General features: G+C 67.0%; 59 protein-coding genes and 3 tRNA genes (2 of these 62 only partly in view). 21 read left to right on the forward strand and 41 right to left on the reverse strand.

What is annotated here, in order from left to right:
- On the forward strand, nt 1-15 hold the end of the coding sequence (locus tag ABFX56_RS06950; RefSeq protein WP_346232527.1) for a PspC domain-containing protein. Its footprint begins 1,464 nt before the window's first position; the window shows 15 of its 1,479 coding nt (coding positions 1,465-1,479); its start codon lies beyond the left edge, outside the window; it ends in the stop codon at nt 13-15.
- Between the two features lie 10 nt (nt 16-25).
- A complete protein-coding gene (locus tag ABFX56_RS06955; protein WP_346232528.1) occupies nt 26-241 on the forward strand; it encodes a hypothetical protein in 216 nt (71 codons plus the stop codon).
- A gap of 23 nt (nt 242-264) precedes the next feature.
- On the opposite strand, the gene ABFX56_RS06960 is transcribed toward ABFX56_RS06955, so the two are convergent.
- The 3 genes from ABFX56_RS06960 to ABFX56_RS06970 are packed head-to-tail and all read right to left on the reverse strand — an operon-like array spanning nt 265 to nt 2,249.
- Nucleotides 265-1,398 carry a UDP-N-acetylmuramate dehydrogenase gene (locus ABFX56_RS06960; protein ID WP_346232529.1) on the reverse strand — a complete coding sequence of 378 codons (1,134 nt, stop codon included), beginning with the start codon at nt 1,396-1,398 and terminating at the stop codon, nt 265-267.
- Complete coding sequence (locus tag ABFX56_RS06965; protein WP_346232530.1) at nt 1,399-1,806, reverse strand: MaoC family dehydratase; 408 nt, start codon at nt 1,804-1,806, stop codon at nt 1,399-1,401. It lies immediately after the preceding gene.
- Nucleotides 1,803-2,249 (reverse strand): FAS1-like dehydratase domain-containing protein, encoded by a 447-nt coding sequence (locus ABFX56_RS06970; protein ID WP_346232531.1) that lies wholly within the window; start codon nt 2,247-2,249, stop codon nt 1,803-1,805. The genes ABFX56_RS06965 and ABFX56_RS06970 overlap by 4 nt, the downstream gene beginning before the upstream one ends.
- 573 nt (nt 2,250-2,822) lie before the next feature.
- On the opposite strand from ABFX56_RS06970, the gene ABFX56_RS06975 reads away from it, so the two are divergent.
- Nucleotides 2,823-3,452: a C40 family peptidase gene (locus tag ABFX56_RS06975; RefSeq protein WP_346232532.1), complete on the forward strand. Its 630-nt coding sequence runs from the start codon at nt 2,823-2,825 to the stop codon at nt 3,450-3,452.
- Nucleotides 3,453-3,494: 42 nt separating this feature from the next.
- On the opposite strand, the gene ABFX56_RS06980 is transcribed toward ABFX56_RS06975, so the two are convergent.
- The 5 genes from ABFX56_RS06980 to ABFX56_RS07000 all read right to left on the reverse strand — a co-directional run bounded on the left by ABFX56_RS06980 (nt 3,495) and on the right by ABFX56_RS07000 (nt 5,809).
- Nucleotides 3,495-3,689 (reverse strand): hypothetical protein, encoded by a 195-nt coding sequence (locus tag ABFX56_RS06980; RefSeq protein WP_346232533.1) that lies wholly within the window; start codon nt 3,687-3,689, stop codon nt 3,495-3,497.
- Nucleotides 3,690-3,763: 74 nt separating this feature from the next.
- Nucleotides 3,764-4,135 carry a histidine kinase gene (locus ABFX56_RS06985; protein ID WP_346232534.1) on the reverse strand — a complete coding sequence of 124 codons (372 nt, stop codon included), beginning with the start codon at nt 4,133-4,135 and terminating at the stop codon, nt 3,764-3,766.
- 112 nt (nt 4,136-4,247) lie between these two features.
- Entirely contained in the window at nt 4,248-5,465 is a 1,218-nt protein-coding gene (locus ABFX56_RS06990) for a TolB-like translocation protein (protein WP_346232535.1), read from the reverse strand.
- Between the two features lie 160 nt (nt 5,466-5,625).
- A tRNA-Met gene (locus ABFX56_RS06995) sits at nt 5,626-5,702 on the reverse strand.
- Nucleotides 5,703-5,737: 35 nt separating this feature from the next.
- A tRNA-Thr gene (locus ABFX56_RS07000) sits at nt 5,738-5,809 on the reverse strand.
- A gap of 120 nt (nt 5,810-5,929) precedes the next feature.
- Between ABFX56_RS07000 and ABFX56_RS07005 the strand changes: the two genes are divergently transcribed.
- A complete protein-coding gene (locus ABFX56_RS07005) occupies nt 5,930-7,633 on the forward strand; it encodes a glycoside hydrolase family 13 protein (protein WP_346232536.1) in 1,704 nt (567 codons plus the stop codon).
- 7 nt (nt 7,634-7,640) lie between these two features.
- Here ABFX56_RS07005 and ABFX56_RS07010 read toward each other — a convergent pair whose 3' ends face one another.
- The 3 genes from ABFX56_RS07010 to ABFX56_RS07020 all read right to left on the reverse strand — a co-directional run bounded on the left by ABFX56_RS07010 (nt 7,641) and on the right by ABFX56_RS07020 (nt 10,101).
- Complete coding sequence (locus tag ABFX56_RS07010) at nt 7,641-8,831, reverse strand: M23 family metallopeptidase (protein WP_346232537.1); 1,191 nt, start codon at nt 8,829-8,831, stop codon at nt 7,641-7,643.
- 307 nt (nt 8,832-9,138) lie between these two features.
- A tRNA-Tyr gene (locus ABFX56_RS07015) sits at nt 9,139-9,220 on the reverse strand.
- A gap of 107 nt (nt 9,221-9,327) precedes the next feature.
- A complete protein-coding gene (locus ABFX56_RS07020) occupies nt 9,328-10,101 on the reverse strand; it encodes a lytic murein transglycosylase (RefSeq protein WP_346232538.1) in 774 nt (257 codons plus the stop codon).
- Nucleotides 10,102-10,228: 127 nt separating this feature from the next.
- On the opposite strand from ABFX56_RS07020, the gene ABFX56_RS07025 reads away from it, so the two are divergent.
- The 5 genes from ABFX56_RS07025 to ABFX56_RS07045 all read left to right on the forward strand — a co-directional run bounded on the left by ABFX56_RS07025 (nt 10,229) and on the right by ABFX56_RS07045 (nt 14,005).
- Nucleotides 10,229-10,720, forward strand: coding sequence for a YajQ family cyclic di-GMP-binding protein (locus ABFX56_RS07025; protein WP_346232539.1), 492 nt, complete (start codon nt 10,229-10,231; stop codon nt 10,718-10,720).
- The gene (cls, locus tag ABFX56_RS07030) at nt 10,721-12,184 is read left to right on the forward strand and encodes a cardiolipin synthase (RefSeq protein WP_346232540.1); all 1,464 of its coding nucleotides are present in this window, start codon (nt 10,721-10,723) and stop codon (nt 12,182-12,184) included.
- Nucleotides 12,185-12,233: 49 nt separating this feature from the next.
- Nucleotides 12,234-12,863, forward strand: a complete 630-nt coding sequence (locus tag ABFX56_RS07035; RefSeq protein WP_346232541.1) for a LysE family translocator — start codon at nt 12,234-12,236, stop codon at nt 12,861-12,863.
- A gap of 110 nt (nt 12,864-12,973) precedes the next feature.
- Nucleotides 12,974-13,405, forward strand: coding sequence for an Hsp20/alpha crystallin family protein (locus tag ABFX56_RS07040; protein WP_346232542.1), 432 nt, complete (start codon nt 12,974-12,976; stop codon nt 13,403-13,405).
- A gap of 123 nt (nt 13,406-13,528) precedes the next feature.
- On the forward strand, nt 13,529-14,005 hold the full coding sequence (locus tag ABFX56_RS07045; protein ID WP_346232543.1) for a general stress protein: 477 nt from the start codon (nt 13,529-13,531) through the stop codon (nt 14,003-14,005).
- A 50-nt stretch (nt 14,006-14,055) separates the two neighbouring features.
- On the opposite strand, the gene ABFX56_RS07050 is transcribed toward ABFX56_RS07045, so the two are convergent.
- Genes ABFX56_RS07050 through ubiE form a run of 3 tightly spaced genes read right to left on the reverse strand, consistent with a single transcriptional unit; the run spans nt 14,056 to nt 17,335 of the window.
- The gene (locus ABFX56_RS07050) at nt 14,056-15,447 is read right to left on the reverse strand and encodes an FAD-dependent oxidoreductase (protein ID WP_346232544.1); all 1,392 of its coding nucleotides are present in this window, start codon (nt 15,445-15,447) and stop codon (nt 14,056-14,058) included.
- A complete protein-coding gene (locus tag ABFX56_RS07055; protein ID WP_346232545.1) occupies nt 15,444-16,511 on the reverse strand; it encodes a polyprenyl synthetase family protein in 1,068 nt (355 codons plus the stop codon). The genes ABFX56_RS07050 and ABFX56_RS07055 overlap by 4 nt, the downstream gene beginning before the upstream one ends.
- 35 nt (nt 16,512-16,546) lie before the next feature.
- A complete protein-coding gene (ubiE, locus tag ABFX56_RS07060) occupies nt 16,547-17,335 on the reverse strand; it encodes a bifunctional demethylmenaquinone methyltransferase/2-methoxy-6-polyprenyl-1,4-benzoquinol methylase UbiE (protein ID WP_346232546.1) in 789 nt (262 codons plus the stop codon).
- Nucleotides 17,336-17,414: 79 nt separating this feature from the next.
- Between ubiE and ABFX56_RS07065 the strand changes: the two genes are divergently transcribed.
- The gene (locus ABFX56_RS07065; RefSeq protein WP_346232547.1) at nt 17,415-18,668 is read left to right on the forward strand and encodes an isochorismate synthase; all 1,254 of its coding nucleotides are present in this window, start codon (nt 17,415-17,417) and stop codon (nt 18,666-18,668) included.
- Here the strand turns inward: ABFX56_RS07065 and ABFX56_RS07070 are convergent.
- From ABFX56_RS07070 to ABFX56_RS07080, 3 genes are all read right to left on the reverse strand, one after another.
- The gene (locus tag ABFX56_RS07070; protein WP_346232548.1) at nt 18,665-19,516 is read right to left on the reverse strand and encodes a PPK2 family polyphosphate kinase; all 852 of its coding nucleotides are present in this window, start codon (nt 19,514-19,516) and stop codon (nt 18,665-18,667) included. The two genes, ABFX56_RS07065 and ABFX56_RS07070, sit on opposite strands and share 4 nt — an antisense overlap.
- Before the next feature lie 124 nt (nt 19,517-19,640).
- Nucleotides 19,641-21,326: a 2-succinyl-5-enolpyruvyl-6-hydroxy-3-cyclohexene-1-carboxylic-acid synthase gene (menD, locus tag ABFX56_RS07075; RefSeq protein WP_346232549.1), complete on the reverse strand. Its 1,686-nt coding sequence runs from the start codon at nt 21,324-21,326 to the stop codon at nt 19,641-19,643.
- Nucleotides 21,310-21,639 (reverse strand): PLD nuclease N-terminal domain-containing protein, encoded by a 330-nt coding sequence (locus ABFX56_RS07080; RefSeq protein WP_346232550.1) that lies wholly within the window; start codon nt 21,637-21,639, stop codon nt 21,310-21,312. The genes menD and ABFX56_RS07080 overlap by 17 nt, the downstream gene beginning before the upstream one ends.
- Nucleotides 21,640-21,708: 69 nt before the next feature.
- On the opposite strand from ABFX56_RS07080, the gene ABFX56_RS07085 reads away from it, so the two are divergent.
- The 6 genes from ABFX56_RS07085 to ABFX56_RS07110 all read left to right on the forward strand — a co-directional run bounded on the left by ABFX56_RS07085 (nt 21,709) and on the right by ABFX56_RS07110 (nt 30,602).
- On the forward strand, nt 21,709-21,984 hold the full coding sequence (locus ABFX56_RS07085; RefSeq protein ID WP_346232551.1) for a DUF4229 domain-containing protein: 276 nt from the start codon (nt 21,709-21,711) through the stop codon (nt 21,982-21,984).
- 140 nt (nt 21,985-22,124) lie between these two features.
- Nucleotides 22,125-25,226: a 3-phosphoshikimate 1-carboxyvinyltransferase gene (gene aroA, locus ABFX56_RS07090; RefSeq protein ID WP_346232552.1), complete on the forward strand. Its 3,102-nt coding sequence runs from the start codon at nt 22,125-22,127 to the stop codon at nt 25,224-25,226.
- Complete coding sequence (locus tag ABFX56_RS07095) at nt 25,174-26,364, forward strand: acyl-CoA dehydrogenase family protein (RefSeq protein WP_346232553.1); 1,191 nt, start codon at nt 25,174-25,176, stop codon at nt 26,362-26,364. Before aroA ends, ABFX56_RS07095 begins: the two co-directional genes overlap by 53 nt.
- Complete coding sequence (locus tag ABFX56_RS07100) at nt 26,361-27,191, forward strand: SDR family oxidoreductase (RefSeq protein ID WP_346232554.1); 831 nt, start codon at nt 26,361-26,363, stop codon at nt 27,189-27,191. The genes ABFX56_RS07095 and ABFX56_RS07100 overlap by 4 nt, the downstream gene beginning before the upstream one ends.
- A 2-nt stretch (nt 27,192-27,193) precedes the next feature.
- The gene (locus ABFX56_RS07105; protein ID WP_346232555.1) at nt 27,194-29,248 is read left to right on the forward strand and encodes an oxidoreductase; all 2,055 of its coding nucleotides are present in this window, start codon (nt 27,194-27,196) and stop codon (nt 29,246-29,248) included.
- Nucleotides 29,249-29,399: 151 nt separating this feature from the next.
- Nucleotides 29,400-30,602, forward strand: coding sequence for an APC family permease (locus ABFX56_RS07110; protein WP_428834426.1), 1,203 nt, complete (start codon nt 29,400-29,402; stop codon nt 30,600-30,602).
- A gap of 95 nt (nt 30,603-30,697) precedes the next feature.
- On the opposite strand, the gene ABFX56_RS07115 is transcribed toward ABFX56_RS07110, so the two are convergent.
- The 14 genes from ABFX56_RS07115 to ABFX56_RS07180 all read right to left on the reverse strand — a co-directional run bounded on the left by ABFX56_RS07115 (nt 30,698) and on the right by ABFX56_RS07180 (nt 41,639).
- Nucleotides 30,698-31,801: an enolase C-terminal domain-like protein gene (locus ABFX56_RS07115; protein ID WP_346232557.1), complete on the reverse strand. Its 1,104-nt coding sequence runs from the start codon at nt 31,799-31,801 to the stop codon at nt 30,698-30,700.
- A 6-nt stretch (nt 31,802-31,807) separates the two neighbouring features.
- Entirely contained in the window at nt 31,808-33,598 is a 1,791-nt protein-coding gene (locus tag ABFX56_RS07120) for a thiamine pyrophosphate-requiring protein (RefSeq protein WP_346232558.1), read from the reverse strand.
- Between the two features lie 22 nt (nt 33,599-33,620).
- The gene (locus ABFX56_RS07125; RefSeq protein WP_346232559.1) at nt 33,621-35,246 is read right to left on the reverse strand and encodes a GMC family oxidoreductase; all 1,626 of its coding nucleotides are present in this window, start codon (nt 35,244-35,246) and stop codon (nt 33,621-33,623) included.
- A gap of 41 nt (nt 35,247-35,287) precedes the next feature.
- Nucleotides 35,288-35,950: a gluconate 2-dehydrogenase subunit 3 family protein gene (locus tag ABFX56_RS07130; RefSeq protein ID WP_346232560.1), complete on the reverse strand. Its 663-nt coding sequence runs from the start codon at nt 35,948-35,950 to the stop codon at nt 35,288-35,290.
- Nucleotides 35,947-36,309 (reverse strand): hypothetical protein, encoded by a 363-nt coding sequence (locus ABFX56_RS07135; RefSeq protein WP_346232561.1) that lies wholly within the window; start codon nt 36,307-36,309, stop codon nt 35,947-35,949. The genes ABFX56_RS07130 and ABFX56_RS07135 overlap by 4 nt, the downstream gene beginning before the upstream one ends.
- A gap of 127 nt (nt 36,310-36,436) precedes the next feature.
- The gene (locus ABFX56_RS07140) at nt 36,437-36,865 is read right to left on the reverse strand and encodes a hypothetical protein (protein ID WP_346232562.1); all 429 of its coding nucleotides are present in this window, start codon (nt 36,863-36,865) and stop codon (nt 36,437-36,439) included.
- Between the two features lie 46 nt (nt 36,866-36,911).
- Entirely contained in the window at nt 36,912-37,076 is a 165-nt protein-coding gene (locus ABFX56_RS07145) for a hypothetical protein (RefSeq protein ID WP_346232563.1), read from the reverse strand.
- Nucleotides 37,077-37,080: 4 nt separating this feature from the next.
- The gene (locus ABFX56_RS07150) at nt 37,081-37,266 is read right to left on the reverse strand and encodes a hypothetical protein (RefSeq protein WP_346232564.1); all 186 of its coding nucleotides are present in this window, start codon (nt 37,264-37,266) and stop codon (nt 37,081-37,083) included.
- A complete protein-coding gene (locus ABFX56_RS07155) occupies nt 37,259-37,567 on the reverse strand; it encodes a hypothetical protein (protein WP_346232565.1) in 309 nt (102 codons plus the stop codon). The genes ABFX56_RS07150 and ABFX56_RS07155 overlap by 8 nt, the downstream gene beginning before the upstream one ends.
- Before the next feature lie 182 nt (nt 37,568-37,749).
- Nucleotides 37,750-37,914 (reverse strand): hypothetical protein, encoded by a 165-nt coding sequence (locus tag ABFX56_RS07160; RefSeq protein WP_346232566.1) that lies wholly within the window; start codon nt 37,912-37,914, stop codon nt 37,750-37,752.
- Nucleotides 37,915-38,036: 122 nt separating this feature from the next.
- Nucleotides 38,037-39,038 (reverse strand): 1,4-dihydroxy-2-naphthoate polyprenyltransferase, encoded by a 1,002-nt coding sequence (locus ABFX56_RS07165; protein WP_346232567.1) that lies wholly within the window; start codon nt 39,036-39,038, stop codon nt 38,037-38,039.
- A gap of 118 nt (nt 39,039-39,156) precedes the next feature.
- Nucleotides 39,157-40,287 (reverse strand): AMP-binding protein, encoded by a 1,131-nt coding sequence (locus ABFX56_RS07170; RefSeq protein ID WP_346232568.1) that lies wholly within the window; start codon nt 40,285-40,287, stop codon nt 39,157-39,159.
- 18 nt (nt 40,288-40,305) lie between these two features.
- Nucleotides 40,306-41,250, reverse strand: a complete 945-nt coding sequence (locus tag ABFX56_RS07175) for a 1,4-dihydroxy-2-naphthoyl-CoA synthase (protein WP_346232569.1) — start codon at nt 41,248-41,250, stop codon at nt 40,306-40,308.
- Nucleotides 41,251-41,270: 20 nt separating this feature from the next.
- Complete coding sequence (locus ABFX56_RS07180) at nt 41,271-41,639, reverse strand: hypothetical protein (RefSeq protein ID WP_346232570.1); 369 nt, start codon at nt 41,637-41,639, stop codon at nt 41,271-41,273.
- A 138-nt stretch (nt 41,640-41,777) separates the two neighbouring features.
- On the opposite strand from ABFX56_RS07180, the gene ABFX56_RS07185 reads away from it, so the two are divergent.
- The gene (locus tag ABFX56_RS07185) at nt 41,778-42,770 is read left to right on the forward strand and encodes an o-succinylbenzoate synthase (RefSeq protein WP_346233168.1); all 993 of its coding nucleotides are present in this window, start codon (nt 41,778-41,780) and stop codon (nt 42,768-42,770) included.
- Between the two features lie 63 nt (nt 42,771-42,833).
- Here ABFX56_RS07185 and ccsB read toward each other — a convergent pair whose 3' ends face one another.
- The 5 genes from ccsB to ABFX56_RS07210 form a co-directional block, all read right to left on the reverse strand.
- Nucleotides 42,834-43,805, reverse strand: coding sequence for a c-type cytochrome biogenesis protein CcsB (ccsB, locus tag ABFX56_RS07190; RefSeq protein ID WP_428834409.1), 972 nt, complete (start codon nt 43,803-43,805; stop codon nt 42,834-42,836).
- Nucleotides 43,806-43,814: 9 nt separating this feature from the next.
- A complete protein-coding gene (resB, locus tag ABFX56_RS07195; protein WP_346232571.1) occupies nt 43,815-45,365 on the reverse strand; it encodes a cytochrome c biogenesis protein ResB in 1,551 nt (516 codons plus the stop codon).
- A 64-nt stretch (nt 45,366-45,429) separates the two neighbouring features.
- A complete protein-coding gene (locus ABFX56_RS07200; RefSeq protein ID WP_346232572.1) occupies nt 45,430-46,170 on the reverse strand; it encodes a cytochrome c biogenesis CcdA family protein in 741 nt (246 codons plus the stop codon).
- Entirely contained in the window at nt 46,167-46,829 is a 663-nt protein-coding gene (locus ABFX56_RS07205) for a TlpA disulfide reductase family protein (RefSeq protein ID WP_346232573.1), read from the reverse strand. The genes ABFX56_RS07200 and ABFX56_RS07205 overlap by 4 nt, the downstream gene beginning before the upstream one ends.
- Nucleotides 46,826-47,467, reverse strand: a complete 642-nt coding sequence (locus ABFX56_RS07210; RefSeq protein ID WP_346232574.1) for a histidine phosphatase family protein — start codon at nt 47,465-47,467, stop codon at nt 46,826-46,828. Before ABFX56_RS07210 ends, ABFX56_RS07205 begins: the two co-directional genes overlap by 4 nt.
- Nucleotides 47,468-47,610: 143 nt before the next feature.
- Between ABFX56_RS07210 and aspS the strand changes: the two genes are divergently transcribed.
- Nucleotides 47,611-48,921, forward strand: coding sequence for an aspartate--tRNA(Asn) ligase (gene aspS, locus ABFX56_RS07215; protein ID WP_346232575.1), 1,311 nt, complete (start codon nt 47,611-47,613; stop codon nt 48,919-48,921).
- Between the two features lie 151 nt (nt 48,922-49,072).
- A complete protein-coding gene (locus tag ABFX56_RS07220; protein ID WP_346232576.1) occupies nt 49,073-50,314 on the forward strand; it encodes an MFS transporter in 1,242 nt (413 codons plus the stop codon).
- Between the two features lie 8 nt (nt 50,315-50,322).
- Here the strand turns inward: ABFX56_RS07220 and ABFX56_RS07225 are convergent, their stop codons facing one another.
- The 5 genes from ABFX56_RS07225 to nhaA are packed head-to-tail and all read right to left on the reverse strand — an operon-like array spanning nt 50,323 to nt 55,149.
- On the reverse strand, nt 50,323-50,943 hold the full coding sequence (locus ABFX56_RS07225; protein WP_346232577.1) for a methylated-DNA--[protein]-cysteine S-methyltransferase: 621 nt from the start codon (nt 50,941-50,943) through the stop codon (nt 50,323-50,325).
- Nucleotides 50,940-51,470 carry an RNA polymerase sigma factor gene (locus ABFX56_RS07230; RefSeq protein ID WP_346232578.1) on the reverse strand — a complete coding sequence of 177 codons (531 nt, stop codon included), beginning with the start codon at nt 51,468-51,470 and terminating at the stop codon, nt 50,940-50,942. The genes ABFX56_RS07225 and ABFX56_RS07230 overlap by 4 nt, the downstream gene beginning before the upstream one ends.
- Before the next feature lie 60 nt (nt 51,471-51,530).
- Nucleotides 51,531-53,321, reverse strand: coding sequence for a glycoside hydrolase family 15 protein (locus ABFX56_RS07235; protein ID WP_346232579.1), 1,791 nt, complete (start codon nt 53,319-53,321; stop codon nt 51,531-51,533).
- Complete coding sequence (locus ABFX56_RS07240) at nt 53,321-53,797, reverse strand: hypothetical protein (protein WP_346232580.1); 477 nt, start codon at nt 53,795-53,797, stop codon at nt 53,321-53,323. The genes ABFX56_RS07235 and ABFX56_RS07240 overlap by 1 nt, the downstream gene beginning before the upstream one ends.
- Nucleotides 53,798-53,856: 59 nt before the next feature.
- Nucleotides 53,857-55,149 (reverse strand): Na+/H+ antiporter NhaA, encoded by a 1,293-nt coding sequence (gene nhaA, locus ABFX56_RS07245; RefSeq protein WP_346232581.1) that lies wholly within the window; start codon nt 55,147-55,149, stop codon nt 53,857-53,859.
- A gap of 120 nt (nt 55,150-55,269) precedes the next feature.
- On the opposite strand from nhaA, the gene ABFX56_RS07250 reads away from it, so the two are divergent.
- Both ABFX56_RS07250 and ABFX56_RS07255 read left to right on the forward strand, forming a co-directional pair.
- Nucleotides 55,270-55,638, forward strand: a complete 369-nt coding sequence (locus tag ABFX56_RS07250; RefSeq protein ID WP_346233170.1) for a hypothetical protein — start codon at nt 55,270-55,272, stop codon at nt 55,636-55,638.
- A 123-nt stretch (nt 55,639-55,761) separates the two neighbouring features.
- Nucleotides 55,762-55,819: the start of a DUF7882 family protein gene (locus ABFX56_RS07255; RefSeq protein WP_346232582.1), read on the forward strand. The gene runs 260 nt beyond the window's last position; only the first 58 of its 318 coding nucleotides appear in the window; the start codon lies at nt 55,762-55,764; its stop codon lies off the right edge, out of view.

Consider the following 55,819-nt stretch of genomic DNA (forward strand, 5'->3'; position numbering starts at 1 on the left):
CAAGCAACTAAGTAAGGACACCCGCATGACAATCGACGACAACAACGGCAGCGGATCACCAGTACGAGTGGGCACCATCATCTGGGGGTTCATCCTCGTGGCTATCGCGGCTTTCTTCTTCGCCGGCACCCAGTTCGACCTTGCCGGGTTCAACCCCGCCGTGGTGGCGACCTGGTCAGTGCTCGGGTTGGGCGCGTTGGCGGTGATCGGCGGCGTGGCCGGCGCGCTGTTCCGCCGCTAGCGGGAGCCTGCCCGGCGAACTGCTTACAGCTGGATGCCCACCAGGACGGGTTCTGGATGCAGCTCGATGCCGAAGTCATTGCCGACGCGCTGCCGCACGTAACGCGCCAGCTCGGCCACCTCGGCCGCCGTGGCCCCGCCGGTGTTGACGATTGCCAGGGTATGCTTGGAGGAAATCGCCGCACGGGACCCGGGCAGGGCGAACCCGCGGCCGATGCCGGAATGTTCGATCAGCCAGGCGGCGCTCAGCTTGACCTGAGGTGCGGATGCGACCGGGGCGGCATCCCGAGGCAGTCCGGAGTACTCGACCACTTCCAGCGGCAGGACCTGCGGCGGCAGATCGTCCCCCAACCGCCAGCGAGGCGCCTCCGCCGGCAACGACCTGGCAAAATTCTCGCTCACGATCGGATTGGTGAAGAACGATCCCGCGCTGACCGAATCGGAATCGTCCGGCGAGAGCAGCATCCCCTTGCCTGCTCGCAGCGCCAACACTGCAGCACGCAAACGCTCGATCGGCACTCGATCGCCGAGCCCCACCCCGAGGGCATCGGCCAGTTGCGGGTACGCGACGGGGTCGCTGAGAGCCTCCGGCGTCTGGTCCAGCTCCAGCTCGATCGACACGACCAGCCCCAGACGGCCGCGTTTGAAGGCCGACGTGCGATACCCGAACTCGAGGTCGCCGGCCGGGAGGTGTTCCAGCCGGCCGGTGTCGTGGTCCAGGAATTCCACCGCGATGAGACGCGAAGCCAGTTCCTGGCCATACGCACCGATGTTCTGGATCGGAGCGGCACCGCTGGATCCGGGGATGCCGGACAGCGCCTCAATCCCGGCAAGGCCGTGGTCCACCGCGTACGCGACGACCGCGTCCCACGGCTCGCCCGCCTGCACTCGCAGCCGCACCTTCCGGCCGCCCGGGCCGGCCACCGGTGGACTCGACACCGGCTCGATCCCCCGAGTGGCCACCAGAACGACCGTCCCGTCGAAGCCGTCGTCGCCGACGACCAGGTTCGAACCACCGCCCAGCAACAGCCAGCCTGCGGCATCCGCCCACGCCTCGTGCGCCGCGTCGATCAGAAGCGTGGGATCGGATACGCGGATCAGGTGGGGCGCAGGCCCACCCACCCTGATGCTGGTGAGATCCGCGAAGCTGTCGGACACTCAGTGAAGCCTGACAGTGACACGGGCCTTGCCCAAGACCGTGGCACCGCCGGCGACCACGCTGAGGTCGATGCGAGCGGTGTCCTCGTTGAGCGCACCGACCGTGGCGGTGACCAGGACGGTGGCACCGTCGGCGACGTTAACGGGCACCGGACGGGTGAAGCGCACCTGGTAGTCCACTATTTTGGCGGGATCGCCGAGCCAGTCCACAACCGGCTGGATGGCGATGCCCATGGTCAGCATGCCGTGGGCGAGCACTCCGGGCAGTCCAACGCTCTGGGCGATGTCATCGCGGTAGTGGATGGGATTGAAGTCGCCGGATGCGCCGGCGTACTTGACGAGATTGTCGCGGGTGATCGAGTACGTTTCTTCGGCCACGACATCCCCGACGTTGATTCCCGGCTTCATTCGTCGCCCCTGACCACGAGGGTGGAGACCGCCGTGACGACGTGCGCGCCGCTCGCATCCACGATGGCGGATTCGGCGGTGACCATCGAATGCGCCCCCAGCGACTTCACACCGGACACGGTCAAGGTCGCGGTCAGTTCGTCGCCGGCGACGATGGGCCTGCTGTACTCGAACCGCTGATCGCCGTGCACGACGCGGGAGAAGTCGATGCCGGAATCGGGCGAGGACAGCAGTTGTTCCAGCGTCCGTTCCTGGATGACTACCGCAAAGGTGGGAGGAGCCACGACATCGGGGTAACCCAGTGCGGCGGCGGCGGCGGGATCGTGATGGATGGCGCCGGTGGCCAAGACGGCGCGGGCGAATTCTCTGATTTTCTCCCGTCCCACGAGGTAGGGCTGCGTCGGCGGGAAGGCACGGCCTTTCAGCGCGGGGTTCACTGGCACTCGTTCATTCTATTCAGCGCACCCCGAGCGATACCGTTCGCGGCGAGTGTGCGCTCCGCGGCGGCTGCTTTCGTCCGGATCACCATCGGCGGGCAGTATTACCGTCGCTGGGCAGTTTCCGCGGCGCGGCACATGACGAAGCCCCGGTCGCCATGACTGGCGATCGGGGCTTCGTTGTGGTCTAAGTGGTTGTGATCTGTGTGCTGCCTACTGGCAGCTGTCGCATTGCAAGAAATCCATCGGGTCGACGGGAACCGTGTAGCCGCCAACAGTGTCGTTGTCGCTGTCCATTCTGACCTCCTCACTGGTTGACGAACCGTTGCCGCATCTGAAGCGGTGTCTTACTATATAACAGGAATGACACCCGTGTCATTCCACAACATGTAGTGTTTCGTGGATTCTTTTGCTTCCGCGTCAAATGGTACATTCGACCACCGACATCCCCCGGTCTGGGGTGCGGGTGGAAGGGTTGGTCTAGTTGTGGCTCACGACACGCCGGGTATAGTTGCTGAGTCGGTCGGATCGGCACGGGCCGGTTCGAGCCAAGGAGAAACGGGGTCTGGCTGGTGGTGAATGAGTAAGGGCATCGGTAAGCTCGCGGCCATGGCCGCGACCGGATGCATTGTCGCCACGGTCGCCCTGCCCATGTACGCCGCAGCCGAGCCCGAACCCGTTGCCGCGCCCCAGCAGCAGTCCTTGCAACTCCTGGTCAGTTGGGCTACCACCGAGCCGGATGTCCCGGTTCGCGACGCTTACTCGGTGACGTTGCCGCCGCCACCACCACCCGTCGTTCGTCCAGCACCACGCCCGGTGACGAAGGCGGCTGCGAGCCGGTACACCACGATCAACCCGCCGAACCAGCCCTACAGTGGCGCCGCCGTGCTGGCCTACGCCGCACAGTTCGTCGGCGTGGTGCCCTACGGCACTGGCAACAGCCCCAGCACCAGCTTCAGCTGCGACGGCTACACGCAGTACGTCTTCGCCGGCTTCGGCATCCACCTGCCGCGCACCGCCGACCGTCAAGCAGCCCTTGGCGTTCGCATCGCGAAGGCGGATGCCGTGGCGGGCGACCTGGTCTGGTGGCCGGGACAGCACATCGGCATCTATGACGGCGCCGGCGGTATGTACAACTCGCCGGACTACCCAAGATTCGTGGAGCACGCCAGCGGCCTGTGGGGGAACCCGGTCTTCATCCGCCTGTAGCGGCTACCGAGCGGATAGCGCCTTCTCGGCATAACCGTTGGATCAGCGCACAGACCTGTGGTCGTAAAGCACCTTCACGACGGTGTCTGCGGCCGCGCGAACGTCGGCCTTCCTGCTCGGGCTACTGGGATCGACGCGCACCTGAACATCGGTGCGCTCGCTGGCGGGGACCTCGATGCGTCCAACCGGGACATCGATGGCGAGGTTGATCGGACCATTGGTCTGGTATTCGGGCATACTGCGGCCTTCCTTTCGAAGGACGTGGACGGGTGGCCCCGCGGCGGCGGGGCTGGTCAGTGGGGCCGGGTGAGCTATCGCACCCAGCCTGCGTAATGGTCACCGGAGCCAGGTCCCCGTTGGCTCGAGCGCCGGTTCTTGGGTTCCAGAGCAGATGCGATCGCTCGCACCAGCCAGGAGTTCACGGAAAGTCCGTCAGCGGCGGCCGCGTCCTCCACCCGGCCTTTGAGCGCGTCCGAAAGTCGAAGCGTGGTTCGCGTGGTGCTCGCGCTGTCCGCGTCGTAGAAGGCGCCGCCACGCGTCGCTTCCGGGTCTGCGTAGGTGGCCTCGGCAGGCACGCTCACCACGAACTCGAGGTCGCGGCCGCGCAGCCGCACGTCCACCGACCCCGGGGAGAGCTCGCGGGTGATCTCTCCTGCTGCTGCCGAGAGCGCGTCGAGCAGCACCTGCCGGACCGCCGAGTCAAGCGACGCACCCAGGCGCTCGGCGACTCACTGTGACGGCATCATGAGGTCTGATCGCCAAGTGCATTCCGAGGAGCTGGTCGCTGGCCGAGCTTCAGGCGCTCCGTGGCCTCCGCCGCCGCGGAGTGGCGATCCAAGCAACCAGAACGACGAGCAACACAGGCGGAATCGTGAGCGACAAGGGCAACGGGCCGCGGTTGACCTCCCGGTCATCCACCCGCCACAGCGGCACGAGGCTCCGCGCAACGTCGGGAGCGATGAGCGAGGCTCCCGTAAAGCCCGGGACGTAGGACGCGAACGGTTCACGCGCCCCCGAGTCCACGTCGACCCAGGAGAATCCCGAGCAGTTGTCACCACTCTCGGCCCGGGTGTGCACGAGCACGGTACTGGCGTCGCGCCATCCGATCGCCGACCCTGACGCAACCCCCTGCAAAGTCACCACGTCCTCGACAGGCTCTGCGGCCGTGACGTCGACGATGCGCAGGAAGTTTCTACCCAGCTGTGCGAAGCGGCGTCCGTCGGGCGACCAGGCGTTGCCATCCAGATGCCCAGCACCCGACGACGACAAAGGGGTGTCTGCGGCTTTGCCTGTGACCGCGTTCAGTAGGACAAGGTCCCTGCCGGTTTCGGCGACGATCGAGGTGCCGTCGGGTGAAAGCGCCGCCGCGCTCACATCGGTGAGCTCGGGGTAGTTGCGCACGGCGCCCGTCTCCAGATCCAGGAGCGAGAGTGCTCCGTGCAGCTTGGAGTGCCGACCGATCAGCGGGCTGAGGGTGGTCTGACTGGTGAGGATGAGCGCGGACCTGCCGTCGGCCGCGATGCTGAGCGGAACGACGCTGAGCCCGTCGCCGACGAAGATGGACCGTCGCTCGTTACCTCGCACCGTCGCGACCTCGACTCCACCTCCCCCATCCGCCTTGCCGATCACGACGAACCTGCCGTCCGCAGACAAGATGCTCGCCGCAGGACCGCCCTGATCCGCTGAGATACGGAGCGACTCGGCCGCATCCAGCCGGCGGTAGGTAGCCCCGTCGGCTCCCAGGAGAACCGCCTGCGGGTAGTCGTAGAACTCGACTCCCGCCCCGTTCTGGTAGAGCATGGTCGCTGCGTCAACCGACGACGAAGAAAGCATCCCCGTCCACCACGAATAAGCAGCGACCTCTCGAGGAAATACCGGTGTCGCGACGCCCGGCTCGGCATGAGACGCCACCGCAGCCTGTATGACGACAGCGAGGATGAGCACCACAGCGACGGTGATCGCAGGAATCAGGCTGCGCCGGCGCGTGCGTTGGCGGGAGGCGGTAACGGGCACGGCCTTCTCCTTTGAGCTCCGTGGTGCCTGTCCTTGCCACCCTACCGAATGCAACCCCTCGGAGGTGAGTATTGATTCTCTTCGGAGTGCCGAAACTCAACCACGATCGGCAAGAAGTTCCGGCGGTCTCGAATCATTCGAGGCTACGTCGATCTCTTTGTGGTAGCGGGGGCGGGACTTGAACCCGCGACAACACGATTATGAGCCGTGTGCTCTAACCACCTGAGCTACCCCGCCGCGTCTTCCGCTCCGGTTGCCCGAAGGGAGGACCGAGCCCCCTGTGGGAATCGGACCCACTACCTCTTCCTTACCAAGGAAGTGCTCTACCAATGAGCTAAGGGGGCGCGCCGCCAGACTGCCGGACTACCGGCGCGCTGACGAAAGCACCGTACGAGACTAGCATCCGGATGCGCCCCGCGTCGCGCCGATGAGCGCGGTGGGCGCGGGAGGCCTAGGGTTTCGTCATGAGCGCTATCAGCACATCGAAGTCGACCACCGCCCCCGGGGAGGAATGGTGGCGGTCGGCAGTCATCTACCAGGTGTATCCGCGCTCGTTCGCGGACGCGTCGGGCGACGGGATGGGCGATCTGCCTGGCATCACCTCGCGGCTGCCGGCACTGGCCGAACTCGGTGTCGACGCCGTTTGGCTCTCCCCGTTCTTCCCGTCGCCGCAGAAGGATGCCGGATACGATGTGTCCGAATACTGCGATGTCGACCCACGCTTCGGAACCCTGGACGACTTTCAGACCCTGGAAGCGACAGCGCACGGCTTGGGCCTGCGCCTGATCGTGGACCTCGTCCCCAACCACACCTCGGACCAGCACCGGTGGTTTCAGGAAGCCTTGGCCTCCGAGGAGGGCAGCGAACAGCGTGCCCGATACCTCTTCCGCGACGGCAAGGGGCCCAACGGCGAGTTGCCGCCGAACAATTGGGGATCCGTCTTCGGCGGCGGTGCCTGGACCCGTGTGACCCGCCCAGACGGCTCGGGCGGACAGTGGTACCTCCACCTCTTCGACACCTCCCAACCCGACCTCAACTGGGACAACCCGTGGGTTCGCGAGCAGTTCCGCGGCATCCTGAGGTTCTGGCTCGACCGCGGCGTCGACGGCTTCCGAGTGGATGTCGCGCACGGTCTGATCAAGAAGGCCGGCCTTCCGGACTACACCAAGCCCGAATCCGGCGGCAGCATGGGATCCACCGGGCTCAATCCGGCTGCCGCCGACCGTCCTGCCGCGCCGGACCCGCCATACTGGGGCCAGGACGGCGTACATGAGATCTATCGCGACTGGCGTCGCATCATCGACGAATACGGCCGAAACGCGGTGTTCGTCGCCGAGGCGTGGGTCGAGCCACTGGCCAAGCTGGCCCGCTGGGTACGTCCAGGTGAGATGCACCAGGCGTTCAATTTCGAATACCTCGAGGCGGACTGGGATGCGCGCCGACTGCGTCGTGTCATCACGGATTCGCTCAAGTCGTTCGGCTCGGTGGGCGCCCCGAGCACCTGGGTGCTCTCCAACCACGACGTCATCAGGCACGCGACCCGCCTGGCTCTCACCGCACCGGTACCACAGGGGCAAGGTCTGGGGCCCGGCTCAACGTCCCGTCCGATTCCAGCACTCGGACTGAAGCGCGCTCGCGCCGCGACCTGCCTCATGTTGGCCCTGCCGGGCAGCGCCTACCTCTATCAGGGCGAGGAACTCGGCTTGCCCGAGGTGGTCGACCTCCCGGACTCGGCTCGACGAGACCCCACCTGGTTCCGCAGTGGCGGTACCCGCTACGGCAGGGACGGATGCCGCGTGCCTATTCCGTGGGAGCAGGCGCGTCCGGCGTATGGGTTCAACGCAACCGGCCATAGCTGGCTCCCGCAGCCGGACGGCTGGGCGCAGTTCGCCAGAGACGCGCAGGATGACGTGCCTCAATCGACGCTCCAGCTTTATCGCAGCGCCCTGGCGCTTCGCTCGGAGCTCGCTCTGGGCACCGGATCGCTCCGATGGTCACCCGGCTACGGACGTGACATCGTGACCTTCCGCAACGGCTCGGTCACCGTGATCCTCAACGCCGGGACGGATGCGGTGAACTTGCCGCCTGATGCGACGGTGCTGTTGGCCTCGGAACAGCTCTCGGCGGCCGTGCTGCCCCCCGACACCGCGGTGTGGTTACGGATGTAACGCCCGTTTAGTTCGCGTTCGCCTTCAGCCACGCGAACGGGTCGACGGGAACACCGCCCAGGTGCACCTCGAAGTGCAGGTGCGGTCCGGTCGACTCTCCGGTGCTCCCCACCAGGCCGATGATGTCGGTGACCTTGACGTGTTGGCCCTCGGCGACCTTGATCGATCCGTACTTCATGTGCGCGTACAGGGTCTGCACCTTCTGCCCGTTGATCACGTGGTCGATCACAACGTGGTTGCCGTAGGCGGAATTGGACACGGAGACCAGGCTGACCACTCCGTCGGCTATCGCCTGGATCGGTGCGCCGGCGCCGGGGACGAAGTCCAATCCTTCGTGGAACGAGGTGCACCCGCCACACGGGGCGATGCGTCTGCCGAATCCACTGCTGATCGGCACCGGGATGGTGAACGGCCACTGAATGGTGCCGTTGGGGTCGTTCGTGTACGAGAAGCTGCGGCTGCCGAACTTGACCCGGATCTGGTCAGCCAGTGAGCTCACTGTATAGGCATCACGGCCCACGGTGGCGGCCGGCTCCGCCGCGGTGGGAACACTCAACGACTGAACCGGCGCGGTGACGGACAGCGGCGAGTGGGTCGCGGTGTCCGCGCTGTAAAACGCGTTTGCGGGCACCGTGGTGGCCACCATCATCGCTGCCGCGCCCACCATGGCGCCGACCGACATGAGCTTCGACAGCAGGGCTCGCTTGAACGGCCGCCTGACGCGCTTTCGCACCGTGACGCCGGGGACCCGAGGGACCAGGCCGGCGGGGGCGGCGGGGGCGGCAGCCTGCTGAAGTCGCGACCGCCGCTGTGACTCGGCCAGGAGCGCGGCGCGTCTGGTGGTCACCGCCACCGGGGCGATGGCCGGCACGGTGTCCACCCGCACAACCGGGGCCTCAACCGGCAGCTCAGGCGTTGCGGGCATCACGACTGCAGCTGGCGCGGCAGCCTCGACGGGCAGGGGCTGCGTCTCGAACACCGGAGGCGACACGGCGGTCGATGCGGGCGCGGAGTGCTGCGCCTGAGCACGTTCGCGTTCGCGTCGTTCCCGCCGGGACCTGGCTTGTACCGGAGGCGTGTCTGCAGGGCCGCTGGCAGCAATCACAGCGGGTAAGAGTTCCGAAACGAGGGAGAATCCGAGTTGCCCGAATGCCGATTCAGCGTGAGCCTGTGCGGCATCGGCTGTCTCAGTGTTCACTTTCTCAGTGTTCACTTCGGGTCTCGACACTAACTCTCTAACCTCGCGTTGCGGGACCGTCCCCGAGCGGCGCGCGGACGCACGCTGTTCAGGTTTCGACCAGTGCGATCAGGATGACTGGTCACGATTCCTTGACGAATCGATACACGCAACGTGTCTCGAATGTAACGGATTCATAAACACTAACGTACGAATCCAGGTCGTCGCTAGACAAAATCCTCAGGAAATCGCTCGGAGGAGTACTCTCCGGGCGCACGAGGCCGGAATTCAGTGCAATCGCGGGGCCTTTCTGGGCCGGATGAGATTGTGGCAAGTGCAGGATTCGAACCTGCGAAGTCGTAGACAGCTGATTTACAGTCAGATCCCTTTGGCCGCTTGGGTAACTTGCCATTGTGCTCCGACCACGTGTAATCACCTGACCGGAGACGCAGATTAAAGAATACAGGTTACGCGGCCGGTGAAAAATCACCAGAGCGAGCACCAAATCCTGCCCGGCTCAGCCCCGCGCGGCGGCGGCGTAGCGGTTCGCCGCATCCGCCACCGTCTGCCGGTACACCCCCGATGCGTTGTATGCCGCGATACCGGCGCGCCAGCCGTCGGCACCGGCCATGTCGGCGCTGGCCCGGCACAGGTAGTTCGCAGCGGCGGTAACCGCGTCGTCGATGTTCTGCGGATCCTCCACTCCATCACCGCCGGCATCGACGTGCCAGTTGCGCCAGGCCTGAGGGATCAGCTGCATCGGCCCCACCGCCCGATCCGCCGCCGGATCGCCATCGAGCGCCCCCGAGTCGGAATCCGGAACGTGAGCAGTACCCGCACCGTCCAACGCGATGCCGAAGATAGGCGGAACCACGGTGCCGTCGCCCTGGATTCGCGAGCCGCCGTGCCGACCGTGGTCGCTTTCGGCGAAGCCGATACCGGCCAACGTCGTCCACCCGAGCGAACACCGCGGCATCTGAGCGGCTTTGACGATGGCGGCACCGGCGTACGCCTCCAGCGCCCGCCGCGGGATGCCGCTGGCGGAGGCGACGGAGGCCACCCACGCTGGATCCGCCAGTTGTGCGATACCGGCGCCGCCGGCGACCGGGTTAGCCGGTGGGAGTGGCACGACCAGGGCCGTCTGGGGCCGCGGCGGCGGCTGCGGCGGCATCCGCTTCGGTGCGCCGCCCGGGGCGAACGCGATAACGGCAACGGCGATCCCCGCCGCGACGAAGGTCGCGACGGCGGCAACACGCCCGGCGTAACTGTGCCTGGTCCGATGCCGTCGCATGATGCTTCCCATCATGACGGTGCCCGCTGCACAACCGATGCACGTCCCACATTGAGGCCGAGCGCAGCGCGAATCCTCAACACCCAGCGCAGCGCTAATCGGCGGGTGGGCAACTACCATGGTGCGCATGGCAGATGCAACATTCGACATCGTGAGCAAGGTCGACAAGATGGAGGTCGACAACGCCCTCCACCAGGCGCAAAAGGAAATCGCCCAACGCTACGACTTCAAGAACACCGGCGCGGAAGTGGATTGGAGCGGCGAGAAGCTGCTACTCAAGGCCAACGCCGAGGAGCGTGTCAAGGCGGCGCTGGAGGTCCTCGAGTCCAAGTTGATCAAGCGCGGCATCTCCCTGCGCAGCCTGGATGCCGGTGAGCCGTATGCTTCGGGCAAGGAGTACCGCATCGACGCGACGCTCAAGCAGGGCATCGCCCAGGACGATGCCAAGAAGATCACCAAGATCATTCGCGACGAGGCACCGAAAGGCGTCAAGTCGCAGATCCAAGGTGACGAGGTGCGCGTGAGCTCCAAGAGCCGGGACGACCTGCAGACCACCATGGCTCTGCTCAAGGGCAGCAGCAACCTCGAGGTGGCGCTGCAGTTCGTGAACTTCCGTTAAGTGGAGGCCTCCGACGTCGTCCTGATCCTTGCGGTCCTCCTTGTCGTCGTCGACTTCGTCATCCGTATCGTTGCGCTGGTCGTCATCCCGCGCAATCGCAAACCGCAGACTGCGATGGCGTGGCTGCTGGCGATCTTCTTCCTTCCTTATATAGGCATCCTGCTGTTCCTCCTGCTCGGCAGTCGGCACCTGCCCAAGCGGCGGCGCGACAAGCAGCAGGCGATCAGCAGGTACATCCTGGAGACCACAGAAGGCACCGACCTCCTCAACCGGGACGCGCCCTGGCCGCCCTGGCTGGAGCCGATCGCCGAACTCAACCGCACGCTCGGTGCCATGCCCCTGGTGGGCGGCAACACGGCGGCGCTGCTGACCGACTACACGAAGTCGTTGCAGGCGATGACCGATGCGATCTCGCACGCGACGCGGTACGTGCACGTCGAGTTCTACATCATGGCCTACGATGGCACCTCGGCACCGTTCTTCGACGCGCTTGAGGCGGCCGTGAAGCGCGGCATCGTCGTGCGCGTGCTGCTGGACCACCTCGCGTCGCGGCGCTCCCCCGGATATTTCCGCACCATCCGCCGCCTGAAGAAAATCGGCGTGCAGTGGCATCTGATGCTGCCGGTGCAGCCGCTGCGCGGCCGGTTTCAACGCCCCGACCTGCGCAACCATCGCAAGATCCTCGTCGTCGACGGCGTTGTCGCCTTCACCGGGTCTCAGAACATCATCGACTCCAGCTATAACAAGTGGTCAAACCGCCGACGCGGACTGCACTGGCAAGACCTGATGGTGCGGTTCGAGGGACCGATCGTTGCGGGGATCAACGCACTGTTCGTCACCGACTGGTACAGCGAAACCGACGAGTTGCTGCTGCGGGAAACGGACAACGTGCCGAGGGAGAAGACCCGCAACACGATTGGCGCACAGGTGGTGCCGAGTGGCCCGGCCTTCGACGGCGAGAACAACCTGCGCCTGTTCAATGCACTGCTCTATGCTGCGCAGGAGCGCATCATCATCACCAGCCCGTACTTCGTGCCCGACGAATCCATGCTCTACGCCATCACCACGGCGGCGCAGAGCGGGCTGGACGTTCAATTGTTCGTCTCTGAGGTGGGTGACCAACCCGTCGTCTACCACGCCCAGCGCAGCTACTACGAAGCGCTGTTGCGCGCCGGCGTGCGCATCTGGCTCTACCCGAAACCGACGGTGTTGCACGCCAAGCACTTCACCATCGACAATCAGGTCGCTGTGATCGGCTCCAGCAATATGGACATGCGCTCGTTCAGCCTCAACCTCGAGATCTCGGTCATGGTACGAGGCGAATCCTTCGTCAAAGCGCTGCGCCACCTCGAGGACTCCTATCGGGCAGCCAGCCGGGAATTGACGCTCGAGGAGTGGATGGAGCGCCCGCTCGGCGCAAAGGTGCTCGACAACATCGCCAGGCTCACCTCGGCGGTGCAATAGCAGCCAGCCTCGGGCGGCTGCCGAGCCAGCGGCGGCAGTACAGTGGCTCATGAGCATCGCGTCCTACCTCGCATTCTGCGGCCTGTGCGTATTGCTGGCACTCACCCCCGGGCCGGACACCTTCCTCATCCTGCGCTTCAGCATGCGCCGCGCCGCCATCGGCGTGGCCGCGGCCTTCGGCTCGGCGCTCGGCTCGCTGATGTGGGCCGTCCTGGTAGGCATCGGCCTCGCGGCGCTGATCGAACAATCGGTCGAGGCCTACCGTGTCGTGAAAGTTTTGGGCGGGCTCTACCTGGTGTACCTCGGAATCCAGGCTCTGCGGCACGCCCGTGTGCCTGCCGCCGAACCCGGTATCCCGGTAGCTCTCCGGCGCACCCTGCTGCCCGCTCTGGCCGCCGGGCTGTTGTCCACGATGACCAACCCCAAGGTCGGACTGTTCTTTCTCGCCGTGGTGCCGCAGTTCCTGCCGCACGGCGCCAACGCCTTCGTTCTGACCATGGCGCTCGGGGCGACCGACGGCATCATCGCTCTGGTCTATCTCGCCTGCTTGGCCAAGGTGGCCGCGAAGGCCAACGAGTGGCTGAAACGTCCCAAGGTGACCGTCGGACTCGAGCGCACCTCTGGCGGCATCCTCGCGGCCCTCGGCGTGGGTGTTCTGGCCTCCAGCGCCACCGAATAGCAGCAAACTCCCGGCTTTCACGACTGTTATGCCCGGGGATCGGCATGTTAATATTGCAGTAGTTGAGTCAAAGAGGCTCAACTTTAGGAAGAGGAAGGAAAACCCACATCATGGCTATGTCGTTTGATCCTTTCGGCGACCTCGATCGACTCACCGACGGATTCCTGCAGTTCCGGCCGGGACCTCGCTTCATGCCGGTCGACCTGTTCCGTGAACGGGATCAGTACATCCTCAACGCCGACCTTCCCGGGATCGACCCCGGTTCGGTGGATGTCGACGTCGATGGGCAGTTGCTGACCATCCGTGCGCAGCGCACCCAGGCAAACCAGGAAGGCGCGAAGTGGATGGCCCAGGAGCGGCCGCACGGCACCTACCTGAGGCAGTTCAGCCTCGGCGAAGGCGTTGACGCCGACCGCATCACCGCGCACTACGACAACGGTGTGCTCAGCGTCATCATCCCGGTCAGCGAAAAGGCGAAGCCGCGCAAGATCGAGGTCGGTTCGTCGAGCAAAGGCTCTCGGGACCGCCAGATCTCGGTCTGAGCGAAGAGCCGCATCAGGATGGCTCCGTCCGCGACCGCGGACGGAGCCATCGTCCTCTGGTGAGTGGTGCGCATCCACCGAAGGCGGACTAATCTCACCACCGAATCCGATGAAGGAGGCAGTATGTCAACCCCATCATTCCCATCGCAGGCTCGATCCGGACCGCCCGCAGCCTCCACCGTGTTGCGTGAGTTTCGCGATTACGCGAGCGCTCAGGCCCTGGTAGACAAACTGTCGGACGCCGGTTTTGCCGTCGAACACACCCGCATCGTGGGCGAGGGGGTGCGGATCGTCGAACAGGTGACCGGACGGATGACCAAGGGCAGGGCGGCGCTGCTCGGCGCGGCCAGCGGCGCGTGGCTGGGATTGCTCGTCGGCCTGTTGATCGGCTTGTTCACGATCGGGCCGGTCTGGATCTACGTGCTGCTGATGGGCCTCGTGATCGGAGCGGTCTGGGGTGCGGTCTTCGGATTCGTGGCCCACTGGGCCACCCGGGGTCGACGGGATTTCAGCAGCGTGCGCGGGCTGGAAGCGGAACGATACGCCGTGATGGTCGAGCTTGACTACGCTGCGGACGCCGAACGGCTCGCCGGCTCCTGAGCAGCCCGGCTCCTAAGCAGCAGAGGGCGCCTGACCAGCACAGCCCCGAATCAGTGCTGCCCGTCGCGTGAAACCCGCACCATGTCCTCGCGGGGCACCACCTTGATGCGGTCCCGGCCCTGGGCCTGACCCAACTGCACCTCGTGCCGGTCGAGCGCGTGCCAGCCGTCGAGGGTCGTGTATTGCACGCCGCGAGATTCCAGCAGTTGCACGACGGCCTCCGGTTGCGGATGCGGGGGGTTCCACCAGTCCGCCTGGTCGTGCAGCACGTGCTTGACCGTCTCCAATGCGTCGCTCTTGGTGCTGCCGATCAGTCCGACCGGCCCGCGCTTGATCCACCCGGTGGCGTACACGCCGTGCACTACCTGGTCGTGGTCGTCAAGCACCTGGCCCTCCCGGTTGGGGATCACGCCGCGCTTCTCGTCGAACGGGATCCCGGGCAACGGCGAGCCGAAGTACCCGATCGCGCGGTACACCGCCTGTACCGGCAGTTCGCGGATCTCACCGGTGCCGGTCACCCCTCCCGCGCCATCCGGCATGGTGCGCTCGTAGCGCAGCGCTGTGATCCCCGACTCGTCGCCGACGATCTCCAGGGGCTTCGCGTAGAAGTGCAGATGCATCCGGCGAGTCGCGGACGGGTTCTTCGCCTTCCCGCGCCATGCGTTCATGATGCGGTTCAGCACGAAGACCTGCTTGTTGGTCTCGATGGCCAGTTTAGAGGCGGCGTCCAGCTCGAAGTCTTCGTCGTAGAGAACCATCTCCACGTCGTTGAGCTCGCCGAGTTCACGCAGTTCGAGCGGCGTGAACCGCACCTGCATGGGTCCCCTCCGGCCCAGGATGTGCACGTCGGTGATCGGGGAGGCGGCAAGTGTCTCGTAGACGTTCGACGGAACATCCGTGGGCAGCAGGTCCTCTGCGCGTTTGCCCAGCATCCGGGCGACATCCAGGGCCACGTTGCCGTTGCCGATCACCGCGACCTCGTTGTGGTTCAGCGGCCACTGCCGCGGAACGTCGGGGTGGCCGTCGTACCAACTGACGAATTCGGCGGCGCCGAAGCTGCCGGGCAGGTCGACTCCCGGGATGTCGAGGGCGGCCGGTTCCACCGCGCCGGTGGCGAAGATCACGGCGTTGTAGTGCCGCTTCAGGTCGTCCAGGGTGAGATCGACGCCGTAGCGCACGTTGCCGAACAGCCGGACGTCGCCGCGGTCGAGCACCGCACGCAGTGCCGCCACGACGCCCTTGATCCTCGGATGATCCGGGGCCACGCCGTACCGCACCAGGCCGAACGGCGCCGGCAGATGGTCGAATACGTCGATCGACACGTCGAACTTCTTCTCCGCCTTCAGCAGGATGTCGGATGCGTAGATGCCCGCCGGTCCCGCCCCCACGACGGCAAGTCGCAGCGTTGTGGCCTGCGAGCTCGTCGCCGGCAGGGAGGTCAACTGGAGCGCTCCACGATCGTGTCGGCGAAACGCGTGAGCGCCTTCTTCACCGGTCCGATGGGCAGTGGTTCCAACGCCTCGACCGCTTCGCGTGCCCACCGGTGCGCCTCCACCAGCGTGTCGCGGGTGACGGGGTGCTCGCGTAGTTCCGCAATGGCGGCCAGAAGGTCGGTCTCGTCGTTGGTCGCGGCGCTCGAGTCCACGTGCCGTTCGATGCGCCCGACCAGCGCCGCGGCATCCGGGTCCGCCTGGGCCAGCCGGCGCAGATACAGCAGCGGCAGGGTGGCGACCCCGGATCGCAGGTCGGCCCCCGGAGCCTTGCCGGTTTCTTCGGCGGACAAGTCGATCACGTCGTCGATGAGCTGGAAGGCGATACCGATCTTCTCGCCGAAGTCGAGCATCGGCTGTTGGAATTCATCCGGCGCCTCCGAGAAGATCACACCGAATTGGGCAGCCGCAGCGATCAGGGACCCGGTCTTGTCGGCGAGCACCTGGATGTAGTGCTCGATCGGGTCGTCCCCTGCCTGCGGCCCCATCGTCTCGTGGAGCTGGCCGAGGCACAGTCGTTCGAAGATCCTGGCCTGCAACCCGATGGCCTTGGCACCCAGGCCCGCGATCAGGCTGCCCGCACGGGCGAACAGCAGGTCGCCGGTGAGAATGGCCACCGAGTTACCCCAGACGCTGTGCGCACTGGGCACGCCGCGCCGGGTGGCCGCCTCGTCCATCACATCGTCGTGGTACAGCGACGCGAGGTGGGTAATCTCCAGCGCCTGTGCGGCCACGATGACCTGTGGGGTGTTGCCGGCGCCGAGCTGAGCGGTAAGCAGGGCCAGGGTGGGCCGAACCCGCTTGCCGCCGGCGTCGAGCAGGTACCGGCTGGTGGCATCCGCCAGGGCGTCGCCGAACGACATCTCCTGCAGCAGTCCCGCTTCCACCGCCTCGAGGCCGGATTCGAGTTCCTGGCCGAAGCGTCGCTCCTCGGCGGAGGCGAAGAGTTTTTCGCCAAACGAGATCGCCGATCTCAAGCTGTTGCTCCGATGAGCAAGCGGCGCGCGCGCAGTCACCTAGCCAACCTAACCCTTGTGCGATCCTGAAGCCGCTAGGGCTTCGGGGCCTCGGGCTCGACGGACGGGGCCTCGGGCGTGAGCGGGGTGATGGTGCCGGCCGTGGCCCGCTTGGATTTCCGCGGTTTGCGCAGCGGCTTGCGTCCCCGGTGCAGGGCGACGATGCCCACCGTGAGGTTGCGGTAGGCCACCCGGGTGAACCCCGCTCCCCGGATCCACTGCGCGAGGGTTTCCTGATCGGGCCAATCCTGAATCGAGTCGAGCAGGTAGCTGTACGCCTGCGGGTTCGAACTCGACGTGGTCACCACAACCGGCATCACGTATTTCAGGTATGCCCAATACCCGGCCCGGAACAGCGCACGCGGCGGTTTGGAGAACTCGCAGATGACCAGCCGGCCGCCCGGTTTGGTCACCCGGTACATCTCCGCGAGCGCCTTCTTCGGGTTCTCCACGTTGCGCAGGCCGAACGAAATCGTCACGACGTCGAACTCGCCCGTCTTGAACGGCAGGGCGCTCGCATCCGCTTCAACGAAGTCGATCGTGGGATGCCTTTTCCTGCCGACCTCGATCATGCCATGAGAGAAGTCGACGGCCACGACATCCGCGCCGGATTTGGCCAGGGCGGCCGAGCTGGTGCCGGTGCCGGCGGCGATGTCCAGGATGCGCTCCCCAGGCCGCGGGGCGACGGCGCGCACGGTCGCGGTGCGCCACCGACGAGCATTGCCCACCGACAGCACCGAGTTGGTGCGGTCGTAGTGTTTGGCGACCTCGTCGAACATCGCCGCGACCTCGCCAGGTCGCTTCGTCAGATCCGCCTTCGCCACCGTGCAAGTCTACTTGAGTCGCCCGCACGGTTCCGGTCTGAGAGTCGGCCGGCGCGGGGGTCCCGGTAAACTGGCTGACGTGACCCGACCCGCGCGCCAGTACCCCGCGCTGAGCGTCGAAACACGGCCCTTGGACGACGTCGGCCCGCTGATCGCGCTGCTGAATGCGCGGCATCCGTTGCTCTGGATGCGCCGTGGGTTCGGACTGGTCGGGCTCGGCTGCGCGCTCCGCATGGAGTTCTCCGGCCCGAGCAGACTGACCGCGGCGGCGGCGGCGTGGCGCGAGGTCGCCGGGAGCGCGCGCGTGGTCGACCCGCTCGCCGACCCGGGCACCGGGCTGGTGGCCCTGGGCAGTTTCGCGTTCTCGGACCACTCCGGCGCTACCAGTGTGCTGATCGTTCCGTCCGTGGTGATCGGCCGGCGCGCAGGTCGCAGCTGGGTCACCCGGATCGGCGTCGGAGACCTCCCAGCCGTCCCGGACCTGAACAGCCTGCGTGCGCCGAGCGAGCCGGTCACGCCGGCCACTGAGTTTCAGCCGGGAGAACTCTCCCCGAGCGGGTATACCGCCGCGGTAACCGCGGCCGTCGGCCGCATCCGTCGCCGGGAACTGAGCAAAGCGGTGCTAGCACGGGACCTGATCGGGCACCTGCCGCCCGGCAGCGACCTGCGCGGGGCGATCGCCGTCCTCGGCAGCGGCTACCCGGACTGCTGGACCTACGCGGTGGATGGCCTCATCGGCTCCAGCCCGGAGACTCTGATCAGCGTCGACCACGGCACCGCAACCGCCAGAGTGCTCGCCGGCAGCGCCGCGCGAGGGGCGGATGCCGACTCCGACCAGGATGCGGCCGTCGCGCTCGCCACCTCGGCCAAGGACCAGGACGAACACGAGTACGCGGTGCAGAACGTGCTCGGGTCGCTGCGCCGCCACAGCGCGGACGTGACCGCGAGCGAGGTGCCGTTCACCCTGAAACTGCCGAATCTGTGGCACCTGGCCAGCGACGTGGAGGGCACCCTCGTCGACGGCTCGACCTCGCTCGACCTGCTGGCGGCGGTGCATCCGACCGCCGCCGTCGCCGGCACGCCGACGGCCACCGCGCTCGGCCTCATCGAGGAACTAGAGCCGTTCGACCGCGGCCGCTACGCCGGTCCGGTCGGGTGGGTGGGGGCCGACGGCGATGGCGAATGGGCGATCGCCTTGCGCTGCGCCCAGGTGACTGACGATGGCACTGTCACCGCCCACGCCGGCGCCGGGATCGTCGCCGAGTCGATTGCCGAGCACGAGCTGGTCGAGACTCGGATGAAGTTCCGCCCCATCATCGAAGCGTTCAGCTAGCCGGCGGCAAGGCGACGCTTCTCGGCCTCCACGTCGAACTGCGCAGACGGCCAACTCAGGTGAAGGCCGCGCAGCGCATCCAGCAGCAGTGCCTGCACCGCCAGCCGCGCGTACCACTTGTGGTTGGCAGGCACGACAAACCAAGGGGCATGATCGGTGGAGGTTCGCTCGAGTGCGAGCTGATACGCCTCCCGGTAGGCACCCCAGGCGGCTCGAGCATCGAGGTCCTCCGGGTTGTACTTCCAGTGTTTGTCCGGCTGGTTCAGCCGGTCGGCGAGGCGCTTCTTCTGCTCGCCGGCGCCGACGTGCAGCATGACCTTGACGATGACGGTACCCGAGTCGGTAAGTTCCCGTTCGAATTCCACAATCTGCCCGTAACGCTGTCGGATCACCGCCGGTTCGGCGAGATTGCGCACCCTGGCGACCAGAACGTCCTCGTAGTGGGACCGGTCGAACACGCCGACGATGCCCGGTCGTGGCAACTGCTTGCGGACGCGCCAGAGGAAGTCGTGGGCGAGTTCCTCCCTGGTGGGCTTGCCGAAACTGGCAACCCGTACGCCGGACGGGCTGATCGCGCCGACGACGTGCTCGATCACGCCGCCCTTGCCCGAGGTATCCATACCCTGCAGCACGAGCAGGACGCTGTGCCTTCCGTCGGCCTTGCTCTGTGCGTACAGCTTCTCCTGCAGCGCGGCGAGTTCGTCGGCGTGCGCCTTCAGCTCGGCCCGGCCGGCCTCCTTGCCACCGGTGAACCCCGGCGTTGCGGAGGGGTCCAGATGCGGCAGCGAGAACCCGCGTTCCACTTTGAGCGTCTCGCTCGGGCTTGCGGTCCACGGTCCCCCGGTCATGCGCCGATGCTACCCCCGCTGCTGGCACCCCGTTTCACGGAGATTCTGTTCCGGAGCCCCGTTCCGACCGGACAACAGGTGCCCGGAGGACAGTTTCTCCGTGAAACGGGATTGACGAGACGGGTTAGGAGCGCGGGAGCGGAACCTCGACCAGCGTGGTGCCGGATGCCGTGAGCGCCTCATCCAGTTGGCCGCGGTTGCCCGCCAGGAGGTAGTCCCAGCCGTATGCGGTGGCCAGATCCCGCAGGGAGGCCGACTGTGGCGTGTACAGCACCCGGTCCATGGCTTCCGGGTTCGCCGACGACGCCACCTCGAGTCCGTCGAAGATCGTGCCGCCCCCGTCGTTGCCGACGAGTACCTGGATGCGCGGGCGCGGTTCGCCGATCCCGAACAGCAGCGCGCCAACGTCGTGCAGCAGTGTGAGGTCCCCGAGCAGCACCCTGGTCATCCCGCCGGCGGAGGCGCCGAGTTCAGCCTGGCTGGCCAGCGCGATGCCGAGCGCCGTGGAGACAGTACCGTCGATGCCTGACAGGCCGCGGTTGGCGTGCACCGGGATCTTTTTCCCCACCACGACCCGATCGGCTTCCCTAATCAGCCGTGAGGCGCCGAACACGAGCCGGTCGTGCGGCCAGCTGGCCCGCCACACCGCTTCCACGAGCATCCGTCTGGTCACCGGTTCCCGGAACACTTCCAACTGACTCTTGGCGAACTTCGCCATTGTCTCCCAGTCGTCGGTGCGCGCCAGCGCCAGCGCGCTGCGGGCACCGTCCTCGAGCAGCATCCGGCTCGTTGCCACCCAGCGACCCACCCAGGCGCGGTCCGGATCCGCCGGTCCGGTCACCTCGACCGCGTCGGCGAAGACCCCGGTACGGTGGCCGGGGTTGTACACCTCGGCGCCGCGGCCGCGCACGGTCACCGTCTCCACCGACATCCGTCGCAACAGCGCTGGTACCTCGCGGCTCAACGTGGGATGACCGAAGACGATCGCGCGCTCCACCTGGCCGCCGAACTCGGCTTCACCGAGCAGTTGACGGTAGGCGACCACCAGGTTCGGTCCGAAATGGGAGCCGCTGGACACCTCGGCGAGCAGCGGCGCACCGAGCGCCCTGGCGGTGGATTCGGCGATGTCTCCCGACTGGTGTCCCGCGATGACGACCGTGTGCGGCGCGGCGCCCAGAGCCAGGGGCGCCTCCTGCACCTCGGGCATCCGGCCGGGCCGCACCGCGGCGTCGTCCGGGGGAAGCCGCACCGGCCCGGAAAGCGGCTCCCGGAACGCCAGGTTCAGCTGCACTGGACCGGGCGACGATGAGCGGCCGGTGGCCGCCGCCCATGCCTCGTGGGCCAGTTCACCGGGGTAGTCGGCGTCGAACCCGCTCTCGCTGGGCGCCTCGACTTCACGCACGAACGGCACGGCGGCACCGAACAGCCCTACCTGCTGGGTGGTCTGGTTGGAGCCGATGCCGTGCAGTTCTTCTGGTCGGTCTGCGGTGAGCAGGATCAGCGGGACGCCGCTGTGATGCGCCTCGAGGACGGCGGGATGCAAGTTGGCGACCGCGGTACCGGACGTGGTGATCACCAGTACGGGAACACGCGACTCGACCGCGATGCCGAGCGCGAGGAAGCCCGCCACCCGTTCGTCGATGCGCACCCGCAGCCTGAGCCGGCCCGCGCTCTCGAACTGGGCCGCGGCCAACGCCAACGCCTGCGAACGGGATCCGGGACTGAGCACGACATCGCGGATTCCCAGCGCCAGGAACTCACTCAGCAACGCAACCGAGAAAGCAGTGGCCGGGTTACTCCTTGGAGTCATCGTCGAGCTCGGCGAGCTCCTGCTCGAGCCGACGGATGCGTTCGTCCTGGTCTTTGTCCCGACCGAGCCGCTTCAAGAAGGCCGGGTCGTCATCTGGCGCGATGCGCTTACTGGGCGGTCCACCGAGGCTCCGGTCTTTGCCCAGGGTCAGCCACAGGATGCCGCCGATCGGAGTGATCACCAGGATGACCACGATCCACAGCGCCTTCGGTATGCCCCGAACGCGGCGACGATCGGTCATCAGGCAGTCCACGAGTGCGTAGATGGTGAAGAACACCACTCCTACCGCAGCCGCAACCAGGAACCTAGGCATGACCTGATTCTAAGCCAGCTTGCTGGGATTTGGCAGTCCGTGTTGGGGCGCCCAAACTACACTGGACGCGTGAGACGCACCCGCCCTTGGCTCTACTATTCCCTACTTCGGGTGACCCTTTTCGTGGTGGTGTTCGCCGTACTGATGCTGCTCTCGGTGAATGAGTGGATCGCGACGGCGGCGGCAGCCATCGTCGCGCTGTGCCTGTCCTACATCTTCCTCAAGGGTCCCCGGGATGCGGTCGCGCGCGACATCTACGCTCGCCGCCATGGCCAACACGACGACCGCGACGCGGACAGCGACATCGAGAACGAGATTCTCGACGAGAACGAGCGGCGCAACTAATACCTCGCCCTGATGTACCGGGCGCACCCCCTTGCGGCGACGCGCCAGAAGGCGTTCAATCGTGAGGCCGATCCACTTCTGTGGGCAAGAATAGGAGTTGAGCAAAAGTACCGGCCATTCCTGGCCGTTCGGAGGCGAGTGTGCATCTGTCGGTAGTTGGCGGTGGGGAACGGGTCCGCGGCGAGGTGACCGTACCGAACTCGAAGTATCACGCGCATCGGGCGCTCATCCTGGCCTCACTCGCACCGGGCCTGAGCCGCATTTCCGGCCTCAGCGACGCCGGCCACGTGCAGTCGACCATCGCGCTGTTGCGCTCCCTCGGCACCAGGATCGACCGAGAGGGAGACACGTTCTTGGTGCACGGCGGGCCATATCGGCGCGGGAAGAACCCGGTGTCGGTCGGCAGTTCGGGTACGACGCTGTACTTCATGCTCGGTCTGGCCAGTCTGGCCGACGCCGATGTGACGGTGACCGGCCAGCGGTATTTCCGCAGGCGTCCGGTCGGTCCGCTGCTGCGGTCCCTGACCGACCTGGGCGTGCAGACCTCGAGTACAGATGGCTGTCCGCCGATCATCGTGACGGCGCGTCGGCCGCGTGGCGGAGTGACCCACATCGCCGGCACGCTGTCCCAGTGGGTGTCCGGTCTCGTCCTGATGGCGCCGTTCGCCTCGCAGCACACCACGATCCTCGTCGACGGGCACCTCAACGAACGCAGTTACGTCGAATTGACCGTGGCGATGATGGCGAAGTTCAACCTGCAGGTCACGGTCTCCGACGACTGGTCCCGGTTCGACATCGAGCCGAACCAAACCGCGCAGCCGTGCGACCTCACCCTGCCGCCCGACATCGGCTCGGCCGCGTTCGGTCTCGCGGTAGCCGCCCTGCACCCTGCTGACGTCCTGCTGCGGGGCTTGTCGCAAACGTCCTCTCTCGGGTCGGATCACCCGGAGGCGGAGTTCCTCGACATCGTGCACGCCATGGGGTTGCCGATGGAATTCGACGCCGCATCCGGCGGCGTGCGCGTGCGGCATGACGGCATCCGTTTGCGTCCGGCCGAGATCGACTGCCGCCGACTGCCCGACATGCTTCCGATCCTCTCCGCGCTGGCCGCCACCGCCGACGGGGAGAGCGTGCTGACCAATGTCGAGCACGTGCGGTTGAAAGAGTCCGACCGTGTGGTGTCGATGCTGCAGCTGAACAGCATGGGCGGGCAGTTGACCTTCGATGGGAGCAGCCTGCGTGTCCGCGGGGTGGATTCACTCAGCAGCGCCCATCTGTCCTCGTTCAACGATCATCGAGTGCTGATGTCGCTGGCTGTGGCGGCGTCCGCGGCGGAGGGCCGGTCGACGTTGACCTACCCGAATGCGTACCGAATCTCCTACCCGCGATTCGTCGAGGCCATGCAGACCTTCGGCATTGCGATGGAGGTGGAACAGGGGCCGGCCAGGCCGGCCCGCCGCTCGGAGGCCGCACACGGTCCCGTGGCGAGCGCGGCCGGCGCGGAGACCATGACCGGCCCAGACTGGATCCGCCTCTGGGCGCGGGAGAAGCCGCATGCGCTGGCCGTCGTGGACGCCCGGTGGGATCGCACGGGACACACCAGCTGGCTGGAACTGGACACCGAGGTGGACAAGGCCGCGGCACTGTTCCTCAGCTTGGGCGTCAAGCCAGGCGACCGGGTCGCCGTGCAGCTGCCCAACGGCCGGGAATTCATCGTAGCGGCCGCCGCCGCCATGCGGATCGGAGCGGTGATCTGCCCGATCATGCCGATCTTCCGACAGCGCGAGGTGGCCTTCGCGCTCAAACGAGCCGGCGCGAAGGTACTCGTGGTGATCGACAACTTCCGAGCTCGGTCCCACGCCGCCGAAGTCGCCGACCTGCTCAGCCGGCCGGTGAACGCGGCCGCACCCCGACACGAGGCGCTCCCGCTGGAGCACGTGCTCGTGCTCCACGACACCCCGGGCACGGCGCGCATCCTGCCGCACTGCACGAACCCCACCGTGCAGTGGCACGGCTGGCATCAGGCGCTGGCGTCGGCGGTCGTGGACCGCGACGCGATTCAGGAGCGGTCGCCGTCACCGACGGATGCGGCGCAGCTGTTGTTCACCTCGGGGACGTCCGGCGAACCGAAGGGCGTCGTGCACACCCATCGCACGCTGAGCCGCGCCGCACAGATGGAGGTGCAGCACCTCGGTCTGACCGCTCACGACGTGATTTACATCCCGTCACCGCTGGCTCATCAAACCGGGTTCCTGTACGGGATGTGGCTGGCCTTCGCGCTGGGTGTGCCGCAGATCGTGCAGGCCATTTGGGACCCGAAACGCGCGCTGGAGGTGCTGCGCGGCTGGGAGGGCACGTTCGTGCAGGCCGCGACGCCGTTCCTCACCGACTTGGTGCGCGCCGTCGACGCGGGCGCTGTGGCCCCCAGCCGCCTGCGCATCTTCGTGGCCACCGGCGCCGCGGTACCGCGCGCCCTGGCAGAACGCGCCACTCGGGTGCTCGGCACGGCCGTGTGCGGAGCGTTCGGCACCACCGAGACCGGACTTGCGGCGCTCGCCTCGCCGTTCGACTCCCCCGCCAAGATGTGGGGCAGCGACGGGCGGGCGATGCCCGGAGTGAGTCTGCGCATCGTCGATGACACCGGCGCTCCGCTGCCGCCCGGTGCCGAGGGCAACTTCGAACTCAGCGGGCCCACGGTGTTCGACGGCTACCTGGACCGGCCGGACCTCACGGCCGAAGTCTTCACCGCCGACGGCTGGTACCGCACTGGCGACCTCGCCACCCTCGACGACGAAGGGTACCTTCGGATCACCGGACGAGTGCGCGACGTCATCAACCGGGGCGGCGAGAAGATCCCGGTGTCCGAGATCGAACAGCTGATCTACACGCATCCGTCGGTCGACGATGTCGCCATCGTTGCCATGCCGGACGAACGGCTCGGTGAGCGCGCGTGCGCGTTCGTCACCCTGCTGCCCGGGGCCAAACTGTCGTTCAGCGCGCTGCAGCATTTTCTCGACGAGCATGAGGTGTCCAAGCACTACTGGCCGGAGCGGCTCGAGGTCATCGACGCGATCCCGCGCAATGCCGTCGGTAAGATACAGAAATTCCTGCTCCGAGAGCAGGCCGCCGGGCTTAAGCCGCAACGACTCTCCGTACTCGTCACCAAGAAGGAACTCGCAGCCAATGACAATGCTCCAGCCCGTAACGTCCGACGGTCGAGGAAGCCGGGTCGATCAGCCTGACTACGACCGGATCCTTGAGCGCGTCACCGCATGGGTGGACGGCCCAGGCGAGGTGTGGGCACAGCAGATCGAACAGACCGGCGTCGTGCCGGCCGAACTCCGGGACGAACTGAAGCAGCTCGGTTTCCTGGGCCTGGCGGCCCCGGTCGAACTCGGCGGGCGAGGACTCAGTTTCGTGCAGTGGATGGGACTGATGGAGGTGTTCTCCCGCTCGCACGCCTCCATCCGGATGATCGTGCACGTGGTCAACGGCACCTGGCGGTCGATGAATCCGTACGCTTCGCCCGAGCAGCGTGAGAAGTTCGTCAAGCCGTCCATCGCCGGGGACATCACGGTGGCGTTCACCCTCACCGAGCCGGGCAACGGCACCGGCGCCGACCTCAGCTGCTCGGTACGCCGGGACGGTGACACCTATTACCTCAGCGGCCAGAAGCACCTGATCACCTTTGGCGTCAACTGCGATTATTGGCTGCTGTTCGCGCGCCTTGAGCACAGCATCGGCAAGGACGGCACCGTCGGACTGCTTGTCGACCGCACGGCACCCGGTGTCACCGTGGAGGACACCTCCAACACCATGGGGGTGCGAGGCACCGACCACGCGCGGCTCACCTTCGACAACACACCGGTGCCGGTGTCCCAACGGCTGGGCCAGGAGGGCGACGGACTGGCGATCGCCCTGGGCGGGTTCCTCACGCCGAGCCGCATCTCGGTGGCCATGAGCTGCGTGGGACTGGCCGAACGCGCCCAGCAACTCGCCGTCGAATATGCCCTGAAACGGGTCACGTTCGGCAAATCGATCGCCTCCCGACAGGCGATCAGCTTCATGATTGCGGAGAACGAGGCAGACATCCAGGCCGCCAAAGCCCTGGTACTGCACGCCGCCGGCCGGTGGGAGGACGATTCGCCCGACGCCCCGGCGCTGTCGTCGATGGCGAAGCTCACCGCCGTCGACATGCTGACCAGGGTCACCGACAAGGCGCTCCAGGTGCACGGCGGGATCGGCTACTGGAAGTCCGAGCCGATCGAGCGCGTCTATCGGGATGCCAGGGCGCAGCGGTTCGAAGAGGGCACCAACGAGATCCAGAAGACGGTCATCGCCCGAGACGTGTTCGCCCGAGCGGCGGAGTCGAAGCGATGAACTCCGCGGCGGGAACGTATTCGGGCAAGGTGGCCTTGATCACCGGCGCATCCAGGGGAATCGGCCGCTGCCTGGCCCTCAAGCTCGCGGCGCAGGGCGCCAGCGTGGTGGTGAACTTCCGCAAGAACGCGGAACTGGCCGACGAGGTGGTGCGCGAAGCGCGGAGCCTGGGCGGCGCCGCCCTCGCCGTGCAAGCAGACGTGGAGCAGCCAGAGGACATCGTGCGGCTGTTCGACGCCGTCGCCGGCGAGTACGGCCGCCTGGACTACTTCGTCAACAACGCCGCGGCCTCAGCGTTCAAGAAGGTCGTCGACCTGAAGCCGCACCACCTGGACCGCTCCTACGCCACCAACGTGAGACCGTTCGTACTCGGGGCGCAGGAAGCCGTGAAGCTGATGGACAACGGCGGACGCATCGTGGCGGTGTCGAGTTACGGCAGCCTGCGCGGATTCGCCACCTACGCGGTGCTCGGACCGAACAAGGCCGCGATCGAGTCGTTCATCAGATACATGGCGGTGGAGTTCGCCGGTTACGGCATCAACGTCAACGGGGTCAACGGCGGCCTCATCGAATCCGACTCCCTCGACTACTTCTATTCCATTCCCGGCATGGCTCCGATGCAGAAGGTGCTGGATGCCATCCCGCTGGGCAAGCCGGGCACGGTGGACGACATGGCGAACGCCGTCGAATTCCTGCTGTCACCGAACTCGGCATACATCACCGGTCAGGTGATCGTCGTCGACGGCGGGATGACCGTCGCCGCCCCGCCGTACTACCACGACACCACGGCACCGGTCGCGTTGCCGCCTCGCCCGACGCGCGGCTGACCATGGCCGCGCTCCGGTTCCCGCACCTGCGCGCTCCCCTGGCGATCGGCACGCTACGGCTCCCGCACCGCGTGCTGATGGGCTCCATGCACCTCAACCTGGAGACCACCGACGGGCCGGAACTGCAATCCTTCTACGCCGAACGGGCCCGCGGCGGCGCCGGCCTGATGATCACCGGAGGGGCAGCGGTGAGCCGGGCCGGTGCGGGCGGGCCCGGATACGCGCTGATCAACGAACCGGAGCACTGGGACCGATGGCGGCGCGTCGTCGACGCGGTTCACGAGGCGGGCGGCCTGATCGGGTTGCAACTCTTCCACGCCGGACGCTACGCCGAGCAGGCCACGTTCGGCATCCATCCGCTCGGCCCGTCCGCGGTGTACAGCAGCTATTCGAAGTGCACTCCGGAGCCGATGACGACGACGCAGATCGAGGCGACCATCGCGGACTTTGCGGCCGGCGGTGCGCAGGCGATCCGGCTCGGCTTCGATGCGGTGGAAATTATGGGCTCCGAGGGCTATCTGATCAACCAGTTCGCCTCCCCGGTCACCAATCTCCGCGACGACGAGTGGGGCGGCGATTCCGACCGACGCCGCGCCTTCCCGACCGCGGTGACCGCGGCGGTGCGCGCCGCCGTGGGATCGGCGCCGCTGCTGGTGCGGATGTCCGGGGCCGACCTCGTGCCGAATTCCTCCACGCCGCAGGAGGTGGACGACCTGGCGATCGCGCACGTGGCGGCCGGGGCGGATGCCATCGACGTCGGCATTGGCTGGCACGAGTCCCGGGTGCCCACGACGCAGTCGCTCGTGCCTCACGGAGTGTGGATCGACGTCGCAGCGCGGGTGCGGGCCGCGCTGGCGGATGCGGGGGCGGCGGTGCCGGTGATCGGCTCCAATCGAGTGAACTCGATTCCGCAGGCGGAGCGGATCGTGGCGGCCGGGAAGGCCGATCTGGTCTCGATGGCCCGACCCTTCCTGGCTGACCCGTTCATCGTGTCGAAGTCGTTTTCGGGCGACACCGCCCTGGTGAACACCTGCATCGGCTGCAACGAGGCCTGCATCGACCACTCACTGGGCACGGCGCCGGTGTCGTGCCTGGTCAACCCCCGCGCCGGGCGGGAGTGGCAGTTCCCGGCATCCGGCATCCGGTCCGGTGCACCGCGCTCGGTCGCCGTGGTCGGGGCCGGCCCCGCCGGGATGGAAGCGGCCAGGGCACTGGCCGCCGGTGGCGCGAAGGTCACGCTGTGGGACGCCGGGCGGCGCATCGGCGGGCAGTTCTTGATGGCCGGGATGGTGCCAGGCAAGGCCGACTTCCTCGAGACGGTGCGGTATTTCGAGCACGAACTCCGCCGGCTCGGTGTTCGGTTCCGGCTCGGCCATGCGGTCTCGGATGCCGCGCAGCTCGGCACCGTAGACCACGTGGTGCTGGCGACCGGGGTGCTGCCGCGCACCGCCGCCGTCCCCGGCGTCGGGCTGCCCCACGTCGTCGATTACCCACAGGCCTTCGCCGACGTCTCCTCGATCGGCGAGCGCGTGGCCGTGATCGGGGCGGGCGGGATCGCGGTGGATCTTGCCCACCTGCTTGTCGAGGTCGGCACCGGCAGCCGGATCGGCGAACCGGCCCCCGCCACCGAGTCGGAGGAAGCCTCCCGGTTCCTCGCTGCGCACGGGCTGGCTGTCGGCCCGACCACGCCGGCACGGCGGAAGATCACGGTGATGCGCCGCAGCGGATCCATCGGCGCCGGCATGGGCATCACCACCCGGTGGGCCGTCGTGCAGGCGATCCGGGCCGCCGGGGTGCGCACCATCACCGACGTGCGCTACGACCGTATCGTCGCGGACGGGGTGTGGATCGAGCACGACGGGCGGAAGCAGCTCATCGAGGCCGACACCGTGGTGATCGCGGCTGGCCAGGTGCCGAACGATCCGCTGTCGGCCCGGCTGCGGGCATCCGGTCTCGCGCACACGGTGATCGGCGGCGCCTTGCACACCTCGGGGATGAACGCCGTCGCGGCATTCGAGCAGGGCCTGCGCGTCGGAACGGCCCTCGCCGCCGGCTAGCCCCGGCGATGCCATTCCGGACCAGCAACCCCGCCGCGGCGGCCCGTTTCGTCCGAAAAGGCATCTGCCGCGGGGTTACAGTGCAGGAGTGACGTCAGCACTCGACCGGCGGCTGGGACTCGGTGACGCGGTGTTCATCGGCCTCGGCTCGATGATAGGCGCCGGCGTGTTCGCGGCGTTCGCCCCCGCCGCCCGCGCCGCGGGCAACGGGCTGCTCATCGGTCTGGTGATCGCCGCGCTCGTGGCGTTCTGCAACGCGACGTCGTCGGCGCAGCTGGCGGCGGTGTATCCGGTGTCCGGCGGCACGTACGTGTACGGCCGCAGGCAACTGGGGCCCTGGTGGGGATTCCTCGCCGGCTGGAGTTTCGTGATCGGCAAGACGGCCAGTTGCGCCGCCATGGCGCTGACCTTCGCCGCGTACGCCGCCCCGGCCGGCTGGGAGCGACCCGTCGCGGTGGCCGCCGTGGTCGCGCTCGCGGCGGTGAACTACCGAGGGGTGACCAGGACCGCGCTGGCGACCAGGATCATCGTCACCGGTGTGCTGATCACCCTCGCGGTCGTGGTCGCCTCCGGCGTCGGTGCCGGCCTGCCGGTCGTCGGCGGAATCCTGGACGGCGGCCTGCGTGACGGTGGCCTGGTCGCCCACGGCTGGTACGGCATCCTGCAGTCCGCCGGCCTGTTGTTCTTCGCTTTCGCCGGTTACGCGCGCATCGCGACCATGGGTGAGGAGGTACGCGCGCCCTCCCGCACCATCCCGGCCGCCATCACCATCGCGCTGGCGATCACCGTGGTGATTTACGCGGTCATCGCGGTCACCGTGCTGGGCACTCTGGGACCGGATGCCGTCGCCGGCTCGACGGCACCGCTGGCGCTCACGGTGCAGGGCAGCGGGTGGGACTGGGCCGTGCCCCTGGTCCGGGTCGGCGGCGCGGCCGCGAGTCTCGGCGCGCTGCTCGCCCTCATTGCCGGGATCGGCCGTACCGGGCTGGCGATGGCGCGCGAGGGCGACTTGCCCCGGTGGCTGGCCGCCGTGCATCCGCGGTTCAAGGTGCCGCACCGCGCCGAAGTGGCCCTGGCGGCGGTGGTCGGCATCTTGGTGGTCGGCGTGGACCTGCGTGGGGCGATCGGGTTCTCCTCGTTCGGGGTGCTGCTGTACTACTTTGTGGCCAACGTGGCGGCGTTCAGCCAGAGGCGTGAGCAGCGGCGCTATCCGAAGGCGCTGCAAGTGCTCGGTGGGACCGGATGCCTGGTGCTGGTCGCCACGGTCCCGCTGCCGGCCATCGGCATCGGCGTCGTCGTGCTGCTGGTGGGCATTCTCTACCGCCTGATCACCCACGCACATCCCGCCACCTAGGCCCCCGCCCCATCCCGTTTCAAGGAAAAACCGTCACAGCCGGCCCATTCCGTCGGCAATGAGGCCCCTCGGAGACAGAAACTCCGTGAAACGGGTTAAGACACACGGAAGGGGGCGGCATCCGCGCGCTTGAAGGTGAGGCCGGTGCCGGGAGCGGATGCATCAGGATGCAGGATGCCTCCTGTCGGGTCGAGGGTGCCATCGAACAGCAGTGACTCGATCCGCACGTGGTCGTGGAACCACTCCAGGTGTCGCAGGTTCGGTGTGGCGGCGGCAACGTGCACGTGCACGTGCGGCGCACAGTGCCCCGACACCTCCAACCCGTGCGAGGCGGCCACCGCCGCGGCCCGCAGCCACTCGGTGATGCCGCCGCAGCGGGTGGCATCCACCTGCACGCAATCCACCGCGCGCGCATCGCAGAGCCGCCGAAAGTAGACCAGGTCGAAGCCGTACTCCCCCGCAGCGACATCCGCCGGAACTGCCTCGCGCACCTCGCGCAAGCCGTCCAGATCATCGGAGGACACCGGCTCTTCCAGCCAGTGGATGTCCAGATCCTCTGCCTGCCGCATCACCCGGATCGCCTGTTTGGCCCGGTAGCCACCGTTGGCGTCGACGAAGAGTTCGGTGTGGGCGCCGATCGTCGCGCGTGCCTGACGCATCCGTGCCAGATCGCGCTCGGTATCGCCGCCCCAGTCCTGACCGATCTTGATCTTCACCCTCGGGATGCCCTGCCCGTGCACCCAGCCATCCAACTGGGAACGCAGCGCATCCGCGCCATACGAGGTGAATCCGCCGCTGCCGTATACCGGCACATCCGTGCGCACCGCACCGAGCAGCCGGTACAGCGGCAGGCCGAGTAGCCGCGCCTTCAGGTCCCACAGCGCCACATCCACGGCAGAGATCGCATAACCGATCGCGCCCTGACGTCCGCTGTTGCGCACCGACTTCACCATGTCGTCGAACCGGCCGGCTACGTCGAGCGCGCTGCGAGTGCGCAGCAGTGGAGAAAGCATGCTCGTCACGATGGAGGCGCATTCGGCGGCGCCGTAGGTCCATCCGGTTCCGACCATGTCGCCGGATGCCACTTCCACCAGCACCATGGTCGTCGACTGCCAGGCGATGGTCCCGTCTGCCTCCGGCGCGTCGGTCGGAATCACGTAGACGGCCGCGTCGACACGGTCGATCGTCGCGTCGAGCATGGCACGTCAGTCCTTGCCGTGCGGAAGGAACTCCTGCGCCTTGGTCTTGACCAGTTCCTTGAGCACCCCCCACCGATCCACGTCGCCCTTGAGCATCGCCTCGGCGAGATCCTTGGCCTGCTCGAAGGTCGCGTGCGGTGGGATCGGCGGCACATCCGGGTCGACGTGCACGTCGAGTACCGTCGGTCGATCCGCCGACAGCGCCTGCTCCCAGGCGACGCCCAGTTCCTCCGGGTCGGTGACCGGCACCCCGCGCAGGCCGAGGCTGTTGGCGAATCCGGCGTAGTCGACATCGGGCAGCCGCTGCGACTCGACGAATTTCGGGGAGCCACCCATGGCGCGCAGTTCCCAGGTGACCTCGTTGAGGTCGTTGTTGTGCAGCACGGCGACGATGAAGCGGGGATCAGACCACTGCTCCCAGTACCGCTTGAGCGTGATCAGCTCGGCCATGCCGTTCATCTGCATGGCGCCGTCGCCGGCGAACACAATCACCGGTCTGGTCGGATTACCGAACTTGGCGCCGATGCCGTACGGCACGCCGGGTCCCATGGTGGCCAGTGTGCCCGAGAGTGAACCACGGATGTCCCCATGGAATTTCAGGTGACGTGCGTACCAGTTCGCCGATGATCCGGAGTCGGCCGTCACGATGGCATCATCCGGCAACCGGGATGACAGCTCGGAGAACAGCCGCATCGGATTGATCGGGTCGGCGGACACCATCGCCCGCTTCCGCATGGTTTCCCACCACTTCCCAACACCCGATTCGACGTTTTCACGCCAGGACCGGTCTTCCTTGCGGTTCAGCAGCGGGATGAGGGCCTGCAGTGTCGCCTTCGCGTCGCCGACGATGTTGAGTTCGTACGGGTACCGCATCCCGATCATGGTGGGATCCAGGTCGATCTGCACCCCTCTGGCGCTGCCGGATTCCGGCATGAACTGGGTGTACGGAAAGCTCGAACCGATCGTGAGCAGCGTGTCGCACTCCATCATCAGGTCGTAACTGGGCTTGGTGCCCAGCAGCCCGATCGATCCGGTGACATACGGCAACTCGTCGGAGAGCACGTCCTTGCCCAGCAACGCCTTCGCCACCCCGGCGCCGAGCAGGTCGGCCACCTGCTCCAGTTCGGTTCTGGCGCCGCGCGCTCCGTTGCCGACGAGCATCGCCACCTTCGTCCCATCGTTGAGCAGATCGGCCGCCGCACGAATGGCCTCCGGGTCCGGGGCGGTGCTGCCCCAGTCGACGCCGACACTCGATGGCACCATCTTGAACTCGTGGGTCGGCGCCGCGTAGTCCAGCTCTTGCACGTCGGAGGGGATGATGACGGCGGTGACCGATCGCCTGGTTTGCGCGATCCGGATGGCGCGGTCCAGTACATTGGGCAGCTGCTCCGGCACGGTCACCATCTGCACGTAGTCGCCGGCAACATCCTTGAACAGGGTGAGCAGGTCCACTTCCTGTTGGTAGGAGCCACCCATCGCGCTCCGGGCGGTCTGGCCTACGATGGCCACGACGGGAACGTGGTCGAGTTTCGCATCGTAGAGCCCGTTGAGCAGGTGGATCGCGCCGGGTCCGGATGTCGCCAGACACACCCCGAAGGTGTCGGTGAACTTGGCGTAGCCGACCGCCTCGAACGCCGCCATCTCCTCGTGCCTGGCCTGGATGAACTGTGGCTCGTTGTCGGCGCGCCCGAACGCCGCGACGATGCCGTTGATGCCGTCACCGGGGTAGGCGAACACCTTCTGCACACCCCACTCCCGCAATCGGCCCACCAGATAATCTGCTACTTGCTGCGCCATGTCGGTCTCCTTTCCGTGCGCACTATGCCGCTGTACCCGCTGTGGCCAGTCGGTCGGCGGCGCGGGCGGCGAGGGCCATGATGGTCAACGCCGGATTCGCGGCCCCTTGAGTCGGCAGCACGCTGCCGTCGCAGATCAGCAGGTTGGGAACAGCGAAGCTGCGGCAGTCAGCGTTCACGACGCCGTGCTCTTCGTCCGCCGCCATCCTGGCTCCCCCGACCAGGTGCGCGAACCGCTGAATGGTGATGACCTCCTGCGCGCCCGCCGCCGTGAGGATGCGCTCCATCACCTCCTGGGCGGCAGTCACCAACTGCCGGTCGTTGTCGCACTGGGAGTACTCGAACCGGGCGATGGGTAGGCCGTTGCGATCGGTTTCTTGTGCAAGCGTCACCCGGTTGCCCGCCTGCGGCAGGAATTCGCACAGGGCACCGAGGCAGGCCCAGTGCACGTAGTCGCTCATGTAGTTGCGCAGGCTCGCACCCCAGTAGCCCTGCGCCATCACGTGCTCGGCCCACGTGATCGGCAGCGGCGATACCGTCTGCACCGAGAACCCGCGCTTGTAGGCGGCGTGCGGGTCGGTCTCGTAGAACGCCTCGGTGCTCACCTCCGGCGGCGGTGCCTTCCACATGCGCACCTCGGATGCGAACCTGCCGGCCGTCTGCGGCGCGCCCTGCACCATGAGGTAGCGACCGACCAGGTCGAAATCGTTGCAAAGCCCGTCGGGGAATCTCGGCGACACCGAGTTGAGCAGCAGCCGTGGCGTCTCGATGGAGTATCCGGCGATGGCGACCATGCGGGCCGCCTGAAAGTGCGCTCGGCCGTTCTTGATGTAGTGCACCCCGGTGGCAAGCCCCGTGCGCCCGTCAATCTCCACCTTGGTCACCATCGCATCGGAGCGCACTTCGGCGCCGTGGTCGAGGGCATCCGGGATATGGGTGATGAGCGGCGATGCTTTGGCGTTGACCTTGCAGCCCTGCAGGCAGAACCCGCGGTAGATGCAGTGCGGGCGGTTTCCGAAGCGGCCGTTGACAATGGCGACCGGCCCGACCTTGGTGGGGATCCCACAGGTCAGCGCGCCGCGCTGGAACAGTTCGCCGTTGCCGGACACCGGATGCGGGCGCTGCGGATAGGAGTGCGGGTCACCCCACGGCCAGTGCTCCCCCGCCACCGGCAGCTCGTTCTCGATGTCCGAGTAGTACGGTTTCAGGTCCTGGTAGTCCAGTGGCCAGTCGGCGCCGACACCGTCGCCGGTGAAAGTGTGGAAGTCGCTGGGATGGAACCTCGGCGTGTATCCGGCGTAGTGCACCATGGAGCCGCCGACTCCTCGGCCCGAGTTATTGGAGCCGAGCGGCACGGGGTCCGTCCCCGCGATGACCCGGGGCTCCGTCCAGTACAGGTGGTGTGAACCGGCCTCGTCGCTGACCCAGTCCGTTTCGGGGTTCCAAAACGGGCCGGCATCCAGCGCAGCCACGCGAAGGCCACGCCGAGCAAGCCGTTGCAGCAGGGTGGATCCGCCGGCGCCGCAGCCCACGATCACGAGGTCGAGTTCATCGTCGTCATCGAAGCGGCGCATGTTCTCGCGCAGCCGCGGCAGCATTTCCGAGCCGCTGGCTGTGAGCAGCCACGCGGAGTCGTTGCGTGAGGACACGGTGTGCCTCGCAGATACCGGGTTGCTCGTGCCTGTCGGGTTCACGATGTGCCCTTGTCCACGGCGTCCCCCCGGGGGCGGACCGGGTTATCGAACGGATTCGCATCCGGAACCTCGAACGGCTCCAGGCGGTCGATCCCGAGATTCTTATAGCCGCGCGGGTACGCGGGGCCACCGAACCCGATCTCGTCCCACGCCCACGGATGCGAGTAAAACGCCGTACAGGCGTACCTGGTCCACAAACTCCAGAGCCGGTCAGCCGGAAAGCCGCGCCACGAACCCCTGCCCAGGGCGTGGATGCTGTTCAGGATCGCTGCCTGATCCTCGCGCGCACAGCCGGCGAAGTCATCGCCGTGTTCTTCCCGGGCTTCGTCATCGAGGGCGGCCAGCGACCTGGACCAGGCTTCCCGGTCCGGCGGCAGGTTGTCATAATGCCAGCCATCGGTTTGATCCTCAGCCAGCCGGGCGTCGATGAGCTCGACAACTCGAACTCGCGGCTCATCGCGCTGATCGAGCAACTGGTCGACGAGGGCCCGGGCGCACGCCTCTTCCTGCGGCGTGAAGAACCGGATACCGGGAAGGGGGCCGAGGCGGGACTCGACCGCCGCACGAGTCACCGGGTCCCAGCGGCCAGCCTGCGCCATCGTGTGGAAACCCGGGTATCGCCGCCCGCCGTCGGCCGGACGCGCCGGCAGTTGCATCATTTCTCTCGCCTGAGCAGTGCCGCGAGCAGGCCCATGCCTCCGACCAGGGTGACCAGCAGCGGCGCCATCAACGGCGGTCCCATTTCCATGTTGTAGCGAAAATTCCGCCAACCGCCCGGCTTCTGCTTGATCCCGCGCCCGTGCAGCCAAGTGCCCTGCAGCCCATTGGCCACGATGATGCCGGACGCGAGCGGCAAGAATGTCTTTGCCATCCGCCGACTCACCACTCCCGCTACACCAGCGGCGGCGCCGACCGGGCCGAGCACGACCGGCGCCCACATCCACTTGTTGCCGAAGCTGGCCTTGTCGTGCTCGAAATAGATTTCAGCGGCGCTGACTAGTGCCCCGGCCGCCGTCATGGCGGACAAGCTGCGCTCGAACCGCCCCGTCTTGACATCTTGGACTATTCGATCAATTTCGCGGACCACAAAGATCCAGCTTGTGCGGATTCAGCCAGACCGCAACCCGCTGGGAGCAAACACGCAGCTAACGTCGATTCTGTTCCGGGTGGTCGCTGCTCTCAGAGCCCGCATGGCGGGCCGAAGTACGCGGCTCATCCGCGGTGTCCCTCGGGCGTCCGCGCACGTCGGTGTCGGGGTCGAGCGAGTTGGCCTCACGAAGCTGGTCGTCTGATCGGGAGCGGACCGATTCAGCCTCCTGTGCCCGTTCACGCGCCTCGCGGCGCAACCGTTCCGCGTCGACCTCGGCCTGCTTCGCATCGGCCTCGGCTCGCGTGGCTTTGGCTTCACTCTCGCGCGCGCCAAGTTCGTTGTCCCGGGCGTTCTGCCGCAACTCGGCTGCCTTGGTGCGGTGCGCGTCGAGCGTTCTCCTTCGACCGAGGTAGAGCACCACCCCGAGCACGATGAGGATAACGACGATCACGACGATGATCCAGACCAACGTTGTGGTGTCCATAAAGATTCTGCTTCTTTCGGTTCGTAGGGACTTGGGTCCGGCCCCGCTAGACCGACCGGCGTCCCGAAATGAAGCGGAACAGCCAGGCGATGATCGCGATGACCAAGAGAACAATTCCGATCCACAGCAGGAAGTTCAACGCTTGGTTGAAACCTCCGACGAAAAGCAGAATGATCGCGATGATCGCCAGGATGATGAAGAGCGAGTTCATGTGCTTAGTCCTTTTCTCTTGTGCGTTGCGCGCCCTGCCGGTCCTGACCAACGGTGGCGGCCAGGGAACTGTGCAGGTTGTCGATTTGGAGTTTCGCTATTGATGCGGAGGTGCCGCCCACCGCAGAGCGGGGAGCCAGCAGGTCGGTAGCGCGATTCTGGGCGCTGACGGAGTCTCGTTGCTTAGGCATGAGACGGCAACCAGGATAGGACGTGCTCGGTTCCGGTGGCCGGCGGGCTGACGCGGACGAAGTGCGCGATGGCATCCTCGAGGGTGGCGTAGGTGAACCACTCGAAGCCACGGCCCATCTGCATGACCTCGAACACGCCGTCCTTTTCCTCGACGAATCCGATCAGTGCGCGAGCGTCGTCGTGTTGTGAGAACCTGGTGTCGCAGATGCGCCACGCCGACGGTGAAAGGCTTTGGACGTCGATGTTGCAGGCCTCCGGGGCGTTTACCGCATATGCGGTTTGCTTCGTTGTGAGATGCACGTTTCCCCTCCTGAATGGTGCGGGGCGCTTGTAGGTAGAACGCCCTCTCTCTTTCGTATTGAACCCGCAGTGTCCCCCCACCAACAAGGGGTTGTCCGTCCCTGAGCTTTGTGGTAATTCCGCCGCGGCGGCGCGAAAAAGCGCCCGGGCGCCATGGGCACCCGGGCGCAACAGATGTTCGGTCAGACGCTGCTGCTACGGCCGGAGATAGATCTCACCAGCCAGACGATCACTGCGATGACCAACAGCAGAATGCCGATCCAGAGCAGGAACTTGAGAGTAGCCACGAACCCGCCAACAAAGAGCAGGATGACTCCGATAATTGCGAGAATCACGAGCAGAGACATTGTGTGTTACCTACCATTCCGTGTTGATCCGCCGGGGTACGACGGACGCATCACACGGTAGGACCACCGCACGTTACCGTCCAGGTGAGGCCTAAGAACGTACAGGCAACTCCCAGGCGACCTCAGAAGGCGATGGCGGCTGCCAGGCCGAGCCCGAACACGAGCACGGTGAGGCTGGTCAGACGTAACGCGAGCATGAATTCTGGAGCGGTTTTACCCGTGGCGACGATGAGCGCAGCGGGAACCGCCAGGAGCAAGGCGAAGTACACGAGCGGCGCGTTCAGGTAGAACACCGCGAAGAAAATCAGGATCAGGAAGGGGATCGTCATGAAGATGCCGAACAGGATGCGCGAGAGCTTCGCTCCCAGCAGCACCGCGAGCGTGCGTTTGCGGGCCAGCGCGTCCTGCTCGAGATCTCGGAGGTTGTTCACCATGAGCACGGCGCAGGCCAGGCTGCCCGCTGCCGCCCCGGCCAGCCAGCTTTCGATGGTGACCGTGCCCACCTGCACATAGGTGGTTCCCGCGGTGGCGACCAGGCCGAAGAACACGAAGACGAACACTTCGCCGAGTCCGTAATAGCCGTATGGGTGCTTGCCGCCCGTGTAGAACCAGGCGGCCGCCACGCAGGCGGCGCCGACGACGAGTAACCAGTAGAAGCCGCTGGTCACGACCACCGTGGCTCCGGCGGCCGCCGCCAGAGCGAAGAACGCTAACGCCACAGCCAGCACCGCGCGGGGTTTCGCCGCCCCGGACGCCGTCAGTCTGGCCGGGCCGATTCGATGCGCGTCGGTTCCGCGGATGCCATCGGAGTAGTCGTTGGCGTAATTGACGCCGATCTGTAGGCACAGGGCAACGGCGAGGCACAACAAAGCTCGCACCCAGTGCACTTCGCCGGGAGTGTAGACGAGTGCGGCCGCGGTGCCCAGGGCCACCGGCGCGACCGCGACCGGTAGGGTGCGGATGCGCGCCGCAGCGATCCAGTCCGAGGCGCCCGCCGCGGCCACCACCGCGCGTGGCTGTTGCCGACCGGGGTGGCCACCGGAGCGACTCTTCCCCGCTGCGGCTGACCTCGGCGCAGCCGGACGCCCCCGCTGAGGTCGCTTCTTATTGGTCTTGTTGGCCACGGGATCATCCTACTGGCGCGCGGAATGCGACCATGTGGAGGATGCCTCCTGGCAGGTAGATCGCTGCCGGTCAGCAGTCGGCGCCGTCAATGAGCAGCGCTGTCAATAATCAGCGCTGTCAACGAGCAGCGCTGTCTGCGCTTGCCAAGGCCACCAGCGCGCGGCGGTCCGGCTTGCCGCTGGCCAACCGTGGCAGCACCGGCACAACGCGCACGGATGCCGGGGCGGCGGCCGGGCCCAGCACTGCTTTGACGTCGTCGCGTAACCGAGTGAGGTCGACACTCGCCGTTGAGACGACCACGGGGACCTGGCCCCACCGGTCACTCGCGACGGCGACGACTACCGCTTCGCCAAGGCCGGGCATGGCACGTACCACGCGTTCCACGTCGGCTAACGACACCTTCACGCCGCCGGAAATGATGATGTCGTCCATCCGGCCGGTCACGCGCAGCGTGCCGCCCTCCCATCGTCCTGTATCGCCGGTGCGGTACCAGCGCACGCCGTCGCTGAGCTGGAACCGGTCCGCGGTGCGCTGATCGTCGCCGAGGTAGCCCTCGGCGAGCACGCTGCCGGCCAGTTCCACCTGCCCGTCTGAAATGCGCACCCTGGTGTTGCCGATCGGGACGCCGTCGTACACGCATCCGCCCGAGGTCTCACTCGAGCCGTAGGTACGGGTGAGGTTGAGTCCGAGCTCGAGCGCGTGGGCGAGAACGTCCAGCGGAGTCGACTGGCCGCCGACAAGGATTCGGTCGAAACGGCGCAATACCCCCAGTGCGCGCTCCGCCGCCAGCAGCCGGCGCAATTGCGCCGGGACCAGCGACACGAACCGTAAGTCGGCATCCATGCTCCTGGCGGCCTGGACGAACCGGCCTACGTCGAAGTGCCCGCCGGGCAGCATCACCGGTTCGGTTTCGGCGGCCAGGGACCGCACCAGCACGTTGGTTCCTGCCACATAGTGGGCGGGTAGCGCAAGCAGCCACTGACCAGGGCCGCCCAGCGCCGACGCGGACGCCGCAGCGCTGGACAGCAGCGCATCCGCGCTCAGGGCGACACGTTTGGGCCGACCGGTGGACCCGCTGGTCTCCACCACCAGGGCGATCCGCTGTGCCACGGTGGAGGGCAACCCTGCCGGATCGAACCCAGTGGCGGCCGGCAGGATGGCCGGCCCGTCGGCCGTCAAGGCCTGCCGCAGCGCGGCGAGCACAATGGACGCATCCGCCGCGGGCACCACCCTCAGCTCACGAGTCACAGCAGCTCCGGGGCGGCATCAGTACTGCCAGGGGTACGGCGACCAGTCCGGTTCGCGCTTCTGCAAGAAGGCGTCGCGGCCCTCGACCGCCTCGTCGGTGCCGTAGGCGAGCCTGGTCGCCTCCCCGGCAAAGACTTGCTGTCCCACCATGCCGTCGTCCACGGCGTTGAAGGCGAACTTGAGCATCCGGATGGCGGTGGGCGACTTGGTGAGGATTTCGTTCGCCCACGCGTACGCGGTCTTCTCCAACTCGGCGTGCGGTACCGCGGCGTTGATCGCGCCGGCGTCCAGCGCGCGCTGGGCGGAGTATTCTCTGGCCAGGAAGAACACCTCGCGGGCGAACTTCTGTCCCACCTGGCGGGCGAAATATGCGCTGCCGTAGCCTGCGTCGAAGGAGCCCACGTCGGCATCCGTCTGTTTGAATCGGCCGTGCTCCCGGCTTGCGATCGACAGGTCGCAGACCACGTGCAGTGAGTGTCCGCCGCCGGCTGCCCAGCCGGGGATCACCGCGATGACAACCTTCGGCATGAACCGGATGAGCCGCTGCACTTCGAGGATGTGCAGGCGCCCGACGGGATGCTGCCGCGGCGCATCGGCGTCGGTCGCGGCCTCGTACTGATAGCCGTCCCTGCCGCGGATGCGCTGGTCGCCTCCGCTGCAGAACGCCCAGCCGCCGTCCTTGGCGCTGGGGCCGTTGCCCGTGAGCAGCACAACGCCGATTCGAGAGTTTTGCCTGGCGTCATCGAGGGCCGCGTAGAGTTCGTCGACGGTGTGCGGCCGGAATGCGTTGCGCACCTCCGGGCGGTTGAAGGCCACCCGAGCCACCCGGCCGGCGACATCATGGTGGTAGCTGACATCCGTCAGTTTCTCGAAGCCTGCGACGGGCCTCCAGAGGGTCGGGTCGAACAGCTCGGAAACCGCGGGCTGTCCGGAAGTTGCTGACTGTCCGGGAATTTCAGGCATGCTCAAAGCCTACGCGTGGCCTACCGTGAGCCGGCGAAGGTCAGGATGCCGGTCAGCACCAGTGGATTGGCCAGCACACTGATGATCGCCGCGGCAATGGCGAAACGACGGCCGCGTCCGAGCACTGCCGCGACCACGGCCAGGGCCAGCGACACGACGGTGGCGCCCATCATCGCCTGGGCGATCGACGTGCCGAGGCTCCAATTTCCCGAGGATGCCGCGGCGATGGCGATCCCGTCTCCCAGCACGAACAGCAGGGCCAGACCGAGCGCCACCAGTCCGAGTGGTGCCGATACGGCGCGCGCCGACCTGCCGGACCGGCCCCGCTGGGGGTCGGGTGGTGCCCCGTCAGTCGGCCAGGACTCGGCGGCTTCGGCGTTGGACGTCATTGCTGTGCCTCCATCGCCGTTCCGTTTCCCTCAATGCCTGCAGCCCGAGTCCCACCCACAGTAGTGCAGCGCCTCGCGCGTCGTGCCGCGTGGCATGCGGGCGTCCCGGCGCGGCACACTGGAGGGGTGCCCCCAACGTTGCTTCCCCCGTTGCCCGAGTTGCTCGATTCCGCCAGGATAGTCGCGCTGCCGCTGGCCGCCCGCTTCCGTGGCATCGACGTGCGCGAGGCGATGCTGCTGCGCGGGCCGCAGGGTTGGAGCGAATTCTCACCGTTCGTGGAGTACCAGGACGCCGAGGCCTCGGTCTGGTTGGCTGCTGCGATCGACTTCGGCTGGCGGGCGCAGGCGTCGCCGCTGCGGGACTCCATCCCGGTCAACGCGACCCTGCCGGCGGTAGCACCCCAGCAGGTAGCCACGGTGCTGGACCGGTTCCCCGGCTGCCGCACGATCAAGGTGAAGGTCGCCGAGCGCGGACAGGTGCTGGCGGATGATGTTGCGCGCGTGGCTGCCGCACGCGACTACGTCGGGGCGGCCGGGCGCATCCGCGTGGACGCTAACGGCGGCTGGAGCGTCGCCGAGGCGGAAACCGCCATCCGCGCACTGCAGGATTTCCGGTTGGAATACGTGGAGCAGCCGTGCGCTACGGTGGCCGAACTGTCACAGTTGCGGTCGGCGCTGGCCGGCGAGGGAGTCCTCATCGCGGCCGACGAGAGCGTGCGGAAGGCCAGCGACCCGCTCGCCGTCGCCCGAGCCGGCGCCGCCGACCTGCTCGTGATCAAGGCGCAACCGCTGGGCGGCATCCGCGCGGCGCTGAAGATCGTGGCCGGTGCCGGGCTGCGCGCCGTCGTCTCGAGCGCGTTGGACACCTCGGTGGGCATTTCGATGGGCGCGCACCTGGCCGCGGTGCTGCCGAGTCTGGACTTCGACTGCGGGCTGGGTACCGCCGCGCTGCTGGCGGCGGATGTCACGCCGCAGCCGCTCCTGCCCGTCGCGGGCGAGATCCCGGTGCGGCCGGTGGAGGTCAGTGACGCGTTACTCGACCGGCATGCGGCGAGCCCCGAGCGCACAGCGTGGTGGCGGGAGCGGTTGGCGCGGTGCTACGCGCACCTCGTCGCGGAACCCGTGCAGTAGTTTCCATTCCGGGCAATAGTGCCCGGCGCAACGGCCCCTCGTAGCCGGAACGGGAACAGTCGGCTACAGCCCCGAGTAGGTGTGCAGCCCCTTGAAGAACAGATTCACGATGGTGAAGTTGAACAGCACGGCACTGAAGCCGACCAGCGCCAGCCACGCCGACCGCGCGCCGCGCCAACCGCGGGTCGCGCGGGCGTGGATGTAGCCGGCAAAAAGCACCCAGATGATGAAGGTCCAGACCTCCTTGGTGTCCCAGCCCCAGTAGCTGCCCCAGGCCTTTTCGGCCCAGATCGAGCCGGCGATGACGGTGAACGTCCAGAACACAAAACCGACCACGACCACCCGGTAGGCGAGGTTCTCCAGGCGCTGCGCATCCGGCAGCGTCTGCAGGCCCTTCAGCCAGGTCGACTTCCCCGATTCGCGCCTGGCCTGCAGCAGCTGGGCGATCGACAGTCCAGCGCCGATGGCGAACAGCGCGGTGGCCAGGGTGGCGACGAACACGTGGATGACCAGCCAGTATGACTGCAGCGCCGGCGGCAGCGGCTTGACGTCGACGTAGAAGTTGACGGTGCCGACGCCGAGCAGCAACAGCCCGAAACCGGTGATGTAGGCGCCTAGGAACCGCAGATTCTGCCAGAACTGCGCGACGATGAAGACGCCGACGATGATCGCCGAGGAGGTCAGCGAGAACTCGAACATGTTCGACCAGGGCACGTGGCCGTTCGCGAACCCGCGCAGCACCGTGCCGAGCACGTGCAGCACCCAGGCGAGCACGGTGAGCGCGAACGCCGTGCGCTCGAACCGGCGGGACGGCGCCACGGTCTCAGTGGCCGGCGCCCGTTCGAGCGTCGCCGTCGTGGTGCCGGCCATCATCCCTACCGAGCGTGCCGGGACGGTGGCGGTGATCGGAACGGCCTGGCTTTCCGCGGAGCGTTTGGCGAGGTCGAGGGCGAAGCAGACGAAGGCCAGGGTGTACACGGCCATGGCCGAGTAGATGGCAACGAGGGAGTACGACACGAGGTCAGCGATTGTCACCTGCACAGCCTAACTGCCCAGGCGCTTGATGTGTCTGGCGGCAAGGTCTGCGACGGCGCCTTCGAGTCCCGGATCTTCGCCGCGGGCCAGTCCCGCGTATTCGAGGCGGATGCCCCCATCCTCCTCGACCGCCTTCACCCACACCCGACGGCGCGGAACGAACAGCCCGGCGAGCAGTCCCGCGACGGCGAGGACGACGAACACGAACACCCACTGCTGGCTGGGGTCGTGGTGGATGTCGAGCGAGGCGAACCGAGACACGCTGCGGCTTTGGTCCGCTGCGGCCGGATCCATGTTCTCGAAGGTGACCGTGCCGATGCCGCCGGGCAGGCTCACCGTCTGCCCCGGTGTCAGTTGCAGGGCGGGACTGTCGGCGCCGGCGCCGGCCACCTCGGTGAGGCCGTCGGTGTCCAACGCGTACACCGACTTCGGCTCGCCGTCTCCCAGCCCGAGGTCCCCGGTGTATACCCGCAGGCTCAGCATGGGCGCGCGCAACTCGGGATGGATGGAGGTGAACGCGCCGGAGGTGAGCTCCTTGGCTGTCGGGTAGAAGAAGCCGATCATGCCGATCTGCTGGGGCAGAGCATCCGGCACCTTGATGACGCCGATGGAGGTGAGGTTGGTGTCCTGCGGCAGGAAGGGCACGGAATCGCTGAACGCGACATTGCCGTCGCCGTCGCGCACGGTGATGCGCGGTGCGTAGCCGTTGCCGAGAAGGTAGACGTTCGTGCCGCTGATGGACAGGGGCTCGTTCACTTTGATCGCTTCGGCCTGCGCCGGCTGCCGTGGCCGGTAGGCGGTGACATCCGCGGTGTAGTCGATCGCCTGCCCGTACGCATCCAGGTTGTTCTCTTCGTATACGGCGGTGAACTTCTTCAGCACCAGGCGGTACGGCGATAGCGTCGCGTCGGTGAAGAACCGGCCCGGATTGAACGAGTCGTAGGAGCCGAGCACGTTGACGAATGGCTGCCCCTCCACCACGACCTTCTGGCCGGCGTAGCCGAAGCCGCCGCCGATGCCCACCGCGATGAGCACGCCGATGAGGGCCGTGTGGAAGAGCAGGTTGCCGGTTTCGCGGGCGTAGCCGCGTTCGGCGGACACCGACAGGGCCTTGCCGTCGAACAGCTGCACCCGGTACCCGCTGCGCCGCAGCACCTGGCGGGCCGCCTCAATGGCGGTGGCGGCGTCGGTCCCAGCCGGCGCCGGCTGGGTGGTGAAACCGGCGAGCCGTTCCAGGCGTGCCGGGGTTTTCGGGGGTTTCGCGCGCAGCGCCTTCAGGTGGTGCAGCGTGCGCGGCACGACGCATCCGATCAGGGAGACGAACAGCAGCAGGTAGATGCTGGAGAACCACACCGAGGTGTACACGTCGAAGAACTGCAGCGCGTCGAGCACCGGCGCCAGGCCGGGGTTGTCTGCGACATACTGCACCACCCCGTTCGGGTCGGAACTGCGCTGCGGGACGAGCGATCCGGGCACCGCGGCGATGGCCAGCAGCAGCAGCAGGAACAGCGCCGTGCGCATGTTCGTGAGTTGACGCCAGAAGAAGCGCAGATATCCCACAGGACCGAGCCGGGGCTGAGTGATGCCGTCGCTCGGACGCGGCGGCAGCGGGGACTCGATGTGGTCAGAGGGCCGGGACAAAACCGATGATCACCGATCCCAGGTTGGCAATGAGAATGGACCAGATGCCGGACACCATGAGCAGTCCGATCGCAACCAGCATGGCTCCTCCGACGATATTGATGATCCGGATGTGACGTTTCAGCCAGCTGACCGAACCGGTGACCCAGTTGAATCCGAGGGCGACCAGCAGGAAGGGGATGCCCAGTCCCAGACAATAGACCGCCCCGAGCAGGATGCCGCGGGCCGGCGACCCGCTGCCGAGGCTCAGCCCGAGCACTGCCACCAACGTCGGGCCCATGCACGGGGCCCAGCCCAGTCCGAACACGATGCCCAGCAGCGGTGCGCCGCCCAGTCCGGTCGCCACTTTCCACTGCGGTTTCATGGTGCGCTGCAGCACACTGAATTGCCCGATGAAGACGAGCCCCATGACGATCACGACGGCGCCGACGATCCTGGTGATCAGGCCCATCCAACGGATGAGGGTAAGCCCGGCGACCGCGAAGGCGAGGGTGAGGGTGACGTACACGACGCTGAACCCCAGCACGAACAGCAGAACACCCAGTAGCAGCCGGCGGCGGTCCCGCCGCTGCCCGTCTCCGGCGAAGCCGCCCACGTAGCCCAGGTAGCCCGGCACCAGCGGCAGGATGCACGGTGAGGCGAACGACACCAAGCCGGCGGCGAGCGCGATCGGCAAGGCCAGAGCCAAGTTGCCGCCGGAAATGATCTCGCCGATCGGGTTCACTGCGCCGGATTCTGTTGGGCCGTATTCTTCTGCGCCGTATTCTTCTGCGCCGTATTCTTCTGGGCCGAATTCTTCTCGGCCAGCACCGTCTTGATGATGGAGTCGAGAATCGAGGGCGATTGCAGCTGACCGAGGATGCGGGCGGCGACCCGGCCTTCGGTGTCCAACACCAGGGTGGTCGGCAGCGCACTTTGCGCCGTCTTTCCGGCAAAGGCGAGTCGCACGCTGCCGGAGTCCGCGTCGAGGGCGGAGGGGTAGGTCACGTTGTACTTGCGGGCGAAGGCAAGGGACGTGTCAGCGGTGTCAGCGATGTTGACTCCGAGGAATTCGACGCCTTTGCCGTCATAGGCGCGGGACAGTTTCTCCAGGTCGGGCGCCTCGACCCGACACGGGTCGCAGTATGCGGCCCAGAAGTTCACGACCAGCACCGTGCCCCGGTAGTCCTGGCTCGACACCGTCGTGCCGGCGTCGGTGGTGGTGCTGAATTCGACGGGCGCGTCACGGTTCGAGACGGGGATCTCCAGTACGGTGCCATCGCCGGCGATGTAGTTCTGGTTGCCGCCGTCTCGGTATTGCGCGGCGAGCGGGTCGGTCGAGCATCCGGACAGCGCGAGCGCGGCGGCAATGACGAGGGCACCGGCCCTGACGACGAGCTTCACACCGCTCCCCGATCGAGGGCGTCAGCGGCCAGGTCCGCCGCCGGGTCCTGGTAACCGAGTTCGGCGAAGCCGTCGCCGTCCCGGACCAGGGTGGTGATGCTCGACAGGCTGCACCGCCGGTTTCTCGGATCATGGAACAGGTGTCGACCACCGATGGTCCGTTGCACCATGCAAATCGGCAGCTGGTGGCTGACCAGCACGACGTCGCCGTCCGAGGTGCCGCTGAAGGCATCCGCGATCGCGGCGAGCATCCGCTGCGCGATCGAGGCGTACGCCTCCCCCCAACTCGGGCGGAACGGGTTGAGCACCCACGGCCAGGATGCCGGATTGGTGAGCACCTGCGGACCGAACTCGAATTTCTTGCCTTCGAACCGGTTGGTCGGCTCGATGAGGCGCTCGTCGGTCTCTATCGGCAGACCGAATGCTGCCGCCCAGGGCTGTGCCGACTCCTGGGCCCGTTGCAGTGGCGACGCAATGAGCCGCGTGATGGGACGGCGGCCCTTCATCCATTGTGCGGAAGCGGCGGCCATCCGGTTTCCCAGTTCGGAAAGGTGATAGCCCGCCAGGCGTCCATAAAGGATCCCGTCGGGATTGTGAACCTCGCCGTGACGAACGAGGTGGACCTGGGATGCGACCACGATCCAAGTGTACGTAACCGTGCCGAGAGTTTCCGTTGCGGCTAGTTGTGCCCGTTGCGCCGGGCACAACTAGCCGGAACGGAAACTATTGCGCGGAGTCGGGCGGCGAATCGACGCCGGAGCGCCCCGGTAAACTCGCTGGAGTGACCACTCGCACTTTGATCAAGAATCTCGCCGCGTCCAGCGACGGCCCCGTCTGCGTCTCCGGATGGGTGGAAACGGTACGGGATCAGAAGAAGGTGCAGTTCGTCGTGCTGCGCGACGAATCTGGTGCCCTGCAGCTGGTGCATCCGCGGGCGGCGGAGGACGACGCGCTCGCCGACACGATTTCCGGCCTCACCCACGGCAGTTTCCTTACCGCGACCGGCGAGTTGAAGCACGATGAGCGGGTGAAACTCGGCGGCATCGAGGTCAAGCTCGAGTCCTTGGATGTGGTTGGTCCCGCGATTGGCGAAACACCGATCGCCGAGGACTCTGGGCTGGACAAGCGGATGGATTGGCGCTTCCTCGACCTGCGCCGCCCGGAGAACAACCTGATCTTCCGCATCCAGACCACCCTCGAGCACGCCATGCGCACCTGGTGGGTGGAGCACGACTTCATCGAGTTGCACACGCCGAAGCTGATGGCCAGCGCCAGCGAGTCGAAGGCGGAACTGTTCGAGGTGAAGTACTTCGACGGCAAGGCGTTCCTGGCGCAGAGCCCACAGTTCTTCAAGCAGATGGCGCAACCTGCGGGTTTCGGCAAGGTGTTCGAGATCGCGCCGGCGTTCCGGGCCGACCCGTCGTTCACGAGCCGGCACGCCACCGAGTTCACCAGCGTCGACGCCGAGATCAGCTGGATCGACAGCCACGAGGATGTCATGGCGATGCACGAGGAGCTCCTCGTCACCGCGCTCACCGCGGTCAAGGCCAAGCACGGTGACGAAATCCGCGAGTTGTTCGGCGTCGAGGTGACCGTGCCGTCACGCCCTTTCCCGCGCATCCCGCTGCTGGAGGCCAAACGCATCGTGGCCGAGCGCGGCTACGTCGTGCCGCGCACCGACGACGACATGGACCCCGAGGGTGAGCGGCAGATCTCCCAGTACGCGGCAGAGGTGCTCGGCCACGAGTTCGTGTTTCTCACCGACTACCCCACGAGCATCCGGCCGTTCTACCACATGCGTGACGCCGAGCATCCGGAACTCACGAAGAGCTATGACCTGGTCTGGAACGGTGTGGAGATCTCCACCGGCGCCCAGCGCGAACATCGCATCGACGTGCTGACCGCGCAGGCGCGGCAAAAGCACCTGGATCCTGACGAACTGAACTTCTACCTCGACTTCTTCCGCTACGGCGTGCCGCCACACGGCGGGTTCGGGATGGGCCTGTCGCGGCTGCTCATGCTCATGCTGCACCTGCCGAACCTGCGCGAGGTCATCTATCTGTTCCGCGGGCCGAACCGCCTGCTGCCCTAGCGCCCGCACCGCCGGTCGGCCATAATCGGCGGTATGGAACAACTCCTGGTACTCGGTCTGTTCACCATGATCGTCATCGACGGCGTTCTTCTCGTTGCCGCGATCGTCGGGCTGGCCAGGACGAGGTAGGTCCCGCGCGTCGGTCGAACCCGTGAGCGACCGTTCGTTGTTCGCTCATCGCGACTTCCGGATGCTGCTTGTCGGCCAGACCACCAGCCAGTTCGGTGCCCAGGTCAGCGGCATCGCGATCCCGCTCCTGGCCGTGCTGACCCTCAACGCGACCCCGTTCGAGCTCGGCCTGGTCACAGCATCCAGCACGGTGGCGTTCGCGGTGATCGGTTTACCGGCCGGTGCCTGGCTCGACCGGTGGCGCAGGCGCCCGATCCTGGTCGCCAGCGACCTGGCGCGCACCGTGCTGCTGGGCACCATCCCGCTTGGTGCGGTGCTGGGGTTCTTGACCATCCCGTACCTGGTGACGGTGTCGTTGCTGGTCGGTGTCGCGCGGGTGTTCTTCGATGTGGGCTACCAGAGCTACCTGCCGTCGGTGATCGGCAGACATCAGGTGCTGGCGGGCAACTCGGTAATGGAGACCATCCGCGCCTCGGGGCAGGTGGTCGGCCCCGGCGTCGGCGGCGCCTTGGTCACGCTGATCGGCGCGGCCAACGTGGTGCTCGTCCAGGCGGTCACCTTCGCCGTATCGGCCGTGTCGCTGCTGGGCATCCGGGTAACCGAGCCGGCGATCACCGCGGCGCAGGATGCTCCCCGCCTGTTTCCGCAAATCGTCGAAGGACTGCGTTTCGTCCGGCACAATCGGCTCCTGCGAGCCATGGCTATCGCCAGCGGGGCCAGCAACTTTTCGTTCGCGGTGGCCGCCGCAGTGAGCTTCATCTTCCTCTCGCGCACCCTCGAGCTGTCCGCCGCTGCGATAGGCCTGATCGTCGCGGCAGGATCGGTGACGGTGGTCGCCGGTGCGGCCTTCACCCCGCGGCTGTCGAAGGCGTTCGGGTCGGCCAGGATCATCTGGCTGTCGCTGACGGTGACCGCCCCGATCGCCATGATCGGCCCCTTCGCCCAGCCTGGCTGGCTGGTGGTGCTCATCATCGTGGGGATCGCGGCCGGGGAATTCGGCCAGATCATTTACGCGATCACGAACGTGAGCCTGAGGCAACGGCTCTGCCCCGATCGGATGCTCGGCCGCGTCAACGCGACCATGCGGTTCCTGATCATGGGGCTGTTCCCGCTGGGGGCGCTGGTAGGCGGTGTCCTCGGCGAGTGGATCGGGCTGCGCGGCACGCTCTGGGTAGCCGGTGGGATCGTCGTGCTGGCTCCGCTTCCGATCTTCCTGGCGTTGCGCGGCATCCGGGACGTCGACGACCTGCCGTCGTGGGGTTAGCGCACGGCTCAGGCTGCGGACTCGAGGCTCAACAGGGTGCGCTTGGCCTGCGCTCCGCCGACGTAACCGCCTGCGGTGCCGTCCGAGCGCACGACACGGTGGCAGGGCACGACGACCGGCAGCGGATTCGTCGCGCACGCCGAGCCGACCGCCCGCACCGCCTTGGCGTTGCCGACCGCCTGCGCGACCTGCGCGTAGCTTTCGGTGCGCCCGTAGGCGATGCCGGCCAGGTGGCCGAGCACCTCGCGGCGGAAGCCGTGCGAGAGTCGGAAGTCCAGCGGGACGTCGAAGCGCGTTCTGGTGCCTGCGAAGTACTCGTCGAGTTGCCGGGCGACGTCCTGCAGCCGGTGCGGAGCGCGCAGAATGCGCGGGCTCACCGCCGCCGCGAGCGTCGCCAGCACGTCGACGTGGCCGCCGTCGACGTAGGCCACGCGCACCAGCCCGGCCCGGGTGGCGGCGAGCAGCAGCGTTCCGACCGGCGTGTCATGCAGGTCGTAGGCGACATCCAGGATGCCCTCACGCTGTGCTGCCTGCTCGAGCCGGGAGTGCAACCGAGCCAGCTCCTCGGTGTCAGCGCCGTGGAGGGGCGCGAGCAGTTCGAGAGCGTCGTGTTCTTCTGCGATGGTCATCGCTGTTGTCCTTGTCGTGGCATGAGGGGCCGTGGTATCGGGGGCCGTGGCATCGGGGCTCGCTGCGGGCTGTCGAGGGTGAGCCGCAGCGTGCGGATTCCCTCGGAGGCGGCCTTGCGCGCCGCGTCCGGGCTGCCGCCCAGGATTCCGGCGACCTCGCCGTAGGGCAGGCCGATCAGGTAATGGTAGGCGAGCGCGTGGCGTTGCTTGTCGGGGAGGGCGGCGATGGCACGTTCCAGGTCGAGCCGTTCGGCGTCCACCTGCGCCGCCGGTGGTTCGGGCAACACGTCGGTGGTGATCGGCCTGCGCTTCCTGGCCCGCAGGAGGTCGATCGACTTGCGGTGCGCGATCGTGACGAGCCACGCCTCGACGTTGGCGCCCCCATCGAGTGCCGGGTAGGCGCGCAGCGCGGAAAGGAACGTCTCCGACCAGGCGTCGTCGGCATCGTCCGCACCCACCACGGCGCGGCACACGCGCAGTACCGCCGGCCCATAGCGCGTGACGATGTGCTCGAATGGCGGTTTCATGGTCACACTCCAGTAGACGACACGGCGGCCCCCAATGTGAGGTTCGCCTCAGCGGCGCGGTCAGCTCGTCTGGCGCAGGGCCAGCGCCGCCTGCACCAGCGCGGCATGGCTGAGCGCCTGCGGGAAGTTGCCAAGTTGCGCGCCGGTGGTCGGATCGATTTCTTCGGCGAATAAGCCGAGTGGGCTCGCCCGGCGCAGCAGATCCTGGAACAGCTGCGCGGCCTCGGGGCGCCTGCCGGTCATGGCGAGGGCTTGCACCAGCCAGAACGCGCAGGGCACGAACGCCCCTTCGGTGCCGGGGATCCCGTCCTGGCCCGGCGGGTACCGGTACAGCAGGCCACCCCCGGCCGACAGGGCGCTGCGGATGGCGTCGATGGTTCCGCGCATCCGCACCGAATCGGTGGGCTCGATACCGACCAGCGGCAGGATCAGCAGCGCCGCATCCAGGTCGTGGGAACCGTAGGTGCGGGTGTAGCTGCCGAGCTCCTCGCTGAAGCCCTGCTCGTGCACCTGCGCCGCGATGGCGTCCCGTGCGTTCGCCCACCGTGCGCGCTGCCGTGCCGAGCAGCGGTGCGTTGCGGCGATTCTCATGGCGCGGTCCAGCGCGAGCCACGCCATTACCTTGGAGTGCACGTGATGGGCGGCGTCGGCGCGGATCTCCCAGATTCCGGCATCCGGCTCGCTCCAGTGCAACGCCACGAAATCGGTGAAGGACCGCATCGCCCGCCACGTTTCCGAGTACAGCCGGTGCCCGGCCGCGACGAGCGTCCAGGCGGCGTCCAGCACCCAGCCATAGCCGTCGAGCTGGTGCTGATCAGTCGCGCCGTTGCCGGTGCGCACCGGGGCGCTGCCGGCGTAGCCGGGCCAGCCGTGCAGGGTACGTTCCGGCGGAACATGCTTCCCGTCCACCGTGAACATCGCGGGCAGACGCGGGCGTTGCAGCCTGCTGGCGTGCAGCAACCAGCCGAGGAAATTCTTGGCCTCCCGCAGTTTGCCCACGGCGAGGAATGCCGCAACGCCGATGCTGGCGTCCCGCGGCCACGCGAACCGGTAGTCCCAGTTGCGCAGGCCGCCAAGGTATTCCGGAAGCGAGGTCGTCGGCGCGGCCACCGGCGCCCCCGAGGGTGAGTAAGTGAGCAGGCGCAGCGTCAGCAGGCTTCGCACCACGGTGTCGCGGAACGGGAGGTCGGCGTCGATCTGCGCGCTCCAGTCGTGCCAGCGGGCTTCATCGGCGAGGACGAGGTCCCAGGCAACGGCGGGCGTGACATGGATGAGCGGTTCACGATTGGCCAGCGTGACCACGATGGTGAGCGGATGATCCTGGCTGATCTGCACGGTCAGCGGCTCACCCGGCAGCACGCCGATCTCCGGGTCGCAGGTCAGCGACATTGCGAGGGAACCCCATTCACAGACGATGTCCGCCAGGCGGGTGCTGACCCTGGGGCGCCGGTGGTCCTCGCCCAGTCGGGGATCGAATTCGATGGCGGCATCCACGGTGGCGCCGACGACCGATAGGCGGCGCACCAGTAGCAACGACGGCAGCAGGCGGCCGGCCACCTCCGCGATCATCGTTTCGGTGAGGGTGAGCCGGCTTCCGCCGAGGTCCCAGGTCGTTTCCAGTGTGGTCGAATGGCCGCGGTAGCGGCGCTGGACGACCCGAGCCGGCTGGGCCGGCCCCATCCGGAACGTTCCGGCTGCCGGCCCGCCGACAAGGGCACCGAACACACTCACTCCGTCGAACCGGGGCACGCACAGCCAGTCGATCGCGCCGCCGCTGGACACGAGCGCGGCGGTACGCGTGTCACCGAGGAGTCCGTAATCCTCGATCGGCGTGCTGCCAGAGCCGCTCATCACCGGACCTGCAGGAGCAGGCCCAGCACAACGCCGTAGATAAGGTGCGCGACGATCGCCACCGTGGGGGTCTGGATGCCGTAGTTGAGTCCCAACAGCCCAGGTGGCTCCAGGACCGCGGTGCTGGAGGGCCCTGCGCTTTCGGATGCCATACGCGGGTTCACGCCCGGGACCAGCGGCAGCAGGACGGTCAGCGCGACGGCGACGTGCAGCAAGCCCAGCAGCGCGCCGAGCCACCAGGACGCCTGGTGCACCAGGGCGAACGTGGCCGCATAGCCCAGGGCGAACCCTTGTCCGATGACCAGGTGGAGGAAGAAGCCGGCGATCCTGGCTTTGTCGGGGTCTTCGGTGAAGATGGTGCCCAGCACGAGCGGAAAATCGAGGCGGGTGAGCCCGGCCAGCTGCGCGGTGATCATAGCCGCGGTCAGAGCGGCGGTCGCAATCAGCCCGAACAGGGCCCATCCGCTCCAGTCCACACTGTTACGCTAACCGCCTGTGGTGAACGCACACAAGGCCCACGCGCGAGCTTGACTCACTATGGGTGCACGTCGCGGTGAATGGCGCGGTAGTGCCGGTTGCGACCGCGCAGCACGAGGCCGGCCAACAACGCCGCGACCAACGAGGCCGCCACGATGGCGACCTTCGCGTCCCCGTCGTGCGGGCCGTCCGCACCGAAGCCGAGTTCGGCGACCAGCAGCGACACGGTGAAGCCGATACCGCCCAGAAAGGCCACGCCGGTCAGGTCGATCCAGTTCACCGAGGGGTCCAGTTCGGCCCTGGTGAGCCGCGTCGTCAGCCAGGTGGTGGCCACGATGCCCAGCGGCTTGCCGACGACCAACGCCACCAGCACGCCGATCGTGACCGGGCTACCGAGGGACGCGACGAGCCCGTCCCAGCCGCCGATGGTCACGCCGGCGGCGAAAAAGGCGAAGACCGGCACCGCAAACCCCGTCGAAATGGGCCGGAACCGGTGTTCGAAGACCTCGGCAAGCCCAGGACCCGTGTCATCCGCGCTACCGGCCGCGCGCAGCACGGGCACCGCGAAGCCGAGCAGCACGCCGGCCACGGTAGAATGCACCCCCGAGGCGTGCAACAGCACCCACGCCGCGATACCGATCGGCAGCAGCACGAACCACGCGGCCGACGCGTTGAGCCGAAAGAACTTGCGGTATTTCTGCGCCAGAAACGTGTAGAGCGCGAGGGGCACCAGGGTGAGCAGCAGCGGCATCAGCTGGATGCTCGTCGTATAGAAGAAGGCGATGATGACGATGGCGATAAGGTCGTCCACCACGGCAAGGGTGAGCAGGAACAGTCGAAGCGCACTCGGCAGATGCGAGCCGATGACGGCCAACACCGCCAGCGCAAAGGCGATGTCGGTGGCGGTGGGGACCGCCCAGCCCCGCAGGGCATCCGGGTCATTCCAGTTGATGGCCACGTAGATCAAGGCGGGCACAATCACTCCGCCGACCGCGGCGGCCACGGGCACGATGGCGGTGCTGAGATCCCGCAGGTCTCCCGCGACGAACTCGCGCTTGAGCTCCAATCCCACCAGGAAGAAGAAGATCGCCAGCAATCCGTCGGCGGACCACTGGCCGACGCTCAGTTCGAGGTGCCAGGGGGCGTACCCGAAAGTGATATCCCGCAGCGCGAAGTAGCTGTCCGACAGCGGCGAGTTCGACCACAGCAGCGCGAGGGCGGAGGCCCCGACCAGAAGCGCGCCGCCAACTGTCTCTTTGCGGAGAATCGCGCCGATACGGACGATCTCGCCAAAACCTGCCCGCCCGAAGACGAATCGTCTGGGCTGACGTTGTGAGCGGGATGCAACCACGGTGGCTCCTTGGGCGAAGTGTTGGCAAAGAAATTGCCGACCAGACTTCCCGGCGCACCTGATGGTCAGTCTATCGACTGCCTGGTGAACCGCCGCCTGGCCTATCGTTGACCTCAGATGATGATCACGAGACGAGAAGCCGCCCTGCGTCTGGACATCCCGCTGGAGATGGCCAGGCGGCATGGTTTGCCCGCCCGCATGTCTGAGCCGGAATTGGCGGAGCTTGACACGCATCCGCCGGCGTGGTTGGCGCAGTCCCGCGCCAACCGTACCGGCAGCCGGCCGGTCTGGGTGCAACTGACCTGCGAGATCTGCGGATTCACCGAGGCTGCCCGTCCGAAGAAGTGGTGGCCGGCTTTTTCCCACCTCAGTTGTTCTCATCACGCGGCGGACGAACTGCCGGTGCCCGTCGCCGGGTTCTCGCGTCGTGAAGTCGACGGTATTGGCAGCCGTTTCGTCGGAATCGTGGACACCCCGCCCGGTAGCTGAGCCCTCGCCGCGAGGGCATCCGAATTAGATTCGGTCTAAGACGGCTTCGAGGAACTAGAATTCCCGTAACCTGCACGGCATCATCTGGGACAACCATGCGAGGCGAAAGGTCCGGCGACGATTATGGGCAAGCTAGTTTACGGAGCCTCCGTAGCTGAAATCGAGGTGGACGACCGAACGC

The organism is Parafrigoribacterium mesophilum (assembly GCF_039652555.1).
GTDB lineage: Bacteria > Actinomycetota > Actinomycetes > Actinomycetales > Microbacteriaceae > Parafrigoribacterium > Parafrigoribacterium mesophilum.

Bases quoted from the DNA above. Each gene is read 5' to 3' on its own strand.
- ABFX56_RS07005 (WP_346232536.1), top strand. From the start codon at position 5,930: ATGAGCGCTATCAGCACATCGAAGTCGACCACCGCCCCCGGGGAGGAA.
- ABFX56_RS07080 (WP_346232550.1), bottom strand. From the start codon at position 21,639: ATGCCTAGGTTCCTGGTTGCGGCTGCGGTAGGAGTGGTGTTCTTCACC.
- ABFX56_RS07035 (WP_346232541.1), top strand. From the start codon at position 12,234: ATGAGCATCGCGTCCTACCTCGCATTCTGCGGCCTGTGCGTATTGCTG.
- ABFX56_RS07020 (WP_346232538.1), bottom strand. From the start codon at position 10,101: ATGCGACGGCATCGGACCAGGCACAGTTACGCCGGGCGTGTTGCCGCC.
- ABFX56_RS07070 (WP_346232548.1), bottom strand. From the start codon at position 19,516: ATGACCGGGGGACCGTGGACCGCAAGCCCGAGCGAGACGCTCAAAGTG.
- ABFX56_RS07120 (WP_346232558.1), bottom strand. From the start codon at position 33,598: ATGGCGCAGCAAGTAGCAGATTATCTGGTGGGCCGATTGCGGGAGTGG.
- ABFX56_RS06955 (WP_346232528.1), top strand. From the start codon at position 26: ATGACAATCGACGACAACAACGGCAGCGGATCACCAGTACGAGTGGGC.
- ABFX56_RS07180 (WP_346232570.1), bottom strand. From the start codon at position 41,639: ATGACGTCCAACGCCGAAGCCGCCGAGTCCTGGCCGACTGACGGGGCA.
- ABFX56_RS07040 (WP_346232542.1), top strand. From the start codon at position 12,974: ATGGCTATGTCGTTTGATCCTTTCGGCGACCTCGATCGACTCACCGAC.
- ABFX56_RS07115 (WP_346232557.1), bottom strand. From the start codon at position 31,801: ATGCTCGACGCGACGATCGACCGTGTCGACGCGGCCGTCTACGTGATT.
- ABFX56_RS07130 (WP_346232560.1), bottom strand. From the start codon at position 35,950: ATGATGCAACTGCCGGCGCGTCCGGCCGACGGCGGGCGGCGATACCCG.
- ABFX56_RS07145 (WP_346232563.1), bottom strand. From the start codon at position 37,076: ATGAACTCGCTCTTCATCATCCTGGCGATCATCGCGATCATTCTGCTT.
- ABFX56_RS07135 (WP_346232561.1), bottom strand. From the start codon at position 36,309: ATGACGGCGGCCGGGGCACTAGTCAGCGCCGCTGAAATCTATTTCGAG.
- ABFX56_RS07095 (WP_346232553.1), top strand. From the start codon at position 25,174: ATGCTCCAGCCCGTAACGTCCGACGGTCGAGGAAGCCGGGTCGATCAG.
- ABFX56_RS07150 (WP_346232564.1), bottom strand. From the start codon at position 37,266: ATGCCTAAGCAACGAGACTCCGTCAGCGCCCAGAATCGCGCTACCGAC.
- ABFX56_RS07175 (WP_346232569.1), bottom strand. From the start codon at position 41,250: ATGCCTGAAATTCCCGGACAGTCAGCAACTTCCGGACAGCCCGCGGTT.
- ABFX56_RS07100 (WP_346232554.1), top strand. From the start codon at position 26,361: ATGAACTCCGCGGCGGGAACGTATTCGGGCAAGGTGGCCTTGATCACC.
- ABFX56_RS06975 (WP_346232532.1), top strand. From the start codon at position 2,823: ATGAGTAAGGGCATCGGTAAGCTCGCGGCCATGGCCGCGACCGGATGC.
- ABFX56_RS07250 (WP_346233170.1), top strand. From the start codon at position 55,270: ATGATCACGAGACGAGAAGCCGCCCTGCGTCTGGACATCCCGCTGGAG.
- ABFX56_RS07025 (WP_346232539.1), top strand. From the start codon at position 10,229: ATGGCAGATGCAACATTCGACATCGTGAGCAAGGTCGACAAGATGGAG.
- ABFX56_RS06980 (WP_346232533.1), bottom strand. From the start codon at position 3,689: ATGCCCGAATACCAGACCAATGGTCCGATCAACCTCGCCATCGATGTC.
- ABFX56_RS07235 (WP_346232579.1), bottom strand. From the start codon at position 53,321: ATGAGCGGCTCTGGCAGCACGCCGATCGAGGATTACGGACTCCTCGGT.
- ABFX56_RS07160 (WP_346232566.1), bottom strand. From the start codon at position 37,914: ATGTCTCTGCTCGTGATTCTCGCAATTATCGGAGTCATCCTGCTCTTT.
- ABFX56_RS06965 (WP_346232530.1), bottom strand. From the start codon at position 1,806: ATGAAGCCGGGAATCAACGTCGGGGATGTCGTGGCCGAAGAAACGTAC.
- menD (WP_346232549.1), bottom strand. From the start codon at position 21,326: ATGACTCCAAGGAGTAACCCGGCCACTGCTTTCTCGGTTGCGTTGCTG.
- ABFX56_RS07230 (WP_346232578.1), bottom strand. From the start codon at position 51,470: ATGAAACCGCCATTCGAGCACATCGTCACGCGCTATGGGCCGGCGGTA.
- ABFX56_RS07045 (WP_346232543.1), top strand. From the start codon at position 13,529: ATGTCAACCCCATCATTCCCATCGCAGGCTCGATCCGGACCGCCCGCA.
- ABFX56_RS07110 (WP_428834426.1), top strand. From the start codon at position 29,400: ATGATAGGCGCCGGCGTGTTCGCGGCGTTCGCCCCCGCCGCCCGCGCC.
- ABFX56_RS07140 (WP_346232562.1), bottom strand. From the start codon at position 36,865: ATGGACACCACAACGTTGGTCTGGATCATCGTCGTGATCGTCGTTATC.
- ABFX56_RS07105 (WP_346232555.1), top strand. From the start codon at position 27,194: ATGGCCGCGCTCCGGTTCCCGCACCTGCGCGCTCCCCTGGCGATCGGC.
- ABFX56_RS07225 (WP_346232577.1), bottom strand. From the start codon at position 50,943: ATGACCATCGCAGAAGAACACGACGCTCTCGAACTGCTCGCGCCCCTC.